The 57,671-nt window shown below is 59.3% G+C and carries 49 protein-coding genes (2 of these 49 cut by a window edge); 21 read left to right on the top strand and 28 right to left on the bottom strand.

Going from position 1 to position 57,671, the window contains the following annotated elements; translation table 11 throughout:
- The 3 genes in view from EPN93_07460 to EPN93_07450 are tightly spaced (at most 37 nt apart) and all read right to left on the bottom strand, a layout consistent with a single transcriptional unit that may run on beyond the window.
- On the bottom strand, positions 1-1,640 hold the 5' portion of the coding sequence (locus tag EPN93_07460; GenBank protein ID TAL36654.1) for a PBP1A family penicillin-binding protein. It extends 649 nt beyond the left edge of the window; the window shows 1,640 of its 2,289 coding nt (coding positions 1-1,640); it begins with the start codon at positions 1,638-1,640; its stop codon lies beyond the left edge, outside the window.
- A gap of 36 nt (positions 1,641-1,676) precedes the next feature.
- Positions 1,677-1,880, bottom strand: a complete 204-nt coding sequence (locus tag EPN93_07455; GenBank protein TAL36653.1) for a hypothetical protein — start codon at positions 1,878-1,880, stop codon at positions 1,677-1,679.
- A 37-nt stretch (positions 1,881-1,917) separates the two neighbouring features.
- Positions 1,918-3,060: a trypsin-like serine protease gene (locus tag EPN93_07450; GenBank protein ID TAL36652.1), complete on the bottom strand. Its 1,143-nt coding sequence runs from the start codon at positions 3,058-3,060 to the stop codon at positions 1,918-1,920.
- 461 nt (positions 3,061-3,521) lie between these two features.
- Between EPN93_07450 and EPN93_07445 the strand changes: the two genes are divergently transcribed.
- On the top strand, positions 3,522-5,045 hold the full coding sequence (locus EPN93_07445; protein ID TAL36651.1) for a hypothetical protein: 1,524 nt from the start codon (positions 3,522-3,524) through the stop codon (positions 5,043-5,045).
- A 163-nt stretch (positions 5,046-5,208) separates the two neighbouring features.
- Here EPN93_07445 and EPN93_07440 read toward each other — a convergent pair whose 3' ends face one another.
- The 5 genes from EPN93_07440 to EPN93_07420 all read right to left on the bottom strand — a co-directional run bounded on the left by EPN93_07440 (position 5,209) and on the right by EPN93_07420 (position 15,500).
- Positions 5,209-7,209 carry a hypothetical protein gene (locus tag EPN93_07440; protein TAL36650.1) on the bottom strand — a complete coding sequence of 667 codons (2,001 nt, stop codon included), beginning with the start codon at positions 7,207-7,209 and terminating at the stop codon, positions 5,209-5,211.
- Between the two features lie 17 nt (positions 7,210-7,226).
- Positions 7,227-8,633, bottom strand: a complete 1,407-nt coding sequence (locus EPN93_07435) for a hypothetical protein (protein TAL36649.1) — start codon at positions 8,631-8,633, stop codon at positions 7,227-7,229.
- A 45-nt stretch (positions 8,634-8,678) separates the two neighbouring features.
- Positions 8,679-13,340 carry a hypothetical protein gene (locus EPN93_07430; GenBank protein ID TAL36648.1) on the bottom strand — a complete coding sequence of 1,554 codons (4,662 nt, stop codon included), beginning with the start codon at positions 13,338-13,340 and terminating at the stop codon, positions 8,679-8,681.
- A gap of 362 nt (positions 13,341-13,702) precedes the next feature.
- A complete protein-coding gene (locus EPN93_07425) occupies positions 13,703-14,746 on the bottom strand; it encodes a hypothetical protein (protein TAL36647.1) in 1,044 nt (347 codons plus the stop codon).
- Positions 14,747-14,753: 7 nt separating this feature from the next.
- Positions 14,754-15,500 (bottom strand): 1-acyl-sn-glycerol-3-phosphate acyltransferase, encoded by a 747-nt coding sequence (locus EPN93_07420; GenBank protein ID TAL36646.1) that lies wholly within the window; start codon positions 15,498-15,500, stop codon positions 14,754-14,756.
- 204 nt (positions 15,501-15,704) lie between these two features.
- Here EPN93_07420 and EPN93_07415 point away from each other — a divergent pair, with 204 nt between their 5' ends.
- Complete coding sequence (locus tag EPN93_07415) at positions 15,705-16,553, top strand: alpha/beta hydrolase (GenBank protein TAL36645.1); 849 nt, start codon at positions 15,705-15,707, stop codon at positions 16,551-16,553.
- A 59-nt stretch (positions 16,554-16,612) separates the two neighbouring features.
- Positions 16,613-17,086 (top strand): acyl-CoA thioesterase, encoded by a 474-nt coding sequence (locus EPN93_07410; protein ID TAL36644.1) that lies wholly within the window; start codon positions 16,613-16,615, stop codon positions 17,084-17,086.
- Between the two features lie 9 nt (positions 17,087-17,095).
- On the opposite strand, the gene EPN93_07405 is transcribed toward EPN93_07410, so the two are convergent.
- The gene (locus tag EPN93_07405) at positions 17,096-17,305 is read right to left on the bottom strand and encodes a hypothetical protein (GenBank protein ID TAL36643.1); all 210 of its coding nucleotides are present in this window, start codon (positions 17,303-17,305) and stop codon (positions 17,096-17,098) included.
- 140 nt (positions 17,306-17,445) lie between these two features.
- On the opposite strand from EPN93_07405, the gene EPN93_07400 reads away from it, so the two are divergent.
- The gene (locus EPN93_07400; protein ID TAL36642.1) at positions 17,446-18,105 is read left to right on the top strand and encodes a hypothetical protein; all 660 of its coding nucleotides are present in this window, start codon (positions 17,446-17,448) and stop codon (positions 18,103-18,105) included.
- Between the two features lie 72 nt (positions 18,106-18,177).
- Positions 18,178-18,582, top strand: coding sequence for a hypothetical protein (locus EPN93_07395; protein TAL36641.1), 405 nt, complete (start codon positions 18,178-18,180; stop codon positions 18,580-18,582).
- A gap of 44 nt (positions 18,583-18,626) precedes the next feature.
- Here EPN93_07395 and EPN93_07390 read toward each other — a convergent pair whose 3' ends face one another.
- On the bottom strand, positions 18,627-19,148 hold the full coding sequence (locus EPN93_07390) for a hypothetical protein (protein TAL36640.1): 522 nt from the start codon (positions 19,146-19,148) through the stop codon (positions 18,627-18,629).
- Between the two features lie 289 nt (positions 19,149-19,437).
- On the opposite strand from EPN93_07390, the gene EPN93_07385 reads away from it, so the two are divergent.
- Genes EPN93_07385 through EPN93_07375 form a run of 3 tightly spaced genes read left to right on the top strand, consistent with a single transcriptional unit; the run spans position 19,438 to position 22,366 of the window.
- Entirely contained in the window at positions 19,438-21,504 is a 2,067-nt protein-coding gene (locus EPN93_07385; GenBank protein TAL36639.1) for a ribonucleoside triphosphate reductase, read from the top strand.
- Positions 21,505-21,522: 18 nt separating this feature from the next.
- On the top strand, positions 21,523-21,693 hold the full coding sequence (locus EPN93_07380; GenBank protein TAL36638.1) for a hypothetical protein: 171 nt from the start codon (positions 21,523-21,525) through the stop codon (positions 21,691-21,693).
- Positions 21,671-22,366 (top strand): anaerobic ribonucleoside-triphosphate reductase activating protein, encoded by a 696-nt coding sequence (locus EPN93_07375; protein ID TAL36637.1) that lies wholly within the window; start codon positions 21,671-21,673, stop codon positions 22,364-22,366. The genes EPN93_07380 and EPN93_07375 overlap by 23 nt, the downstream gene beginning before the upstream one ends.
- A 19-nt stretch (positions 22,367-22,385) precedes the next feature.
- Here the strand turns inward: EPN93_07375 and EPN93_07370 are convergent, their stop codons facing one another.
- Positions 22,386-26,699: an activase gene (locus EPN93_07370; protein TAL36636.1), complete on the bottom strand. Its 4,314-nt coding sequence runs from the start codon at positions 26,697-26,699 to the stop codon at positions 22,386-22,388.
- Between the two features lie 325 nt (positions 26,700-27,024).
- Positions 27,025-27,765 carry a hypothetical protein gene (locus EPN93_07365; protein TAL36635.1) on the bottom strand — a complete coding sequence of 247 codons (741 nt, stop codon included), beginning with the start codon at positions 27,763-27,765 and terminating at the stop codon, positions 27,025-27,027.
- Between the two features lie 209 nt (positions 27,766-27,974).
- On the opposite strand from EPN93_07365, the gene EPN93_07360 reads away from it, so the two are divergent.
- Together EPN93_07360 and EPN93_07355 are read left to right on the top strand one after the other, a co-directional pair.
- Entirely contained in the window at positions 27,975-28,598 is a 624-nt protein-coding gene (locus tag EPN93_07360; protein ID TAL36634.1) for a hypothetical protein, read from the top strand.
- A gap of 4 nt (positions 28,599-28,602) precedes the next feature.
- Entirely contained in the window at positions 28,603-28,791 is a 189-nt protein-coding gene (locus tag EPN93_07355) for a hypothetical protein (GenBank protein TAL36633.1), read from the top strand.
- Between the two features lie 86 nt (positions 28,792-28,877).
- Here EPN93_07355 and EPN93_07350 read toward each other — a convergent pair whose 3' ends face one another.
- Both EPN93_07350 and EPN93_07345 read right to left on the bottom strand, forming a co-directional pair.
- Complete coding sequence (locus EPN93_07350; protein TAL36632.1) at positions 28,878-29,099, bottom strand: type II toxin-antitoxin system HicA family toxin; 222 nt, start codon at positions 29,097-29,099, stop codon at positions 28,878-28,880.
- Positions 29,096-29,302, bottom strand: a complete 207-nt coding sequence (locus EPN93_07345) for a type II toxin-antitoxin system HicB family antitoxin (protein ID TAL36631.1) — start codon at positions 29,300-29,302, stop codon at positions 29,096-29,098. Before EPN93_07345 ends, EPN93_07350 begins: the two co-directional genes overlap by 4 nt.
- 204 nt (positions 29,303-29,506) lie before the next feature.
- Here EPN93_07345 and EPN93_07340 point away from each other — a divergent pair, with 204 nt between their 5' ends.
- Positions 29,507-30,601 (top strand): 6-phosphofructokinase, encoded by a 1,095-nt coding sequence (locus EPN93_07340; protein ID TAL36630.1) that lies wholly within the window; start codon positions 29,507-29,509, stop codon positions 30,599-30,601.
- A 68-nt stretch (positions 30,602-30,669) separates the two neighbouring features.
- Here EPN93_07340 and EPN93_07335 read toward each other — a convergent pair whose 3' ends face one another.
- Genes EPN93_07335 through EPN93_07325 form a run of 3 tightly spaced genes read right to left on the bottom strand, consistent with a single transcriptional unit; the run spans position 30,670 to position 33,735 of the window.
- The gene (locus EPN93_07335; protein ID TAL36629.1) at positions 30,670-31,170 is read right to left on the bottom strand and encodes a hypothetical protein; all 501 of its coding nucleotides are present in this window, start codon (positions 31,168-31,170) and stop codon (positions 30,670-30,672) included.
- Entirely contained in the window at positions 31,167-31,856 is a 690-nt protein-coding gene (gene hypB, locus EPN93_07330) for a hydrogenase accessory protein HypB (protein TAL36628.1), read from the bottom strand. Before hypB ends, EPN93_07335 begins: the two co-directional genes overlap by 4 nt.
- Positions 31,857-31,890: 34 nt before the next feature.
- Positions 31,891-33,735, bottom strand: coding sequence for a hypothetical protein (locus EPN93_07325; protein ID TAL36627.1), 1,845 nt, complete (start codon positions 33,733-33,735; stop codon positions 31,891-31,893).
- 169 nt (positions 33,736-33,904) lie between these two features.
- On the opposite strand from EPN93_07325, the gene EPN93_07320 reads away from it, so the two are divergent.
- The 4 genes from EPN93_07320 (at position 33,905) to EPN93_07305 (ending at position 38,909) form a co-directional block, all read left to right on the top strand.
- Positions 33,905-36,199: a PBP1A family penicillin-binding protein gene (locus EPN93_07320; protein TAL36626.1), complete on the top strand. Its 2,295-nt coding sequence runs from the start codon at positions 33,905-33,907 to the stop codon at positions 36,197-36,199.
- Positions 36,200-36,399: 200 nt separating this feature from the next.
- Positions 36,400-38,010, top strand: coding sequence for a hypothetical protein (locus EPN93_07315; protein ID TAL36625.1), 1,611 nt, complete (start codon positions 36,400-36,402; stop codon positions 38,008-38,010).
- 156 nt (positions 38,011-38,166) lie between these two features.
- The gene (locus EPN93_07310; GenBank protein ID TAL36624.1) at positions 38,167-38,421 is read left to right on the top strand and encodes a hypothetical protein; all 255 of its coding nucleotides are present in this window, start codon (positions 38,167-38,169) and stop codon (positions 38,419-38,421) included.
- A complete protein-coding gene (locus EPN93_07305) occupies positions 38,418-38,909 on the top strand; it encodes a hypothetical protein (GenBank protein TAL36623.1) in 492 nt (163 codons plus the stop codon). The genes EPN93_07310 and EPN93_07305 overlap by 4 nt, the downstream gene beginning before the upstream one ends.
- A gap of 410 nt (positions 38,910-39,319) precedes the next feature.
- On the opposite strand, the gene EPN93_07300 is transcribed toward EPN93_07305, so the two are convergent.
- A complete protein-coding gene (locus EPN93_07300; GenBank protein TAL36622.1) occupies positions 39,320-39,673 on the bottom strand; it encodes a hypothetical protein in 354 nt (117 codons plus the stop codon).
- A 251-nt stretch (positions 39,674-39,924) separates the two neighbouring features.
- Here EPN93_07300 and EPN93_07295 point away from each other — a divergent pair, with 251 nt between their 5' ends.
- Complete coding sequence (locus EPN93_07295) at positions 39,925-40,614, top strand: hypothetical protein (protein TAL36621.1); 690 nt, start codon at positions 39,925-39,927, stop codon at positions 40,612-40,614.
- Between the two features lie 9 nt (positions 40,615-40,623).
- Here the strand turns inward: EPN93_07295 and EPN93_07290 are convergent, their stop codons facing one another.
- From EPN93_07290 to EPN93_07265, 6 genes are all read right to left on the bottom strand, one after another.
- Positions 40,624-40,899 (bottom strand): hypothetical protein, encoded by a 276-nt coding sequence (locus tag EPN93_07290; protein ID TAL36620.1) that lies wholly within the window; start codon positions 40,897-40,899, stop codon positions 40,624-40,626.
- Between the two features lie 256 nt (positions 40,900-41,155).
- Positions 41,156-41,716, bottom strand: coding sequence for an RNA 2',3'-cyclic phosphodiesterase (gene thpR / locus EPN93_07285; GenBank protein ID TAL36619.1), 561 nt, complete (start codon positions 41,714-41,716; stop codon positions 41,156-41,158).
- Positions 41,713-42,009: an Asp-tRNA(Asn)/Glu-tRNA(Gln) amidotransferase subunit GatC gene (gene gatC, locus EPN93_07280; protein TAL36618.1), complete on the bottom strand. Its 297-nt coding sequence runs from the start codon at positions 42,007-42,009 to the stop codon at positions 41,713-41,715. Before gatC ends, thpR begins: the two co-directional genes overlap by 4 nt.
- A complete protein-coding gene (locus EPN93_07275; GenBank protein ID TAL36617.1) occupies positions 42,009-42,743 on the bottom strand; it encodes a hypothetical protein in 735 nt (244 codons plus the stop codon). The genes gatC and EPN93_07275 overlap by 1 nt, the downstream gene beginning before the upstream one ends.
- Complete coding sequence (locus EPN93_07270) at positions 42,733-43,926, bottom strand: rRNA adenine dimethylase (protein TAL36616.1); 1,194 nt, start codon at positions 43,924-43,926, stop codon at positions 42,733-42,735. Before EPN93_07270 ends, EPN93_07275 begins: the two co-directional genes overlap by 11 nt.
- Complete coding sequence (locus tag EPN93_07265; GenBank protein ID TAL36806.1) at positions 43,923-45,665, bottom strand: aldehyde ferredoxin oxidoreductase; 1,743 nt, start codon at positions 45,663-45,665, stop codon at positions 43,923-43,925. The genes EPN93_07270 and EPN93_07265 overlap by 4 nt, the downstream gene beginning before the upstream one ends.
- A 96-nt stretch (positions 45,666-45,761) precedes the next feature.
- Between EPN93_07265 and EPN93_07260 the strand changes: the two genes are divergently transcribed.
- The 3 genes from EPN93_07260 (at position 45,762) to EPN93_07250 (ending at position 50,960) form a co-directional block, all read left to right on the top strand.
- The gene (locus EPN93_07260) at positions 45,762-46,235 is read left to right on the top strand and encodes a hypothetical protein (GenBank protein ID TAL36615.1); all 474 of its coding nucleotides are present in this window, start codon (positions 45,762-45,764) and stop codon (positions 46,233-46,235) included.
- A gap of 97 nt (positions 46,236-46,332) precedes the next feature.
- Positions 46,333-47,418, top strand: a complete 1,086-nt coding sequence (gene carA, locus EPN93_07255) for a carbamoyl-phosphate synthase small subunit (protein TAL36614.1) — start codon at positions 46,333-46,335, stop codon at positions 47,416-47,418.
- A 143-nt stretch (positions 47,419-47,561) separates the two neighbouring features.
- On the top strand, positions 47,562-50,960 hold the full coding sequence (locus tag EPN93_07250) for a TSCPD domain-containing protein (protein ID TAL36805.1): 3,399 nt from the start codon (positions 47,562-47,564) through the stop codon (positions 50,958-50,960).
- Positions 50,961-51,157: 197 nt separating this feature from the next.
- Here EPN93_07250 and ald read toward each other — a convergent pair whose 3' ends face one another.
- The gene (ald, locus tag EPN93_07245) at positions 51,158-52,267 is read right to left on the bottom strand and encodes an alanine dehydrogenase (GenBank protein ID TAL36613.1); all 1,110 of its coding nucleotides are present in this window, start codon (positions 52,265-52,267) and stop codon (positions 51,158-51,160) included.
- A gap of 254 nt (positions 52,268-52,521) precedes the next feature.
- Here ald and EPN93_07240 point away from each other — a divergent pair, with 254 nt between their 5' ends.
- Positions 52,522-53,115 carry a TetR/AcrR family transcriptional regulator gene (locus tag EPN93_07240; GenBank protein ID TAL36612.1) on the top strand — a complete coding sequence of 198 codons (594 nt, stop codon included), beginning with the start codon at positions 52,522-52,524 and terminating at the stop codon, positions 53,113-53,115.
- Positions 53,116-53,153: 38 nt separating this feature from the next.
- Here EPN93_07240 and EPN93_07235 read toward each other — a convergent pair whose 3' ends face one another.
- The 3 genes from EPN93_07235 to EPN93_07225 are packed head-to-tail and all read right to left on the bottom strand — an operon-like array spanning position 53,154 to position 56,691.
- On the bottom strand, positions 53,154-54,845 hold the full coding sequence (locus tag EPN93_07235; protein ID TAL36611.1) for a VWA domain-containing protein: 1,692 nt from the start codon (positions 54,843-54,845) through the stop codon (positions 53,154-53,156).
- Positions 54,842-55,504, bottom strand: coding sequence for a rhomboid family intramembrane serine protease (locus EPN93_07230; protein TAL36610.1), 663 nt, complete (start codon positions 55,502-55,504; stop codon positions 54,842-54,844). The genes EPN93_07235 and EPN93_07230 overlap by 4 nt, the downstream gene beginning before the upstream one ends.
- Entirely contained in the window at positions 55,504-56,691 is a 1,188-nt protein-coding gene (locus EPN93_07225) for a hypothetical protein (protein TAL36609.1), read from the bottom strand. The genes EPN93_07230 and EPN93_07225 overlap by 1 nt, the downstream gene beginning before the upstream one ends.
- A 193-nt stretch (positions 56,692-56,884) precedes the next feature.
- On the opposite strand from EPN93_07225, the gene EPN93_07220 reads away from it, so the two are divergent.
- A protein-coding gene (locus EPN93_07220) for a DUF4445 domain-containing protein (GenBank protein TAL36608.1) crosses the window boundary here: on the top strand, positions 56,885-57,671 show its 5' portion. 752 nt of this gene lie beyond the right edge of the window; the window shows 787 of its 1,539 coding nt (coding positions 1-787); the start codon lies at positions 56,885-56,887; its stop codon lies beyond the right edge, outside the window.

The raw sequence follows: 57,671 nt of genomic DNA, 5'->3' as shown, positions 1-57,671 counted from the left end.
TCGGGGACCTTCATCATCTTGGCCGCGTACTGGATGATGCGGTCCGCGCCCACGAGGTCGTAGATGCGCACCGAGATCACGTTGATGGAAGCGGCGAGGGCCGTCGAAAGGCTCACCATCCCCGAGAAGTTGCCCTCGTAATTCGAGGGCGCCCAGGTCTCCCCGCTCGAATCGATGTCCACTATGGGCGCGTCGGGAAGCGTAGTGCCGGGATGGATGATCTTGCCCTCGATGCCGGAGCCATACACGAAAGGCTTAAACGCGGAGCCCGGCTGGCGGCGCGCCTGGACGGCACGGTTATACTGGTTGTCCACCGAGAAGCCCGATCCCCCGATCATGGAGGTGATGTGCCCCGTCTGCGGCTCGACCGCGATGAAGGCGCCCTCCACCTTGAGTGTCGAGGAGATGCCCGATATTATGGACCGGAATGTTTCTATGGTCTTCTGCGGCGCATCGGCGCCGGTGAGAAGGGCGAGCACGTCGATCGAGTCCAGGAGCTCGTCCACCATGGTCTTCTTGAAGATGGTCTCGGTGTCGTTCTTCACGAGGACGGGGGGCAGGCTGAATACGCTCGACAGCACCCCATATGCGCCGAATAGCCCGCGGTCGACGGCGCCTTCCCCGAACTTGTTCGCCTGCTCGGAAATTTCGTTCTGCCGCTCGACCCCCGACTGGAAATAGCGCTGAGCGATTTCCTGCCTTTTCAAGTTTAGCGTGGTGTAGACCTTGAAGCCCTCGCTGTACACCGCGTCCCTTCCGTAGCGCGCCGTGAGTATCTGCCGCACGTAGTCGGTGAAGTAGGGCGCGAGGTCCTGGTTCCCGGTGTAGGCGGTCTTCGTGGTGTATTCGGTTTTGATCGAGTCGACGTACTTGGGCCAGAATTCGGCATATACCTTTTCCGCCTTTTCCTGGGTCAGGTAGCCCGCGTCCACCATGCGGGACAGGGTGTCCCAGTGCTTTTTGAACGATTCATGCGTGTTGATGAGGGGCGAGTATTTTCCGGGGGCCGAGGGAAGCGCGGCAAGCACCGAGCTTTCCCCCACGGTGAGGTACGCGACGTCCTTATTGAAAAACAGGTGCGCCGCCGCGGAGATTCCGTAGCAGCCCCGTCCCAGGAAAATCTGGTTGAAATACATCTCGAGGATCTCTTCCTTCGAGAACTTCTTTTCTATCTGCAGCGCGAGTATGGCCTCGATCGCCTTGCGCGCGATGGTACGCTTCTGACTGGTGAACAGGCGCTTGGCGAGCTGCTGGGTGATCGTGGAGCCCCCCTGCACGACGCGCCCCGCGAGCAGGTTTTTCCCCATCGCGCGCACGATCGCTGCCGGGTTGATGCCAAAGTGGCGGTAAAAGTCCCTGTCCTCCGCGGCCACGAAGGCGTTGATCAGATTTTTCGGGAGCTTCTCGTAGGGAACCAGGTCGCGCTTTTCGAGGAAGAGCTCGGATATCTGCTCCCCGTTCACGTCGTAGAGCTTCGAGGGAAGGCTCGGCTGAAACTGGCGCAGATTCTTAATCCCGGAAAAATTCTTCACCTGCGCCGTCACGTAACCGAACATGATCCCGCCGATAAGGCATATAGCCGCAAGCGAGATGAGCGCGATTTTCTCGAGCTTCAGGATTTTTGCATTCAGGTCGTCCATGGCGTAACTCGGTCCTTATATGATGAAGAATGCGCGCTATCTGCGCATCGATTTCGAAAGATATCCTATTCCCCATATCACCCCGAACACGATGGCGAGGAATATGACCACGTTGAAGACGATGCCCATGAGCCCGGCGACGATCTTGAATACCAGCGGGATCACGTACCGGACCACTATGTAGAGTGCCGTTATGATGCCGAGAATGTAGAGCGCGTAGCGTATGGTGTCTTCTTTCATGCTGTTCCCCCGGTTCTCGAATGATCGCACGGCGGCCTCACGGGCGCTGCGCCACGGTAACATACAGGTTCATGGCCGCCCCCGCGCGCAGCACGGTAAGCTTGAGCGCGGTTCCCACCGGGGTCTTGCCGACGATATCGATAAGATCGCCGTACCCCTTGACGGGCGTGTCGTTTATCGCGGTGATAATGTCGTTCGCCTGCACGCCGCCCTGCGCGGCAGGCCCTCCCTCCACGAGCGCCCGGACCAGCGCGCCGTCCGTCGTGGCAAGGCCCAACTCCTGCGCGATTTCCCTGGTGATCGGAAGCACCTGCACCCCAATATAACCGCGCACGACCTTCCTGAAGTTCTTAAGTTGTTCGAAGATCGCCTTCGCGGTGTTGATAGGGATCGCGAACCCGATCCCTATCGAGCCGCCGCTGTTCGAATAGATCATCCTGTTGATGCCCACGACCTCGCCGTCGATATTGATGAGCGGTCCGCCCGAGTTCCCGGGATTGATCGTCGCGTCGGTCTGGATGTGGGATTCGGAGCCGCCGGCCATGTCCACGTCCCTGCGGCTCGCGGCGCTGATTACGCCCACGGTGAACGTCTTGTCCAGGCCGAAGGGATTGCCAATCGCGATCGCCCAGTCGCCCACCCGGACCTCGTCGGAATTCCCCAGGTACACGGGCTTGAGCGGCTCTCCCGGGCTTATCTTGAGAAGGGCGATATCGGTGCGCTCGTCGGAGCCTATGATCGCCGCGGGGTAGACCTTCTCGCCCACCTTGACCGTGACCTTGTCCACGGCCGCGATCACGTGGTGATTGGTGCAAATATACCCGTCCTCGGAGAGGATGAAGCCGGATCCCAGGCCGGTGCGTTTCTGGAAGCGCTGCTGCGGTTCGGGCACGCCGAAAAACTCCCTGAACATCGGGTCGCTGAAAAAGGGATGCGTGGGGAGCTTTACCGTCTGCTCGGTTGAAATGAACACCACGCGGTCCTTGTACAGGTCGTATATCTCGCGAAATGCGTTCTGGATGTCCCACGCGCGCGCGTTATCGCTCTTGCCCTTCAGGGGAGAGGGCGATGATTCGCCAAACAGGGTGGAGGCCTTTTTCGCGCACGAAAAAGGATAGAGGAACAGGGACACCACGAAAAGCGCCGCGACGGGAACCATGTAATACCTTTTATTCCTCATTGTGCTTCCCTCTGCATACAAAATGGGCCACGATCATGTGTCATTCCTGATGGATCGAAACGGGGCTCAAGGCCGCTGTGCGATATTGCAGGCACCATACATGCACACGCTCGAAGTTGTCAATTTAATTATACTATACGAAGGCCTCCCGGAACAGCGGAAATCGTCCCCGCCGCCCGCTCCTTGGGCTATCGGACTTACCGGTTCGCTGCCACAGGGCGGGATTGGCGCACCCCGCGGGGAGCCATGTACGTACGACCGGGGGGTCCGATACTTCCGTCCGGCGTCCACGCGGCATTCTTTTCCCGGACCCCCTTGAACGGCATGCCCGGCGCCCCCGGGGGACAGGGCGGTATCGGCGCCCGCGCCCGCCTAAATAGTATTTGACACTTCAGGTTTTTTGCATACGCTGACAAGGCTTGATCTAGCCGATGCACACTACATAAACGAGGTGGACCACAATGCAATTATCCAGACGCATCGTCGGGACTTTTTTCGCCGGGGCGATCGTGTGCGCGATCGCGCTGTTCGCGGGCGACGCCAATTCCCAGGGCCTGCAGGCGGCCGAGGGCCAGTGGACGATTAAGGACGGCGTACAGCGCAAGAAGATCTTCACGATCAAGGAAAACGAGTCGGTCAATTACAGCGAGTACGAGATGTTCCTGGGCGGCGACAAAGAATCGTTCTCTTTCGAAATCACGAAGGCGGATGGAAATTACCTGCTCATTAACGGCGTCGAGTACGGCAAGGAATACACCTACAGCTCACAGCCCACGTTTTCCAAGAACGCGGCCGCGTGGGGATTCACCGCGTCGGGCAACGACCTGACCCACATGATAATCAACGGGAAGAAGATCGGCGCGTATACCTACGCGTACAGCCTCGCCTTCAGCGACGACGGGAGCAAGTGGGGATTCATCGCGCAGGACGGCGAGAAATACTCGATCGTCATGAGCGACGGGAAAAAGCTCGGCCCGTACAAGTCCGCGTATTCCTTCACCCTGACGGCAAGCGGCGCGATCTGGGGATACGTGGCCACCAAGGACAACGACAAGATGTACGCGGTGGTAAACGGCAACGAATTTGGCCCCTACGACAGCGTGGAGAGCCTCATCTTCAGCGACGACGGGGCCCGCTGGTGCTTCATCTATTACAAGAACAACAAGTCCTACCTCTACATGAGCGACACCACGCAGTTCGGTCCGTATGACAGCATCAATTACCCGCAGTTCGCGAAAAACCAACCCTTGTGGGCGACCTCGGTGTCTAAGGACAACAAGAATTACGTGCTCATGAACGGCAAGGAGACCGGCCCCTACGAATACGCGGACGTTCCCTATTTCAGTCCCGCGGGCACGTGGGCCTACAACGCACAGGCAAACGGCGTGTATACCTGCTATTTCAGCGACGGGAGCAAGGTTGGCCCCTTCGATTATATCTACGGTCCCTTCTTCGCCGCGAACGGTTCCTGGTCGCTCCAGGGCTCCAAGGGCGACACCACGACCGTGATCGTCAACGGCGCCAAGCACGGTCCCTTCAACGGCGTCGACGGATTCGTTTTCAGCGAAAGCGGCGCGAAGTGGGGATTCGTCGCGCGCAAGGGCGACAATTCGTATCTCTACATGAGCGACGGCAAGACCTTCGGGCCGTATGGAAGCGTCACTGTCCCCTCGTTCAGCCAGAACGGCGCGGCATGGGGTTTCTGGTCCTCAAAGAACGACAAGTGGACCCTGAACCTCTCCGACGGCAGTACGCAGGGCCCGTTCGACAGCGGCGGCGAGGGACTCGCCTTCACCCCCGACGGCGCGAGCTGGTGGACCTTCCCCGGGTACGAGGGAAACATGCTGCTTAACGTGAACAAGAAGCTCACGAAGGTGGCTAACGCATTCAGGAGCTTCCCCAAGCGTTCGCCGCAAGGGGATTACCTCTACTGGCTCACGCTCGATGGAAAGGACATTGTCCTGAACAGGATGAGCCTGAAATAATAAAAGACGAGGGGGGTCCGATTCGCAATAAGGCCCTCATCGGAATTTCGTGTATGAACAGGCGGGAATATATCCCGCCTGTTTTATTTTTCCGCGGGGACGGGATTGTTCCGTGGGTTCCGTAATTCCGTGGGATTCGTAGAGACGTCCCGGCGGGACGTCTCTACGGATGCACGTTGTTCGCGCCGCACACCAGATCGAGAATTTTCGTGCCGTACCGGGTCGCCGCGAATTCCGATTTTACCTCAGGGTAATCGGCGAGCATGAAGTAGTGTTCGACCGCGCTCCCCGGGACGTCCAGGTCAAGCGCGTACGCGGACGAGATCCCACCAATCTCGTAAAAGCCAATCCAGCAGCGCTCCGGGGGGATGACTGGCACGCGGTAACTGTACTCCACCAGCACGCCGGGTGTTCCCGGGTCCGCCGCGAGCGTGAGGCTGATCGCGCCCGTTATGCAGTTCAGTTTTCCCGTCCCGCTGATTCCCGCGCCGCTGATATTCCGGTACCCGTCGACCGGCGCGGCGGCCGTTCCGGCCGCGAAGAGATAGTCGCAGGTGACCGTGTCCGTCCCGGGATTCGCAGTCAGGGTGAGGTTGATCTCCCTCGTTGAATAATTAACGGTTCCCGTACCGCTTATGCCCGTACCGCTGATGTTTCCCGCGCCGTCATCGGTTCCCACGGTTTGTCCCGCGACCCTGACGACGATGCTTCCCGTCCGGGGCGCGCGGACGAGCGTATCGGACACCGTTTCCGCGGTATTCGCGAGAATCTCGCCGGGCACGCCTGCGTACACGGTCAGGGCGTCATTGTTCGCCATAAGTCCCTCGACATGGAGAAGCGTATCGCTCACCGCGGTGCCGGAGAAGGAGAGAGTCTCACCCGACACGCCGGTCGCATCGCCCCAGGTTCCGCCGGTCCACGCCTTCGCGAAGGGCGCGCGGTAATCGATGATCATTTCTCCCGTTCCGGGATCGTACTCGGCCGTGGTAACGAGCGCGATCGCGCCTGTCCCGTAATCGATGGTTCCGGTGCCCTCGATCCCGGTCCCGCTTATAACGCCCACTGCGTCCGTGCCTCCGATTTTCGCAAGGTAGTCGCACGTGACCGCGCTTCCGTCGAGCGGGTCCTTGACAGTAAACGTGATCGCGCCGGACGCGTAATTGATCGTGTGCGCCTGCGCGGAATCGATGCCGGTTCCGGATATCGAACCGCTCCCGTTGTCGCGGCCGATCTCGGTGCCGTTCACCCGAATGACCAGGCTCCCGCCGCGAATGCCGTTTCCGCGTTTCGCGATGACGACGCCCGTGGTATCGGTGTACCGGTAATCGCAGGTCACGCCGGTCAAAGGGGCCGCCGAAAGCGAAAAGGCAATCGCCCCCGTTTCGTAATCCAGCGTGCCGTTTGACGCGAGACCGGAGCCCGTAATTGTCCCGCCCGCGTCCGTGGCGGCGACCTGGATTCCGTCAACATATACAACGAGCGAGCCTTCTACTATATGAGCGTTCGCGAGCGTGTCGCTCACGTCCGTTCCCGTCACGCTCAGCGATTCGGCCGCCGCGGTTACGGAAAAGCCTGTTCCCTTCACCTGGGCGTACACGCTCGTGCTTCCCGCGACGATCCCCGTGTGAAGGAGCGTATCGGACACTGTGGGGCCGGTATGGGTGAGATCCTCGCCCTGGAAATTTATGAGCGCGGTTTTTTTCGCGAAATCATCGAGCGTGATGCCGCTGTTCGCCGTGTAGTTCATCCCCACCATATTTATCTCGCGGCTCGTGTGGTAGTTGGTCACCCACAGTGAGAAATGGGTATCGGGGAGTGCGAGGTTGTAGACGTCCTCCTCTATCCCGTCCGTGGTGGTCACGGTGAGGGTTTTCGAAACGCCCTCCGAGACCGCCGCCACCGTTTCGCTCTCGTAGGAAACCTCCACGTCGAGCGGGCGGTACTCGTACGCCGCGGTGCACGACTGGTTTGGCGCCATCGCGCCGCAGACGGTCGTATCGATCCGCGCGCTTTTCAGGTAACCCTCGGTCCGGTTGTAGAGCACGAAACGATAGCGCGCGTCCCCCGATTCGTTCAGCTTCACCGCGTCGAAACACGATACGAGCGTCGATGCGCAGGCAATGACGAGCGGCAGGAGCGCCCGGGTTATGGTGTGCCTTTTCATATCGGTCTCCACGTACGTTACAGTTTCAACAGGATTTCGAGGATCACGCTCTGCGCCGAGCCCCCGTACGCGTAGCTCGGGTTCAACGGGTCGGCGGGGTCGTCTTTCGTGACGGTGCGCGGGACGAAGCTCTGGTACTGCCAGCCCAGGGTGATCTCGATGGGCCCCCTGAAACCCGCGAAACGGGGAACCAGGAATTTCGAGCCGAGCGAAAGGATATGCTTATCGTTGTCCAGGAAGTTATACTTTCCGGTCACCGCGCTGTCCGGGACAAAGCTGGGCTGGTAGATATAGCCCGCCATGAGCGAGAGCCACGAGAGAAGATCGTACTTCACGCCCAGCTTGGGACTGATCACGTCCTGAAAGGAGGGGAGGTCGGGATAATTCCGGGTCAGGGTCGAGGAGAACCTGTTCTTTGACCAGAGCTGGTAATCGATATCGAACGAGAGCGTCGTATTCCAGCGGGTGTAGGCGATTCCGAAGGTGTAGATATCGGGCGAGTAATAATCGTAGAGCGCCATGAGAAGCTGCATGCTCATGGTACCCGGAACGATGCCCGCGGCATTGAACGGGTCGATCTGCATGTAATGTTCCTGGCGGTAGGATGCTCCTATCTCCAGCCCATCGAGCGCATCTATGAATTTTCCCGCACTCAGGTACAGCCCCGCAAGAAGCGTGGGCATTGCAGAAAGGTCCATCTTCGCCTGGGAATCAGGCGTTTGTGGATCATCGGACACCTCTATGCCCGCCATGATCACGGAACCCTGTCCCTTGAAGCCGATATTCGTTCCGATTCCTATTCCGAATGCATCGTTGAGGAAGCCGAATCCCATTCCAAGCAGGATCATCGATTTCTGCTCCTCCCGGCCCAGGCGCAGGTAGTCGTGCGTGGCGGGACTCACATCGTTGAGCTTCACGATGGTGCCGTCCCCGTTCGCCCCCAGGCCCAGTCCCAGCCGGGAGGACGAGATGAATTTCGGCATCTCGTAGATGAGGTTCAGGTCGAGCACCACGCCAAGGATGAAATGGCTGGAGGGCTCCACATCGGTTTCCATGAGGGTGTTCGTTCCCTTGTAGTCGATCTCGGTGGCCGGGGCGTTGTACATGTAGGACACGGCGAGCTGGTTCAGATACGCCTTTGGCGGCGCGGCGCTTTCTTCCTTCCCGCCTTCCTCTTTCTTCTTGAGGGAGAGCGTGCTTTCTTCGCGGGCTGTATCGGCCCCCCGAAATTGAACGGTCCTCCCAAGCCCGGCCATGTTGTAATACACGGAAGACCAGTCCGCAACGATGGCCGTCATCGCATTGCCCATCGCGATTCCCGTCGCGCCGAACCCGTAGGTATCGCCGAAATTGCTCGCGTACGCGCCGCCGGGCCGGATCGCGAAGAAGATCATTATTATACCGCACAGAGTCCTTTTTGTCATGCTGACCTCAAACACGTTGATCGTTGCGATGCCGCCGTCCCCGGGCTAGAACCCGTTGAACTGGAAGCCGTACTGCCGGTAGAACTGCTTGTAATACTCGACCTTCTCCGCCGCGCTCATGGACGCCGTTTCCATCGCGAGCAGATCCTCGAACATGTCGCTCAGCTCGAACCACAGGGAGCCGCTGCCCCCCACCGCGTCGTCCGCGAGGAAGATCGAAAGCTCGTTGATGAGCACCTCCCATTTTTCGGGCGTGTCGGGAGCGATCATCTTATCCCCGAGCTTCGCGATGAGTCCGCCGTCCTCGTTCATGGCTTTTAAGAGGACCTTCATGTCATAGTAGTTCTGCCCGGTGTCGTCCTTGACGATTGAGTGCATTTTAGGCAAAAGCTCTTTCAGTAATACAACAAGGTCGTTGAATCCCTCGTCCCCCTGGTAGAGCCATTTATTGTTTCCCCTGTCGTACCAGGCGACGTACTTGCCAAGCGTGTAGAGAAGCCCCGCGAACTCGTCGTCGGTGTAGGTTTTTTCGGCGAACAGTGTATCGATGATTTTGGCGAGGTGGCCGGTAATGTAGTATTTACCGGGATTCCCCGCGGGCTTCGTCTTGTCGAGAAAACTGGAGAGCGTTTCCAAACCATCCTCGAACTCGTCCCAGTCCGGGTCCTGCGTCCACGTGTCCACCTGCGCGAGCCTGTCGTCGACGAGCTTCGTGAGCGCCCAGTCGAGATCGAAATCCTCGGCCCGCATGGAGGGCTTGAACATCCACTGGTAGTTGGTGTAATCGAGGTGTGTGTACTGGTCGTCGCCGTAGACGGGCGTGCTTTCGCCGCTCTCTTCTTTCGTAACCAGTTCGCCCTTCGTTAACTTGATCGAGGTCAGTATCTGCTCCAGGCTGTAGAAAAGATTTTTCCTGATCGCTTTTTCGTCAAGCCGGTACGGGCTTCCCGCGTCGTTATCGCCGATTTTTTGAAGAAGGGCCAGCAGTTTGGAAACGATGCTTGTATTGTCGGCGACGAGGGGAAGGAGGCCGTCGCAGCCGGCCGTCGTGTTGTCGTTCTCGACAAGAAGGCTCACCATGGTGCGCAGATTCGACCTTGGGCGATAATCCACGCTCGCTTCCGCCGAGGGCGTCAGATAGGTAAGCGCGCCTTCCGCGGAGTCGTTGATCCGGGGCGCCCACCTGCCGCCGGAGTCGCTCAATCTTCGAAAGTAGGGTTTTGCAAGCGGCATCACCAGGCCTTCGTATAAGCCCTGAATGGGATTCTTATGAGGGCCGGCAAAGTTGTAATCATGCCCTGCGGCGGGCGTATACAGCGATTTTTCATGCACAGCCCCCACCAGGGCCGCGAATACGGGCAGGAGCCTGCTCCGAATGGCCCACGCATTGTTCCAGGGCGTTCCGGTCGCGTTCGATGCCACCATTGCGTTCTGGAGAAATCCCATGCGCGTGATGGGACCTATATTCCGGCCAACGATGTCCGGCAATACGTACCCGCCTCCCAGTATGTCGTTGAAAATGGTGTCGACGAAAATACCCTGGCCGAGCGCGATTTCATGTTCCCGGCAGAATACAAGGATGCGCGCGTCCCCCGGCTGGCTCGATTCCCGGTAATCCGGCGTCCTTCCCGTGGAAATATCCCCCTCCCCGATACCGGAGCTCCAGCCCCCCTGGGAGGCCGGCAGATTCGACATCCACTGGCCGTTCGCGGGGCCTTTTTTCGCGTTCGTGATGCCGAGCGCGCCGTTGCAGTCCACGAGAATGAACGCGGCCGAGTGTACCTGGCAGGTCAGCACCGTCGCCCATATATGCATGGGGATTATGAATATGAATTTCTTTTCAAGTACCACCCACTGGAAGTTTCTGAACAAAGCCTCTTCCTGCGACGCGCAGGCGCGCATCGCCTCCTCTTCCCGGATTTTCTCGTTGAAGGTAAAATACTCGGAGCGCAGGTAGCTTCCGCTGGAATTCAGCTTGAATTTGTTCTCCCCGGTCGTGCCCTCGACATAGGTCCAACCGCGCTCGTTCATGGGGGGGACGGTGCTCTCGGCGAGGTGGCCGCGGTTGACTATATAATAATCGCTCCTCCACGTTGCCTTGTAGCGGTTCGCGCGCTCGCGTTTGCCGTTATACGCGGTATCCCTGTCCCAGGTACAGAGTACGACCCTGTCTCCCGACCCGGCCGTCACGGTGCACTGAATCGCTCCCGTGCCGTAATTGATGGTGCCGGTGCCGCTCACCGCCGGGCCGGTTATATGTCCGGCCCCGTCGTCGGACGCGGTTGTGGGATCCAAACCGTAGCGATACGAAGTAAGCGTCACATCCCCGATGTCCCATGAAATTCCGGAAATGTAAAAATTCACCGCTCCCGTGTCATAATTGATCGTGGCGGAATATGAGGTGTTTATATTTTCACCTGAAATGGCGCCCTCGGTATCGCACGTGATATAGATATCGGTCTCCTCGGGGAACCACCAGGTATCTTCCTTAAGATGAATTTTCATGAGGCTTCCCGGAATCACCGGAGCGTGGGCGAGCGTATCCGAAACGTGCGTATCGCTGTTGTTCAAATCTTCGCCCGTCACCTCGGTGGTGGTCATGCAGGTCAATTCCACGCTGCCCGGTTTCACCCGGGTGCCCCTGGATTTGTAAAGCGCCTCATCGATGGAGGTTCCGCTCAAATTGAGGAATTGACCCCCGGAGAGCCGTTCCTCAGCGTCGTACGCGTTTGTAGGATAGAGATATACCCACGTTGCAGGATCCGCGGAGGGTTTGTGCACCAGCGCGTACACGTCCCCGTTCAGCTTTTTATAAATGAAAAATTGTTCGCTCGAACCGTTGCCGTCATAGTCGAGATAGACCGATTCCGCCGCCGGATCAGCATAATAATAAGGCCCCTCTCCCTCCCAGCAGGCCCTCGCGATCCAGCCCATGAGCCAGCACGCGGTATTGAGCACCCCCCGTCCCGAAACGACCTGGGGATAATACGTTTTATAGTCCTCGTCATTAGTCGCGTCCTGTATAGTCGCAACGGGTTCCATTATTGGTTTCCCGTCCCCGTCCAGGCCGTGCCTGACATATTCCACGGTTTCGCCGCCGTTGGGAAGGCCCGCATCGCCCGCGCACGTGCCCGGAAGCAGGCCCAAGGTCGGGAAATCATAGCCCATAAAAAACATGTGATTCGTCCTCTGGAAGGACGTAAACGGGTCCGCGCTTCTCCCGATCTGGGGGGCCTGGCTGGATTTTCTCACGTTGAGCGCGAGACCGTAGGAATTCAAGCCGAACGTCTCCCCCGTGCGGAGGCTGTACATGGTATCGTTCACCGAGATAATGCCGTGTGTTGCCTCGCCATGTCCGCGGGAGTAGTTATCATCGACCGGTTCTCCGCTCGTGCTCATCCTGGTTTTATAGCCATACTGATATGAAGCTATAAGCGTAAATATCAGATGCTCCAGGTATGACACCTTGTAGGAGGAAGCGGTTCTTAAATTGCCGTCGGCGCCGTATTGCATCATCCTTTTAAGCGAGGGTTCAATCGCATACGTGTCAAAATCGATACCGGCGTTCCGAAGCTTGTCGAGCGCCCTGGTCAGAAGCTCGACCGGGGATTTCCCGAGCCCATGATCATGGATGATTGAATAATCGGGGATGCCGGCGGGTTCCCCCGTCGCTTTATCCCTGATGAAAAGCTGAATCAGGAAGGGAAGCACCTCGCGCGCCGTGTTTTTTATCTCCGCGTTGACATAAGGGTCGCTGTTTTTATAGTCCGCGTTGAAATTCGCACCACCCTCCGTGAAATATCTTTCCATGTTAACGAGTAAATTTTTATAGACCGGCGCGTGCGCGGGATCGACCAGCCGGGGAAGGTCATGCTTCATGATAGAGTCATCCGACTGGTACAGCATTTCCCGGACGCTTCCATCGCTCACGAGCATATCGTTCAAGGCGCGCAGGAGCGAGTGCGTTCCGCGTACCGCATTGCCAAGATCAAGATTCGTATCGCCGGCGCTTATGTCCCGGGAATTTAAGATCAAATTCCCAGAGTTATCGATGAACATCGGGGTATCATTCTGAATGGTGAGTTTGGCGATTATCCCGGACGCATCCCTGATATCCTGCACATCCATCCCGTCAATTTTATCAATCAGCTTTTGAACCAGGTCCCTGACGCCTTCGGGCTCATCGAGGTCGTATCCATTCTCATCCGCGATATAGTCTATCGATTTTTTCAGGATCTCGATTCCGTCCTCGGTCAGCCCGTCCGTTTTACTCAGGTCATTCAGCAGCTCATAAAAACCTTGGTGATAATTTACCCCCGCCGTTTCATAGAAAGAATCCACTTCGGATTTCGCGTGATGACGCTCGCTATCCTCAAGGATGGACAGGAGGGAGCGCAGGGAGGTCATCAAATCGATCAGGGGACGGTCCTCATGTGTCGCGAGGTCTTTAAGCACTTTGGACATAGTGTTAAATTCGTCGTAGTTCGCACTGATCGCGGCGGGAAGATCATTGGTGATAACATCATTCATGTCCAAATCGCCGAACAGGTCCTTGATGTTGCCATATCCGTCCATGACACTGAAAAGCTGGAAATCTGGGTCGGGCTCGTTTTTCTGGAAGCCGCCCAGCTTCCCCCCATTTGAACATGCGACGAACGCAGTACACAGCGCCAGGGCTCCGATCATCACAATCCTTGTGAACATCATAGCGACCCCCGCATTTTCACATTTAACGCTCACGGTTTTCCAGTGGTCCGCACGCGTGAGGCTGTTCTACCCGGTGTCTATACCGTCTGGACGGTATGCTGTATTATTACAAAAAGTACCCTGTCTATAGCCCATTCGGGCTAATAAATTTCTTTATGCTTCGTTTTCGAGGTTAAAATTCCGCGGGTGAGGAGTCAGCCTGAAATTTTCCTGTCACCCGGCATTCAAATATGAAACAGTTAATATTTTGCTCAATTAAGATTGAATGACAGGCTAGTATAGAGAAAGCATTTTGTCAATTAAAAACGGACGATTCAGTCTGAAAACCTATAAAATATGTACTCAATATTCATATACAGTGTTCAGTTTTCGATATCGCCTTCGAATAATTCATCAAAAAATTTGATCAGATAGCGCGCTTCCCTGATAAATCCTTTCACGGTGATTGTGTTCTCGGTATGCGAGAATAGCTCGGTCCCAAGAAATGCGGTATCCGCGCCCGCCTTTTTTAAATATTCATTCAACCCTTTTCCTTCATAATAAGGAACTATCGTATCGTTCAGGGAGTGCATTATAAAATACCGGCATTTTGGTACCCCGCCGGCGAACATCTTTTCAGCGTTCATTTCTTCGACTTCATTGCTGTTAAAGGTAAGAACCGAGAGATCGTTAAATAGCTTTGTACCGAGAATTTTTCGCATTTCACTGCGGTCGGTCGGACCGGGCTTTGAAAGCTGAATAGCACGTGAAACCAGCTCTTTCTCCTGCGCAGTCAGGTTTTCGCTATTGAGCGAGATCGCGAGCTTCACCAGGATATCCACCTCGGGCGATGCTGAATTGTAGTATTCAATGAGCTTTTTCCCGTCCTGGAAGGGGCCTACGAGAAATATTTTTTCCGGATATATATCCCTGGGTACTCGATTAAGCGCGATGAGAAGCGCGCTCCCCCCCATGCATGCCCCGAACGCACGAAACGAGCCATGCAGGCGCTCATACAGCGCGCTGTATACCCTGGCGGTGAGATCTATCATCTTCGTGTGGTTGGCGGTCTCCCGCGCCCCCCTCCACAAATGGGGCACAACCACGCTCATGCCGGTTGCGTCGGTGAGCGACGCCGCCATCCGGTGAAGTTGGGGATGAGCGTACCCTTCGGGTGTGAAACCATGCTGGAGGTAAAAATATTTCGCGGAACGCGCTCCCGGGCTCGAATATAAGAATACCGGAATGGTTTCCTGACCTATTTCCAGCGAGAATTCCGATTTTTCCCAACTGGTAGGATTCCTGAAACCTGACATCGAAAGCAAATAACGCACGCTCGGCTTTCGAGAATATGCATACGAGAATGCGAGCGAGACGAGTATGAGCGCGCCCAACACAAGCGCGATAAGAACCAGGGATCTTTTCATGCTCTCCTTAGTGGGCCGGCGATTCCCGCAGCGTAGATGAAAACTTGCGCAGGTTCCTCGCGATAGTGCCCCGCACTTTTTTCAGCAGAAGGTCCCGGGCCGAATCTTTCATGCCCTCGGTCTCGATGGGGTCGCCTATTATGACCTTGAGCGTGCCGGGGCTCACCAGGAGTGAGCCCTTGGGAAGAAGCCTGTTGCTGTTCACGATCGTTATCGGTACTATCGGCAGCCGGGAGCGAAGCGCGAACATCACTCCCCCTTTCTTGAACTTCTGCAGGGTGCCGTCGCCGGAGCGGGTCCCCTCGGCGAAAAAATAGACGCTGATCCCTTCCCTGAGCTCCCTCACCACGCGGTTGATCCTCGTCACCGCGGCGGGTCCGTCGGAGCGGTCTATGGGAATCATGCGGGCGAGGCTCACCGCCCAGCCGAAAAATGGAATCTTGAAGAGGGATCTTTTCCCCACGAACCGCAACGTGTTCCTGATCCCCTGCGCCACGGCCAGCGGGTCCAGGTTGCTCGCGTGGTTGGATATGAACACGTAGGAGCGCCAGTTCTTGATCTTTTCGCTCCCTATGACCTGTACCTTGACGCGGTTCGATTTCAGGATGAGCCACACCCACAGCTTCCCGATCGAAAAGGGAAGTCTGCCCGTCCTGCTGAGTATTGCGGTGATTATCGTCGGGAAGGCGAGTACCAGCGTATAGACGGTGGTGGACGCGAGCGTCCAGGCGGGCATAAGTATTCTCTTCAGCATGGCGCACCCCTCCCAATCAAGAATATGAGGCTGCCGGGTCAAGGTCAATTGCGCAAGCCAAATTTTTCTTTGCGCAAACCCGGCTTCCGCACCGGCGTTGCGCCTGCTTGACAAAACCGGCCCGATGCGTCAACGATAGGGATGTCGGGCCGGGGCATATGGGCAGTAGGCCGGTCATTTCCAGGATTCCCGTCGCGAGGAACTATGAAAAATATCGAACCGGCAGTACGCACGCAATCGATCGGGGATACGAGCCTACAGTACCTGGATTACGAAGGCGATGGCGCGCCGATACTGCTGCTCCACGCAACGGGCTTCCTGCCGTGGATGTGGCACCCCATCGCCCGGGAGCTGGCCGGAGACCACCGCGTGATCGCGCCCTATTTCTGCGATCACCGATACGCGGAGCCGGAAGAGGGCGGCCTTGAATGGCTCCTTCTTGCCGAGGACCTGTGCCGCCTTTGCACATCACTGGCAATCGAGGACCCCTTTCTCGTAGGGCATTCGATGGGCGGCACCGTAATAACCCTCGCGAACGCCCTGCATGGCCAGCCCGCGCGCGCCATGGTCCTGATAGAACCCATCTTCCTGCCCGAGGAGCTGTATTCGCTCAAGATGAGCGTGGACCAGCACCCGCTCGCCTCCAAATCCATAAAGCGCAGAAGCACCTGGGAAAACGACGCCCAGGTGCGCGAGTACCTTCGATCGAGAAAACTTTTCAGGAACTGGGACGAGGAGATGCTGGAGCTTTACATCCGCTATGGCATGGTCCCGGGAGAAAATGGCGGGCTCACGCTCGCATGCTCCCCGCGCCACGAGGCGGCCCTTTTCATGGGCAGCGTCCGCTACAACCCATGGCCGCTCCTCGAAAAAATCCAGTGTCCCGTGATGGTTGTCGAGGGGGGTGAAAGTGAGAACAGGCACTTCATCGATCTGGGGAAGGCGTCTGCGCGCTTTCCCCGCGCGGTATACCGCGTGGTGCCGGGCGCGGGACATCTCGTTCCCATGGAAAAGCCGAAAGAAACTATTGCCCTTATAAAGGAAATGCTGTAGCTTAATAGGATCGGTCCCAGGCGCTATAACGGATCGCGAAAGCCCCCGGAGGTGTGGAAATGCACGCTAAGACGGTACAAGACAGCTCCGTGACCATTGTTATGCAGATGACCCACCAGGACGCGAACCTCGCGGGCAACGTCCACGGGGGCGTCATTCTCCGTCATATAGACAACACCGGGGGAATCGTCGCAAGCAGGCATGCGCAAACGAACGTGGTCACCGCCTCCATCGACCGCGTCGATTTTCACAGCCCGGTATTTGTGGGGGACCTGCTGCGGCTCATCGCGAGCATCACCCACGTGGGAAGAACGTCGATCGAGGTGGGGGTACGCGTCGAGGCGGAAAATTTTATCACCGGCGAGATTCGCCACACGGCCTCGGCATACCTGACCTTTGTCGCACTCGATGCGAAAGGAAAGCCCATTGCGGTGCCGGGGCTCACCCTGGAAACGCCCGACGATCAGCGCCGGAACCGCGAGGCCCTGCAGCGCCGTAAGATGCGCCTCAAGCTGAGGGAAACGGAGACATGATACGCATCGTTACTTTTTGAAGGGGTCCTGACGCTTGTGTTCCTTCTTTTCTTCGGCCTTTTCTTTCTCGACCAGGTCGCGGAAGATGTACCGGTAGTTATTCGACCGGTCAGCCTCGAACTGGTCGATATCCACCTTGTTTTTTTCCGCCTTCTGTCCGCACCCGCCTGCCGCCGTTCCAAGCGCACACAGAAGCACTATACATATCAATCGTCGCATTTTCCGACCTTTGAATCAGTCTCCATGACTCATTGAAAAATACAAGAGCAATTTGCCCCCGGCAAGTGATGGAAATCATTTGACATAAGTATTCCGAAATCCCTATACTCGAAATGCAGTTGGGCAGGGAGGGAGTTTCAATGAAAATCACGACCGACTTCTCGCAGGTGGTGCCGGGGAGGGGAAACGCATTCCGCATCTCGCTCCAGGGGAGCGCCGCGCCGGCAAGTCCCGGCCAGCGCAGGGAGGTGTTCCAGGCGGGCGGAACGCGCAGCATGACCGAGGCCCTCTCGATCGCCCAGATGGCCCAGGTCGTGGTCCAGAAGGCGATGGAAATTTCCGCGAGGCTTCGCACCATCGCCATGGACGCGATGACCTCAAACCGCGTGAACGCGGAAGAGCTCAAGACGGTGAACGCGCAGATCCAGTCCGCGCTGGGCGCGTATTCCAACCGGTTCGATACCGCGGTCATTCCGCCCCAGGTGCAGTCGCGTGGGACCGTGGACCTGCGCGAAGAGCTCAATGTGCTTAGCACGCAAGCTATTAATCTTTCGGAAAACCGCGGCGTTGATACCGCGGCCCTGGAACGCGCATCGGATTCGATCGAGCGGAAAGCCGCGGCCCTGGGAGAAATAAACAGGACCCTGGGCGCGCGCACGGGCGCCGCGCAGGTGGACACGGGGACCGTCCGCGGCGAGGTCGTCCGAACCGGGGGGCGCATCGCGCAGGATCATGAAACCGCGCTCCGCGCGCAGGGAAATGTCTCCCGTGAAAAAGCGGCGGTGCTGCTCCGGGATTAAACGATATGCTTTTTCGGCCTGTGAGAATCACATGGCCGGGAGAGAAAAAATTAACAGCATAGAAGGCACGGAATGGAAGTATTCGACGGCTTCATCGCGGCAATCGCGTCCGAGTTCAAGCTCAAGTTCCACAAGGACTCGGAGGGCGCGTACACGACCGAACTGCAGTTCGAAAACAACCGGTCACAGCAGGTGCTCATCACCCTCACCCATGACGAGGTGGGCGACCGGATTATCAATTACTACTCGGTGATAGGAAAGCTCCGGGGGGACTTCTGCGAGCTGTACAAGTTCGCGCTCAAGATTAACTCCACCCTCTATTTCGGCGGGCTGGCGCTCATCGACGATACGCTCATTCTCAGGGACTCCATCCTTTTAAGAGACGGGGATCCCCAGCGCTTCATGAAATCACTCACCTACATCGCCGCGAAGGCGGACGAGCTCGAAGAGGTGCTTCTTAAAGATAACATTAACTGAGTCTATGGTTCGCGGGACCGGTCCCGCGAACCGCGGGGCGTGCCCTACCCCAGTTTCAACTTCTCACGGATTCTCGTCGCGAGGTCGCGGATAAGCGGAAGGTTTTCCGTATCGTCGACCAGCAGGTAGACCGCCATATTGTCGTTCGTGATCACGATGGTGCGGTCCCTGTTTACCTCGGAAAAGCTCGTGAGCTTCTTGACCTCATCCCGGGCCGTCGAGGCGCTGGTGTAGAGTATGATATAGCAGACGATGTCGTCTCCGGTGGGCTGACTGGTTCGCGCGAGTATCGCGACGTACATGTCCGCGATGACACCGGGGTCGCCGCTGGGGTATATCTGCGGCGCGAGTTTCTTGATGGCGCCCTTGTCCATCTTCCAGGGGTTGTCTTTCAGGACGTTCCGCGCGAAGGCGGGAACGGTGCCGAACTGAAAGCCCGAGGGTATATCGGCACCCGTGATCTTTATCGAGTCGATCACCTCGCTCTTGTACTCCGCGCCGGCGAGCGGGAAACCGAATATGCAAATTGCTGCAAACACTATCATGCAGGTTGTAATTTTTTTCATTTTTTTCACCTCCGGTGACCATTTCCGGCGGCCGCACGCGCCGCCCCGGCATTAGTATCGGTAAAAATCACGGGATTTATCACCGGAAAGGAGTGTTCGGGGAAAAATTATAGAGACATAATATTTTTGCTTGACGGCGGCCTTTTTCCGGCGTATCTGTTAGATGGATTTCGTCGCAGATACACATAGTTCTCCTTTCAAAATATAATATGGCGCTCCCAACCAGCGGGTCTCCCGGCGAGCACCGTCATTGTCGCAAGAATTCGATACAACAACCTGGAGCATCCCTATGCGAGAGCACGCATCCCCTCTTAAGCAGATTCGAAAAAGGGATGGAAGGGTGGTTACCTTCGACCCCGAAAAGGTCACCAGCGCCATCTTCAAGGCAGCCAAGGCGGTCGGGGGCAGCAACCGGGAAACCGCCCAGGGCGTAACCGATTCCGTCGTGGGCGTACTCGAGATAATCTACAAGGACGACCGCATTCCCACGGTGGAAAACGTCCAAGACCTCGTGGAAAAAGTGCTCATCGAGCGGGGCCATGCCAGGGTTGCCAAGGCCTACATACTTTACCGCGACCAGCACCGGAAGATACGCGAGGGCAAGGACCTCCTGAACGAGGGCATCCAGCTTGTCGAACAATACCTGGATCGCTCCGACTGGAGGGTTAACGAAAACAGCAACATGAGCTATTCCCTGCAGGGGCTCAACAACCATATAGCGTCCGCGATCACCGCGAAGTACTGGCTGGAGCGCATGTATCCGCCCCAGATCCGCGAGGCGCACGTGAACTGCGATTATCACCTCCACGACCTGGGGCTTCTGTCCGCCTACTGCGTGGGATGGGATTTAAAAGACCTTCTCATCCGCGGTTTCGGGGGAGTTCCCGGCAAGGTGGAAAGCCGGCCGGCGAAGCATTTCCGGAGCGCCCTGGGACAGGTGGTTAATTTTTTCTACACGCTGCAGGGCGAATCGGCGGGCGCGCAGGCTTTCGCCAATTTCGACACCTACCTTGCCCCGTTCATTCGCTATGACAGGCTGTCCTACGACGAGGCCAAGCAGTGCCTCCAGGAGTTCGTGTTCAATATGAACATTCCCACACGCGTGGGATTCCAGACCCCGTTCACGAACGTCACACTCGACCTCAAGGTTCCCTCCACCATCGCCGATGAGTACGTGGTTATCGGTGGCGAAATAAAGGACACGAAGTATGCCGAGTTCCAGGAAGAGATGAACGTCTTCAACCTCGCCTTCGCCGAATGCCTCCATGAAGGGGACGCCCGCAACCGCATCTTTACCTTTCCCATCCCGACCTACAACATCACGAAGGACTTCGACTGGGAGAACCCGTTCCTGGAACGCCTGTGGGAGATCACGGCGAAATACGGCATCCCCTACTTCGCCAATTTCGTGAATTCCGAGATGAAGGCCGAGGACGCGCGCTCCATGTGCTGCCGGCTGCGCCTGGACAACCGGGAGCTCCGCAGTCGTGGGGGCGGGCTTTTCGGCGCGAATCCCCTCACGGGGAGCATAGGCGTAGTCACGATCAACATGCCCCGGCTTGCGCACCTTTCGGAGAACGAGAACGATTTCATCGCGAGGCTGACCGATCTCATGGACCTCGCGCGCGACTCGCTGGAGATCAAGCGCAAGGTTCTGGAAAATTTCACCCAGAACGACCTGTATCCCTATACGAAGCATTACCTGTCCGATATCCGCGAGCGCTCCGGAAAATTCTGGGTGAACCATTTTTCGACGATCGGCATCGTGGGCATGAACGAGGCCTGCCTGAACCTTTTCGGGATTACCATCGCGGAGAAGGAGGGCAAGGCCTTCGCGATGCGCGTCCTCACCTACATGCGCGAGCGCATCCGCGAGTACCAGGAGGAAACGGACAACCTTTACAACCTGGAGGCGACCCCTGCCGAGGGGGTGAGCTACCGGTTCGCGAAACACGACAAAAAAACCCTCCCGGATATCATCACCGCAGGGAAAAACGAGCCGTACTATACCAACTCGGTGCACCTGCCCGTGGGGTACAGCGACGACATCTTCGACGTCATGGAGCACCAGAACGAGCTCCAGGCCGCCTTCACGGGGGGCACCGTGGTGCATTGCTTTATCGGGGAGAAGATCGACGACCCGCGCATCGTGAAGACGCTCGTGAAGCGCATCGCCGAGAATTACCACATACCCTATTTCACCATCACCCCCACCTTCAGTATATGCCCCGTACACGGCTATATCTCAGGCGCGTTCAAATACTGCCCGCACGAGCATTCCCCGGAGGAGCTCGAAAAATATGGTATTGAGATTCCGGCCAAGGATTCCGAATATGATAGCAGGATAGCTATATAAATGTTAAGAGGTGTCTGAATGCAGAATGAAAAAAAGGTCCCGGTCGAGGTTTATTCGAGGGTGGTCGGCTATTTCCGCCCCGTAAACCAGTGGAACAAGGGAAAGAAAGAGGAGTTCAGCGAACGCAAGGAATATTCGCTCCGCGGTTTGCGCGAATCGAACGTGTATGAATATAAGAGGAATTCATAAAACCTCGCTCATAGATTATCCGGGCCGGATAAGCTCGGTGATCTTTACGGGAGGGTGCAACCTGCGCTGCGGGTACTGCCACAATCCCGAGCTCGCCTGCAACAGCTGCGAGCTCGAGCGTTTCTCGAACGAGGAAACGCTCGGTATGCTGGAGAAGCGCCGCGGCCTCATAGACGGCATCACCGTATCCGGCGGCGAACCGACCATTTCAAAAAACATCACCACCTTCATGAGCTCGCTTAAGGGCCTCGACCTCGCGGTCAAGCTCGATACGAACGGCCTCAACCCGTCGGTCGTGAGAAACCTGGCGCGCGACGGCCTCGTGGATTACGTCGCGATCGACATCAAGACCGCGCCCGAAAAATACGAATTCGTCACCGGGACAAAGGTGGATTTCGACAGGATCGTCGAGACGGTGAATGCGGTGCGTGACGCGGGGGTCGAGTACGAGCTTCGCACGACCTGCATACCCAATTACGTGACCCTGGAAGATTTTAAAAGCATCCGCCTGGCCGTGGGCGAGGTGAAGCGATACTACCTCCAGCAATTCGTGAACGAGGTCACCATGGACGCGTCCCTGGGCGGGGTTCGTCCCTACCCCGTGAGCGTGCTTCAGGGCTTCAAGAAGTATGTGGACAGCTTCGCGGAGATCTGCGGGATCAGGGGTATCTGACCCCGCGCCTCCGCCGTTTTCAATCCCTTATAATTTTCCTGCTCATCATCACGCGCTCCTCGTCATGCCGCTGTACGAGCGCGCCCACGTCCGGGCTCTCCCTGAAACGCATTACGTTCAGCATGAATATCTCGAGCTTGCTCACGATGTTGGGCGGCAGCAGGTTCCCGTCAATTTCCACGGAGATGACAGGGTACCTGCGCTCGCGGGCCCACGGTGTGATGAGCCCCTCGATCACCCGTCCGATAAGACAGGCGAAGGGCGAAATGTTCACCACGCCCGAGAAGCCGTCCATCATCGCTGTCGCCGCGACACCGCTCGAGACGCTGATCTCCGAATGGAGCTCGTCGCTCACGAAATACCGCTCCGCGTTCTTCATGATAAGGTCCATGTCGTGGGGCGTTTTGGGGACGAGGCCCGTGGACTTGAGCGCGTACTTCACCCTGTTCTCTACGCGGTGCTTGTACCACGCCTCGACGCTCCAGTTCACGAGCCCCCGGAATTCCGCCGAGAAAAGTTTTTTATACCAGGGGAGCAGCCGGTACTTCTTGGCGAGCTCGAAGCGCCTCGTGTAGTCGCAGTAATAGATCCACTCGGTGATTCCCGACACCTTGCCGATGATCCCGCGCGCGCTGAACAGCTTGATGAGCTCGTCCACCGCGAAGTCGTCGCGGCGGACGTAAATCTCGCCCACCACCAGGATGCGCGGGCACTCCTCCATTTTTCGTTTGAGCGGAATCTTCTTTATTTCGTCCGAAATGCCGCGCAGCGCGGGGAGCACCTTCGTCACGTCCTTTTCGGCGACCGATATGAGCCGGTGCCAGAGGGAGTCGTATTTCTCCATCGCCGCGACAGGGTCCGCCGCGCACGCCCTGAGCGACGTCTCGACGTCCTTCATGTAGTCGCTGATACACAGACCCCACCAGGCGTGCTTCGAGAAATCCGCCCCCATCTCGTTGTAGGAATTGTCGGAATCGAGCGTGACGACGAGCACGTTCTCGAATCGTAAATCCTTGAAGAGGTTCTCGTAGAAGACGAAATACTGCCCCGTGCGGCAGGGACCGGTGGTCGTGGGCACGAAGAGCAGGTAGGTCTCGTCCTTGCGGTATTTCCCCGACGCCAGGTACTTGAGCGCGCCTCCCAGCACCAGGTGCGACGGCAGGCATTCCTTTCCCGACGCATGGTTGCGCGCGAGCTGCAGGGCGCGCACGTCCGGTACGGGCATCGCCTCCGCGTTCACCCCCGCCGAGCGCAGGGACGCCGCCAGGAGCTCGGTGGAGAGGCGTCCCATGTTCGCCAGGAGCATCTTGACCCGCGGGTTGTTTTTGACGGGCATCGTTATGCCGGTCTTTTCGTTGCGGACCACGAGCTCGGTGCCGCCCTGGATCTCGAAACGAAGTCCGTTGTCGTAGCGCTCCTCGTGAATCGCGGTGAACTTCCTCCTGTAGCCGTCGATAATGTCCAGGAAGGCCTCCACGCGCGTGTCTACGCCCGCGTCCGCCGTGTGCGAGTCGAGCTCCAGGATGAGGAAGGGCTTGGTCCCCATGATCCACTTGAGGTAATGGAGCATGAAGGAGTCGGGCGCACATGAGAAATTCGTGATGTAGGTTATGTAGATATTGTCCTCGTTCTTGAGGAGCATGCTCGCCTTCATGTCCTGCTGCCCGTAGTACCAGTACATGTTCGGGAAAATGCCCTCGTCCTCGTAGGGCAGTATGTCGAAGGGTACGATGGAAAACCCGCGCGAGGTGAATTTCTTGGGGATCCCCATGTTCGCGTCGGGCGTGAAGGCGTTATAGGGCCTCCCAAGAAGCGCGATCACCGGGCGGCCGGCCTTCCTGGCGTCTTCGAGCGCGCTGCGCCCGAGCTCCCGCGCCCGCGCGAAGTACTCGTTCTGCTTTCCATGGGCGAAATCGAATGCTTCCGCGACCTCTTTACGCGCAATGCCGAGCTTCGCGCCCATTTCTATAAGAGGCTCCAGGGCCTTTTCCCGGCCATACTTGAAGCTGATGACGGGGGCGAGCATGCGCTCCTCGGGGATCTCGGGGAACGCGTGCTTTATATAGTACGGCAATCCCTGGGTGATGGGGCAGAAGGAGGCGTGCACCTCGTCCTCGTAGCTCTCGAGGTCGCGGAAATGCGGGAGGAAGATGTAATCCGCCTTCATCTCCACGATATCCTGCACCGCGCCGTGCGCGATCTCCGCGGGGAAGCAATAGCCGCTCTCCACGCGCGCCACGCCGTCGGGAAGCACGCGGTTGGAAAGCCTCGCCTCGATCCCGAGCTCGTGGAAAAAATGCGAGTAGAAGGGCCACATGGTGTACACCGAGAAACAGCGCGGTATGCCGATCGTCATAGTGCGCTTTTTCACGAACTCCTCTTCCCGCGCCGCGCACGCGCCGAATAATAAATCGTTGCGCCTCTGTATATAGTCGAAGACCTCATCGTCGTTGAATGTCTTCTTCTTGCGGGTGTTCGCGTACTTGTTGCAGCGCCCGCCGAACATGTACTTGTGTTCGTTCACCCTGAGGACGCGGATGGAACAATAGTTGTCGCATGCGTTGCACTTGAACTCGCGCTCGTACACGATTTCCGTGTTGAGGATTGCATCAAGATCGTACTCGGCTTTATCGAGGAAGCCGTCCTCGAGCTTTTGCCTGGCGAGAATGCCCACGCCGAAGCAGCCCATGAGCTCGGGGTCCGGGGGGACGATAATATTCTTGTTCAGGAGCATGGAGAAGGCGAGCGGGACCGCCTTATTCTTGGCGACGCCGCCCTGGAGCACGATGTTCGAGCCTATGCTGCGGTTTCCCACCACGCGGTTCAGGTAGTTCGATACGATCGAAGTGATGAGTCCGGCCGTGATATCCTCGCGCGAGGCGCCCTGCTGGATCGCCTTCCGGATGTCGGAATTGATGAAGGCCGAGCAGTGCTCCCCGAACTTCAGGGGCTTATCGGCCTGCACGGCGATGTCTCCTATCTCGGAGGCCTCCATGATGTTGAGGTCGCCCTTGCACGACTCCTCGAGGAAAGACCCGGTCCCGGCGGAACAGGCCTCGTTCATGGCATAGTCTATCGGAACCTTATTTTTAAGAAGCACGTACTTCGCGTCCTGCCCACCTATCTCGAAGATGGTGTCGATATCGGGATTATAATAGGTGGTCCCCACGGCGTGCGCGATAATCTCGTTGTAAACCGCGGGCGTCTCGAGGAAGACCCCCAGTATCTCGCGCGAGGAGCCCGTGGTGGAGGCGAGCGTGATCCGGATCTTTCCGTCGCCTATATCCTCCCTGATCTGCTTCTTGATCTCCTCGATGCAGAACTTGAGCGCCTTCACGGGATCGCCGTGGGTGCGCCCGTAGTAGGAGGCGGTGACCTCGTCGGTCTCGATGTCGATGAGGCAGGCCTTTGTGGTGGTGGAGCCCCCGTCCACGCCCAGGATGTACTCGCGGCCGGCGCGGACCTTGCCCTTGTGCGACGGGATGAAGGTCACCATGCCCTCGGCCTCGCGCAGGCTCTTAAAGCGCTCGAACTGGACGCTGTGCGCGCGGGTGAGGCCGTCCACCGGCGGCATGACGCTTCCCGTTCCCTCCGCGAGGATGGCGGCGCCGTAGGCCTCCAGGTACGCCGCTTCCCGGGGGACGACGAACTCGAGATTGGGGAGCTTTTCGCGGATGAAATCCACCAGGTATTGATTGCGCGTAACGCCTCCCGCGAGAAGCACCCTGCCCTTCGCGATGCGCGCGCGTTTCAGGAATTCGACGACCTTGATCGCCATCACGTTCGAGAGCGACAGCACGATGTCTCCCTTCGTGGCCTCGCCCTTGTTGAGCCGGTGCGTGCAGTCGCTCTTCATGAACACCGAGCACCGCGACGAAAGCTTGTGGACCTTGCATCCCTCGGGAAGGGTCTTCACGTCGCCCAGCACCATGTCCATGCGCCCCAGCTGCTGCTTGAAAAACTCGCCCGTCCCCGACGCGCACTTGTTGCCGGAGAAGCTCGTGACGATTTTCATGTCGCTGTTGATGGTGTAGACGACCAGGTCCTCCCCGCCCAGCGAAACGATCGCGTCGACGGGCTCGCCCAGGGCCGCGAGCGCGGCCTCCACGCATAGGGGCTCGATCACGCTCGAGGCGTTCAGGAGATAGCGGCCCTCGGTTCCGGTGGCGAGCACCTTCACGTCCGCGGGCAGGTTTTTCGAGGCAAGCGTCTTTCTCAGGGTGCCCAGGAAGTTGCCCTCGTGGGGGTCCACCTCGCTCCACTCAATTTTTCCGTCCCGCATGAAGACAAGCTTCACGTTGGAAGAGCCTATATTTATTCCAAGGGTATTCATCCTGATTCCTCCGTTTTGGTGAAAGGTGAAAATAGGGATTTTCCCGCAATTGTCCAGAATTTTTTTTAATCCCGGATGAATGACATTCAGTAATAATATTTAAACATAGAATCGGGTTATATATTTGACCAGTCACGAAACTGCCGTCCCGCGCTCCCTTAAGAGCCCTTGCGGGGGGCCTCTTAAGGGGCTTCGCTCCTTAAACCCCGGTAACAACAGGTTTATGACATGTCCATAATCCCCGTGCGATGCCGTCGGCATGATGTGCGTATCGCGTAACCGCATCACCCGTTCACCGATGGATTTACGGTGAACCGGCACCCTGTTAAATTCGGGAGAATGTCAGGAGTTTCTCGACCATGTCCTCGGCCTCGACGATCATCCCCGAGATTCCGAGCAGTTTCAGGGCGATCGCCTTCTGCTCTTCGGGGGGCGGGAGCGGCACGCACAGTTTGAGCAGCAATCCCATGCCCAGCTCGGTGTCGTCGGAGCTCACGCGGAGCTCGTCCATCACGCCCGCGTGGTAAAAATGGTGCAGGACATTGTTCAGGTAAAAAGGATCGGCGCAGCGCATGTCTACGGTGAGCCGCACGCACTCCGGGGCGAGCACGCCGCCGGCGAAGCTCATGGGCATGATCGCGCAGGCGCCGCTGGAGCGTCCCCTGCGCACCATCACGATGTCGAAGGCCGCCGCCTCGCCGGACTGTTCGAATCCCGGCGGAATGCGGCGGCAGCGTTCGGGCCTGAAGCGAAGCGACTCGACGCTCTCGGGCGTGAGGAGCAGCACGCCCTCGCCCTCCTCGATGCTCAGGGCGGCCGTCGCCTTTCCCTCGACCAGTCCGCGGTGGGGCACCAGGAGCTCGCCCAGGGGCGCCGTGGTCCACGCTTCGGGTATCTCGCCGCAGGGCGACGCCTTGAATTCCCCGTGGCCGTCGCCGCGCATGACGAGCTCGGCCATGAGCGCGTGCTTGTAGCCCGTCACAGCCTTGATGAGCTCACCCACGCGCGCGGCTGCCCCCGTCGCGATCGCGGCCGTCTCTTTTTTCTTCTCTTCAAGCGGGTTCATGGTATATGCTTAAGACATGCATCTGCATAACGTCAAGATAATATCAGGGGGGCGTTACTCCAACGAAAAAACGCGCCCCGCTGTATAATTCCCGATTTTCGGGGCTCCCGGGGCGTGATGAGCTAGAATTATCGCACTATTGGCGTTGCCGTTTGACCAGAGGCGCGTTATGAAGTACTATCATCTTGAGCCGCGAACCGGAGGGTTAATTGGAACAATTCAAGAAAGCGCTGCGCCTCGAATATTTCACCGTAGGCTACAACCTGTTGGAGGCCGTCGCGTCGATCGTCGCCGGGGGGCTCGCGAACAGCATTGCGCTGGTGGGCTTCGGCCTGGACAGCATAGTGGAATCGCTCTCGGGGCTTGTCCTGGTGTGGAGGCTCCGGGTGCACGGGCGCTTATCGGCGGACGAGGAGGAGCGAATCGAAGGGCGCGCAACGCGCTTCGTGGGTGCGAGCTTTCTCCTGCTCGCGGCGTACGTGCTGTTCGAATCGGTGCGTAAAATCATCACGGGGGAAATATCGGACCCCTCCCTTCCCGGAATCGTGATCGCCGTGCTCTCCCTTATCGTCATGCCGGTTTTAGGCTATAAAAAATACCGGCTCGGAAAGGAAATGGGCCTGTCTTCACTCGTCGCGGACTCCAAGGAAACCTTCGTGTGCGCGACGCTTTCCGTCGCGCTCCTCGCGGGGCTCACCGCGCGCTATTTCCTGGATTTTCCGCTCGCCGATCCGCTCGTGGGTCTCGTCATCACCGCGTACCTCGTGAAGGAGGGGCTGGAGCTCGTGCGCGGGGAGGAATGCGGGGACGACTGCGCGGGGCACGGAAAATAGCCCCGTGGCGTTTATACGAATTCCCGGGTTCGATGCGCTCGTCTTCGTTCCGGAGGACGATCCGCGCGCGGCGAAAAAGCACCCCTGCGCGGATTGCTACTCATGCAAGTGGTGCGACGAGGAGCGATGTGCGCTGTGTTTTAAAAAGAAGAATGGGGAGTGTGCGGGGAAGGATGGGGGCGGTTGTAAGTGATTTCCAGTGACCTGCTGTTCAAAGTCTTGTTGACCTGGAATGTGCTGATGATTCCGCAATCCGCGATGGAGCGGTGATCCAGACAGCTAAAGCAGAATTAAAAATTCATCAATGGATAAACCCGCCTGCCTTATAATAGAGCGGAGAGTACCACGATCAAGCTCCTTATGATCAGGCACGACGACCTGGGTAAAAGGGTCATTCCTTCTTAGAATTATGTGGCTTCCATGCTGTCTTTTAAAATAAAATCCTGCTTTTTCGAGAGCCTTTACGCAATCCCTGCCGGAAATTCTGGGAAGGCCGCTCATACAACAAGCATCATGGTGTCGAAAGTTTCGGCGGGAACCGGAATATGATCATCCTGAAGGGCTAATATGTATCCTTCTATGGCATCCTTGATATTTTCTATAGCTTCTTCTTTTGTCTTTCCCTGGCTGATGCAACCGGGAAGGCTCGGGCATTCGGCCACATAGTAGCCGTCCTCTCCGGGGAAAATGATTACTTGCCTCATGATTTATCTCCTCGACTATTAATATATCCGGATAGTGATTAAAAAACAACAAACAAAAATTAACGGCGATATCGAAAAGTTTTCCGCACATCATCGAACCCGCCCCCAACAAAATTTTATTGCTCTCCCCCCCGCCCATCGGTTAGACTCTTCCCATCCCGGGTGCGGCCACGCATTTCCGTATCCCGCGAACGGAGGTCGGATATGGCGCTCAATCGTGTCGGCATACTCACCGGCGGCGGCGACTGCTCGGGGCTCAACGCGGTGATACGCGCGGTCACCCGCGCCGCGGCGATCGGCTACGGTGTGAAGGTCACCGGCATACTGGACGGCTTCGAGGGCCTCATCGCGAACCGCTCCGAGGAGCTCACCGTGCGCTCCACCCGCGACATCCTCACGCTGGGCGGCACGGTCCTGGGCACGACCAACAAGGGGAACCCCTTCCAGTACCGCGAGCTTCGTCCCGACGGGACCATTTCCGTAAGCGATATGTCCGATACCGCCGTCAGGAATTTCAATGCCATGGGTCTCGATTGTCTCTTCGTGGTGGGGGGCGAGGGGACCCTTGAAATAGGGTACCGGTTTTTCGAGAAGGGCGTCCCGGTCATAGGCATCCCCAAGACGATCGACAACGATCTCGACAGGACCGATTACACCTTCGGCTACCAGACCGCGATTGAGGTCGCCTGTGACGCGCTCGACCGCCTGCATTCTACGGGACGCAGCCACCAGCGCGTAATGATCCTCGAGGTAATGGGAAGGACCGCCGGCTGGATCTCGCTCGAGGCGGGGATCGCCGGCGGGGCGCACATCATACTCATCCCCGAGATACCCTACAGCATAGACCGCGTGGTCGAGAAAATCGTCGCGCGGGAAAAGGGGGGAAGCCCCTTCACCATCATCATGGTTGCGGAGGGCGCGAAGGAGGAAGGGGGCGAGGTGATCACCCAGGCGTCCGCCTCCACCAGGCTCCAGGGCGTGCCGCAGCTCGGGGGCGTGGGCTTCCACCTGGCGGACCAGATCAAGTCCCGCGTGGACCTGGAGGTGCGCTGCACGGTGCTGGGGCATATCCAGCGCGGGGGCTCTCCCTGCGCGTTCGACCGGGTGCTCGGGACCAGGCTCGGGGCGGAGGCGGTGCGCGCCGCCGCGGAGGGGAAGTTCGGCGTCATGGTGGCACTCGACACGCCCGATATCGTACTGGTTCCGCTCAAGGAACTCGCGGGCAAGGTGCGCTCGGTGCCGGTCGACGCGCAACTCATACGGAGCGCGGAATCGATCGGGATAAGCATGGGAAGGTGAAGGGGGACGTCCGCAGCACGGGTGGATCTGAAGCAGCGCGATCCGACACTATTTACGAGAACTGCCTATTACCACCCGATCTCGCTCCAGAACGGCTGCGCTGCCTCTTTGAGGCCCTTTACATTGAATACCGCGCGCAGATCTTTGGGAGAGCCTGAATACGTCTCCACCTGGAGGGTATCCGACGTGAGCAGTCCTCGAACGATATCCATTTCCTTATTGCTGACATATATGGTAGATGTCTTGTCGTAACCGTCGCCCCACCCCGTTCTCACGGGAGCGTTCTTCCCGAGCTTCGCCATCATGGCGTAATTCCCGCGGGGGATCGCGTCGTGCCAGCGGATATGGATGACTGGTTTTTTCGAGCTTACCTCTATTTCAAGAACCGGCCTGGCACCCGAAGCGGACTGGCCTTCGATTGCCTCGATCGAAAAGGTGTAGGTCTTCACGTTTGCGTAGAGCGGGTTCGTCGCGACCTTAACCTGCCAGTTCGGCGCATCGGCGGCCGATACGGGGATGATCATGACGGCGGTCAATAGCAGCATGGCGATCATTCGGGTGTTGTTCATTTAGGGGGCTCCTGGGCCTTTATCTTCGCGTCGACCTTCTGCATGATATACCCTGCCAGCGCATCGAACCCCTCGCCCGTCTTCGCGCTCACCTTGAACACCTGCATCGCCGGATTCACGCGGCGGATGTTCTCCATGACCTCGTTCATGTCGTAGTCGAGGTAGGGAAGCAGGTCGATCTTGTTCAGCACGCAGGTCCCGGCCGAGCGGAACATGGGCGGGTACTTCGCGGGCTTGTCCTCGCCCTCCGCGACCGAGAGCATCACCAGGCGCTCGTCGTCGCCCAGCTCGAATTCCGCGGGGCATATCAGGTTGCCGATATTCTCGATGATTACGAGGTCGAGCTTGTCCAGGTCGAACTTGTCGAGGCAGCTCTTTATCCACGCGCTCTCGAGGTGGCAGTCGCTGTTGTAGAGGGCCGTCTCGATCTGGATGATGGGGATGTCGTGCTTGGCGAGCTTCTCGGCGTCCTTGGTGGTCTTGATATCGCCCTCGATCACGGCGATGCGGTATTTCCCCTTGAGCATCGAGATGAGCCGGTCGGTGGCCGTGGTCTTCCCGGAGCCCGGCGAGCTCATGATGTCGATCATGTAGATCTTCTTGCGCTTTAAAAGCTCGCGAATCTCCCCCGCCTTCTGGACGCTTGATTCGAATATATCCTTTAATATCTCGATCTGTGTGGCCATGTGCCCTACGCCTCGTCGTTCTTATCGTTTCGTCTCACTTCTTGCCGCGAAGGTATTCGTCAATCTCGTTGTAGTTCTCGTCGCGCGCCAGGTCCCCCGGGGTCTTTCCGTCGTTGTTTTTCATGGTAGGCGACGCGCCCGATTCCACGAGCGCCATGACCGCGTTCAGGTGACCGCCCCACGCGGCGTAATGCAGCGGCACGGAACCGTCGGCGGAGACCGCGTTCGGGTCGGCCTTGGCTTTTACGAGTGTGCGTATGGTATCGGACCTGTTGTCGCGCGCGGCGAAATGGAGCGGCGTCTCCATGTTCTTGTTGCGCGCGTTCACGTCCAGCCCCTTCTTGATGAGAAGCGCCAGCAGCTCCAGGTCACCCGACGAGGACGCCGAATGCAGCAGGGTCTCGTTTTGGGCGTTAAGATTCTTTAAATTTGCCCCCTTCGCGATGAGCTTGTTCGCCGCGAGCACGGAGGAAGACCTGAGCGCTGCCTGCAGCGGCGTGTTCCCGTCGTTGTCCTTCGTGTCAATGGACGCCCCCTTTCCCAGGAGGAAATCGACCATCTCCGCGTGATCGCGGGTAGCGGCCACGTGCAGCGGCGTCGACCGCTCCTCGGTGGAAACGTCGTTCACGTTCGCGCCGCGTTCCAGGAAAAATTTCGCGATGTCGAGCTGCCCGTATTCCGCGGCGATATAGAGCGGCGTTTCGCCGTTCTGGTTCTTCATCGCCAGGTCCTTGAACTTCTGGGAGGCGGTCTTCACCTTCTGAACGTCCCCCATTTCTATGAGCGCGTAGAACTCCTGGACTTCCTTCTCGGCCTGCCTCTTCGCGATCGCCTCCTTTTCCTTCTGGATCGCGTTCTTGATCGCGACGGCGAACTCCTTCGTCTCCTCCTTCGTGGAGGTGAAAGCCAGCTCCACGCCGTCCTTCGAGAGCTTCGTCCTGATCCTGCCGAACGTGGCCTGGATCTTCGCCATCTGGTCTTCGGTGGTCTTGAGCCCCTTCTTGTCGTTCGCGTCGGCGTAGGCGTCCAGGAAGGAGACCGCGAGGCTCGTTCCCACGATGACGAAATGGCTGAACATCATGAGCCGCTCGCCGTCGCCCTGTACCGACGAACGCATGTTTCCGGCGATCTCGATCTCCTGGCCCAGCGAGACGGAACCGGCGACGCTCTCAAGGTTCATGAGCGCGTTAATGAACACGTTGGAGGTGAGCCCCTTGCCGCGCACGGCCCCCATCTTCACCGCCGTCTTGATCTTGGCCTTGATGTAGTTCGACACCTGCACGGTGTAGTGCATGGTGCGCGTCTTCGCGTCGGCCGTGAACACCGGGAAGCCCGCCAGGTTCGTGGGCTTGTTCGCCTTGCGCGAGGCGAGGAAGGTGGTCACGAATCCCTTGAACCCGACGACGAATATGTTGTCGAGCTTGAACACGCACAGGTCCTTGTTCGATTCGCTTTCATACCCCTGCATGCCCTCGATGGTGAGGGGCTTGAGCCCCTTCGCGAGCAGGGTGATATCGGGCACGTTCCCGGTGACGTTAATGAAGGCGAGCACGCCCGACTTTTTCTCGATCTGCTCGATCTGGCTCACGACGAGTATTTCCTGGAGCTGGCTGTTCAGCTTCTTGAATATGTCGAGCTCCTCGGCCGATGACACGCTTTCACCCTGGATTATCGCCACGAGATCGTCGGGATTGATGTCGTTTTTCTTGAAGAAATCGTTCACGCCCGCATAGTTCAGGTAAAAAAAGATGTCGGAGCCCTCGGGTGCGAAGCGCGCCTCGTCGAATACGTTTTTCGCGGCGTCCTTCGCCGCGTAGGCGCCGCCGGAGAGAATAAGTACCAGGGCGAGTATCGCCAACGCCGGTGTGCATCGTTTCATGTGAGCCCTCTTTCGGATGGATTCGTGCGACTCGGTATAAGTAGCGCCCTGACCGGGTTTTGTCAAAGGATATTTTAGCGCGCATACCGCGGGCTTCACGGCGGAGCATGTCTTTTTTGCTTTTCTTTTACTGGGGGCCGATTATCCTCTCCCCCGGTACGGAGCGTCCATGAAAATCGGTGTGCGACAGCTGAGCGCCGCGTTGCTTGCCGCGTTCTTCCTCCTCCCGGCGGCCTATTACATAGTCGTCTACTGGCAGAGCTATGCCTTCATCTCCGCGGACCAGGAGTTCAACCCCGCCCTGTCCACGAAGATATACGACGCGCGCGGCGAGCTCATCGCGGACCTATTCGAGGAAAACCGGAGCTACGTCCCCCTCGCCGATATTCCGGAGCGCGTTCGCCTCGCCTTCCTGGCCGCCGAGGACAGGAATTTCTACACGCATCCCGGCGTGGATTTTTTCGGGATAGTGAGGGCCATGGCGGTCAACCTGGCCACCGGCGAGGTGCGGCAGGGGGGCTCCACGATCACCCAGCAACTCGTGAAACAGCTCTACACAAGGGGCGAGAAGAGCGTCCGTCGCAAGGTGGTCGAGCTCCTCATCGCCCGGGAGTTCGAGCGGCGCTACGGCAAGGATACGATACTGGAGCGCTACCTGAACCAGATTTATTTCGGCCACGGGGTGTACGGCGTGCAGGCGGCGGCGCGGCTGTACTTCGACCGCGACGTGAAGGAGATCAGCACGATCCAGGCGGTAGTCCTCGCCTGCATCCCCTCCTCGCCGGAAACCTATTCGCCCATCAAGAACCCGCGCAACTCCTACGAGAAGAGCCGCCAGGTCCTGCATTCCATGATCGTGGAGGGCTTCATCGAGCGCGACGCGGCCCTCGCGGAGTTCAGCGCCTTCTGGCCGGCGTACGTCGACACCGTGAACACGATGTTTCCCACGATGACGGCCAGGACCGGTGGCGCCGCACACGCGCCGCATTTCACGGAGTACATTCGCCGGCTTATGGTGGAACGCTACGGGGAGGACAGGGTCTACCGCGGCGGGCTCTCCATCTACACGACGCTCGATATCCGCGCCCAGGAGATCGCGGAAAAATCGCTCGAACGGGCCCTGGTCCGCCACAACGAGGTCGCGCGGCCCTACAACGCCTACCGCATGGGCTCGCTCGACGAGATGGTCGCCCGCGCGAACGCGCAAAAGCCGCGCAAGGCCGTGCTCGACGTCCAAGCCGCCGCCGGGCTTCTCGCCGACGCGCGTTCCTCGATAATGGACGAGACCCTCGCGTGCGCGCTCCTGTTCAACGCGGGCGGCGCGGCGGGGTGTCTCGAGAAATACCTGGGCGATTGCGAGGGCCTGGGACAGGCCGCGCGCGTCGAGGGGGCGCTCATCGCGCTCGAACCGTCGACCGGCGCGATCTACGCGATGGTGGGAGGCGCGCATTTCGAGCCGAACAACCAGCTCAATCGCGCCGTCCAGTCCCGCCGCCAGCCGGGATCCTCATTCAAGCCCTTCGTGTACGGCGCCGCGATCGACGCGGGGCTTATTAGTCCCGCGAGCCTTTTTCTGGACGCGCCCATCGTAAACCGCGAGTTGCGCAGGGTATGGTCCCCGGAAAATTACGACGATGTCTACCAGGGCGAGGTGCTCGCGCGCCAGGCGCTCGCGGTTTCGCTCAACATCGTTTCCATTCTTATCTACGAGAAGGTGGGCGGCCCCAAGGTTGTGAAATTCACCTCAAAGCTCACCGGCGTTCCCGCGGAGCGCTTCGACGAGAATCCCACAATGGCGATCGGTTCCGCCGAGCTCACGCCGCTCGAGATGACCCGCGGCATGGCGGTCTACGCGAACAACGGCCGGGAGGTCACCCCCCGTGCGATACGCCGCATCAAGGACAAGGACGGGGCGACGATATTCGAGGAGGACGACTCCCCGGGCAGACAGCTTATCAGCGCCGAAACCGCCTTTCTCATGACGAGCCTCATGCGCGGCGTGGTCGATTACGGAACGGCGAGCGGCGCCGTGCGGGGGGGCGCCGGGTTCGGCCTGGCCGCGGCGGGGAAGACCGGCACCAACTCCGATTTCCGCGACGCATGGTTCACGGGGTTCACGGCGAACCTCGCCGCGACCGTGTGGGTGGGCTGCGATTCCCCGGTCTTCACGCTGGGCCAGGGCCAGACCGGCGCCGCGGTGGCCGCGCCCGTGTGGGGCGAGTTCATGCGCGAGGTCTACCGCTTCCGCGAGGCGGCCGATTTCAGGGAGCCCCCCGCAGACATCCGGACCGCGCTCATCTGCCTGAAAACGGGAAAGCGCCCCGCGAAGGCCTGCCCTACGCGCTACGAATATTTCATGAAGGGTACCGAGCCGCGCGTGACATGCTCCTCCGAGCACAAAGCCATGATGAGCCTGGACCAGCTCATCCGCGCGAAGGAGCTCGAGGCAAAGACACCGCGATAAAAATTGAAAAGCGGTCATGCGCGGGGCGCCGATTCGCGAATTCCCGGTTCCGCACGCGTGAAGACCAGGCGAACCAGCCGGGCTTTTTTCAAGGCGGCGCGTAAACCCCGGGCAGGGCCGGAAGCCGCATCCGGGCTAAATTTTCCCGCCCGAAGGTTCGATAGGTAAACAGGGGCCATTCCCCCCGGAGATACCGATACATGCAGATAAGCTGCTCCCATTGCCAGGCCCGCTACTCCCTGAGCGACGACGAGATCGCGGGGCTCACGAGATCGGTGTTCGTGTGCGCCTCCTGCAAGACCTATATCAAGATCACGCTGTGCCCGCACTGCAACTCCTCATATTCGATAAGCTTCCGGGCATCCAAGGACGAGCGCTACCGCCTGCGCTGCCGGCGCTGCGAAAATTTCTTCATGGTCGATTTTCCCGCGATCCAGGACCCCATGGAGGCAGGCCCGCGGCCGGTCGTCCCCGCGGCTCACGTCCGGACGGCGCCGGCGGTCGCGCCCGCACGTGCCGAATACAGGAATGGCCCACCAGTACTTCCGGACACTATAGAAGCAAGGCCGCGGCAGGCCATCCCCGCAACGGCCGCCGTCCGTGCAGCGGCCCCAGCCGCCCCGGCATTCTCGGAGCGCAGGGCCGCCGAACCGGCGATCCAGGCGCCCCCGGTGATCATGCGCGAGAGGCCCTCTCCCCTGCCGGTACGCGAGGTCCGTCCAAGGGTCGTTACCCCGGAGCCGGGCCTTGCCCAAAACAAGGTCGTCTTCAAGGGGCTCACCTTCCGCGATTTCAGTCTGAAAGAGCTCGCCGCGGTGGCGCTGTCCGCCCTCACGCGTGTCAAGCTGGTGACGGCGGCCTCGGGCATTTTCGTATCGGTCATGCTGCTCCTCGCCGCGAACCGCCTGGGGCTTTCCACCCTCACCGCGGGAAGCTCCGCGCCGGAGATCGTCCGCCTCGCGCTCTATTTCGCGCCGGCCATGCTCCTGTTTCTCATTTATATCTTCACCGCATCGCTCATCGCGCGCGCGACACTGGACCATGTGTTCACGGGGGCGGATGGCGGCGCGCCACGCATGCTGTCCTTCGCCGCGGGCTCCCTTCCCCAGGTATGCGTGAACAGCGCGCTCCTGCTCCTGCTGGGAAACACGGTGATCCTGCTCATAGGCAACATTCCCCTGGTGGGACCAGTCGCGTACTCGCTCCTCTTCATTCCCGCGTACCTGATCTCCATTATGCTCATCATTGTGCTCGTCGTGGGGGCGTGGTTTTACCCGCCCATCATCGCGTACCGCGAGCCGGGGATATTCAAGAACACGCTTCACCTGTACCATTTCATAAGACGGCACAACCTTGGCTTAATCCCCGCCGCGCTCACGCTGTTCACCGTGACGGGATTTCTCTGCGGGATCGCGTATCTTCTTCACTGGGGCGCGTTTTCGCTCACCCTCAAGCTCTCGCGCGTGCTGCTCCCGTCGGACACCGGCAGGATCTTCGCGTCGGTCCCGGGGGCGTTCATGAAGATATCGGATCTCCTCCAGGGAAGTCCCGACCGGGGCGTGTTCGTATCGGTCATCGAGGACCTGCTTTTCTCGCACCACGTGGGCGGGGCGCTCCTGGGGATCGCGCTCGTCGCCATTTCGCTCACGCTCTTCTCGGCCGCGCTCTCGTTCACGGCCACCCTCTCCACGCACGTTTACCTCATGATGGAGCGCGACCTTGACCTGGACGACCGCAAGAAGATCCGGATGCTGCTCGTGATCGTGCTGCTCCTCGCGGGGGCGCTGCTTGTGAAGAAATTGCTGTGGTAAATGCTGTTGTAAGAAATTCTTTGGCTGAAAATATGATAGAAAAATCGATTTACTATCGAATGCAATGACAATGTCAATTCAAGGATTGATTATTATCGAAATATAACCCTGTTATTTGCGCTGATTTCGGAACTATATGTTTGCGGTTTTCCTCTCGTGTTCGACCAAAGCGAATACACCGTCGATATTACTGAATTATATATGAAAAGGAATTTCGGAACAGTACAGGAATGGATGGAAGGAACTTTATCGGGAACTACTATAGATATTTTCCCTAAATTAGCCCGCGACCATAATATCGACGCAACCGTTTCACTATTGATTATATTTGATGTTATATGCAATGCCGTGCTGAAGTTTTTGCGCTGTGATTGGCTGTCCCATTATCAGTATATCATGGAGGCTTTATGAAATCACTTACGGTAATATTTGAAAAATTTGAAGACTATGATTTCAGAGATATTCTTTACGGCTTAGGTGTATACGTGATCTGGGACAGTAAATCAAAGGCCAAACCAACTTATATTGGAGAAGGTGATATTTGGAACCGTTTTACACAACATCGGAATAGATTTGCTGAGCCAATAGATGGATATATTGCCTTGCTTGAAGGAACTACAAATGTCGTAAAAAAGCAGTCTCAAATAATTGAGGCTGCCTTACTCGAAGTTGCCAAGACTATTGATTTATTTCCAAATCATAATAAAAAAAATGGGAACTGGAACCATATTGATAAAGTTTTTGATAAACATGGTGTTTTAAAAATATATTTTGAAGGCATGAATCCATTTAAAAACCCAGCTAGCCATAATACACCAATGAAAAATAGGAAAGAAGTCAGAATAACATATAATAATACAGACAACATACTCGAATATGACCACAATTGGAATTCATAATAACTCAAGCTGGAGTCGCACGCCACAGCATATAACAGCGGCTAAGCACGATGCCTGAGTAGCAGCTTGAACTACGGCACATTTTGGCTCCGCGAGTACGCTGCGCCAAAACATCGCTTAACCGCGGAACGTTAAGGGGAATGTAGAAACCGTTGAGATTAATCATGTATTGCTTAGTAAAAACCTAGATCAGGCAATATAGGAATCGGCCCTGCAGCTCCGCGGCGAGATTTCGAAGAATGAGATTGACCCCGCCGCTTACAATTAATGGCAAGCCCGCGCGGGGAAGGTTACGCTATCCCCCATTAGGTTTAAATTGGAGGATCAGGAGAACTTCCAGAATTACGCGTCGCCTTCAAAGTAACTTGTCCGCCCATGAAAAAACTATTTCAAAGCACACCGAATCGAGTTTAGAGCCCCCCTCTTCCAAACACCGACACCGCCAGCAGCACGAACGCGGTAAGCGCGGCAAGCCCGTGGAGCGTGATCAGCTTGTCCGATATATTCTTCCTCGCATGGTGCAGGTAGAAGTTGGCGAAGCCTCCAAGGGCCGCGGCCAGGAAGAGGGCCAGCGAAACGTTCATGAGGACATTGCCTGTGTTCGCGCGCACATTGAGAATGAGCACGACGAGCCCCGCCGCCGCGATTACGCCGTGCCCTATTGAAAGGAAAAGCGGCATCTCCTTGCCCATATATTTAAGGGTTACCAGGGTCATACCCCCCATCGCCGCAAGTGCGAATAAAATCACCGAAAGATACAGCATGTAATTTCTCCTCTTAAAAAAAATGTCACCGCATAACGCGGTACCCACCCTGATAATAATAAACATCGTGCGCGACCGAATCAATTCCCGGGAATTATACGTACGGGCGATTCCAGGCGGCACCGGGCAGGCGCGCGGTTAAGCGCCGCGCCCGGCCTCGTGCGATCAAGTGTGCGCCACTTTCACGCGAAATGCAATGGAAATATTTTATCCGGAGGATATCTTTATTAACCGGGAAGGGAGTGAGGCGAATGAACCCGCGAACACTGATACTCGGCGCATTGCTGCTTCTCCAGTGCGCACCCCTGGTCCTGCCAGAGCGTGATACCGGGAGCGGCGCGGTGGGCGGAATTAAAGTGACGCTGCGATCGGAGCTCGGGGTTTTCCCGTTCGGGCCCGACATCGTGTATTTCGCGCGCGTGGATGACGGGGACCCCGCTTCGCCCTACGAGCGTATCGTCCCCACCAGGGCGCTCACGGGGTGCGGGCTGGTGATGTTCAACCCGCCGCCCGGCGTCTATGTCGCGGTGGGGGCATGGTACCGGGTGGACGCCCCCATGTTCCTGGGCAATGATTTCGAGGAACAGATGTATCGGACCTACACCGTAACCGTGATCTTTCCCGAAGAGGTAATCCGGAATTCACGCATCGAGATCAAGCCGGGCGGGGTCGCGTTTTGCGGCAGCTATTCGCTCAGGATGAAATGGTCCTGGTATGATATCGAGGCCCACCTGGACGCGACGGAGCAAAAAGCGTACGCATCCATCGGCCACTTCGACGACGATTTTCTCGACGGGGGAAAAAGCGACGCCTACAGCACCGCACGTCTTCTCAAGAGCGCGCGGGGCGCGGAAACCGAGGACGCTTTTTTCCGGTGCATGGGGGACAGCCTCCCCGCGGGATACTGGAGAAGCCTGATACTGGAACGAAATAGGCATTGATTTCACCGGTCAATCCCGGTGAGGTTCGGTGCACCCGCACTCGACGAGCCTTCCCTCACAGCGGGGGCAGGTTTCGTACATACAACCCGGATGGTGAAAGCCGCCGATCCTTACCTTGCAGTCGGGACACGTAAGGCCGTTCAGGATGTTTTCCGGCATGAAGGGAATCGACAGCAGCGACTCGCCGTCCGGGAAATGCACATAACGGTGATTTTCGCAGGTGGTCAACCGACCCCCCAGTACGTCCCCGAGACAATACGCGCATACGAGCAATGGCAGATACATGGTGCATTCACCTCCCTGTGAATTTTACCTCAAATCAAGCAAGGTAATGCCGGGGGCGGGGAAAGGCAACAATGCGGGTAGAAATTTTTTCCGTGCGTACTCATGAGGGGGGACATCCGGAAAGGTTCGTTGCCGTCGTTTCGGCGTTATCGATCATGTGGGAAATCGATGCTTTGCAGGAACAGGAAATCCGCGACCGATTTATGTCCTTGCACGGACCGGCGCGCAAGCTCCGGTCCGTGCAAGGACGCAGGGCCTAGAACTTGATCGACTTCAGTGCGGTATAGATGGGACCGTCCGGGGTGAGCTTCGATGAGTAGAGCGTGAGCCTGTCGAACGCCGACGAGCCGAATTCGGTCGCGCCGTTCTTCTCGACGAACTTGAGCAGCTCGCCGGCGATCTTGCGGCCGCTCTTCATGCGCGCGATGGTGAGATGCGGTATGAATTCGCGCTTTTCTTCCTTGAACCGGAAATTCGCCACATACTTTTCCACATTTTTGAACACCTGCGCGAGCGCGTCGGCGTCCGTTTTGAGACCGGCCCAGATGACGTTGGGCTTCTTCATGTCCGGGAACACGCCTATTCCCGAGATGCTGAAGGGGATCTCTGCCTGGGGCGCGGTGATCTCCAGGAAGGTGCTCTCGATCGCGGTCGCGACGTTGCCCTCGCATTCTCCCAGGAACTTGACGGTGATGTGGAAGTTAGCGGGGGCGACCGGCTTCAGAAAGTTCTCGTACCCGCGCAGGAATTCGTACGAGGGCTGGAGGGCGGCGCGTATCTCGCCGTTCACGGGAAGCGCGATAAATAGCCTGTTCATTCCTGCCCCTCGATGATGATGGGCACCACCACGTGGCCGTCCTGGAATCGCGGCGCCATCTTCTCGAGCTCCGCACGGTCCATCGAGGGAAGGACCGTGTCGGCCCTGAAGACGTTTTTGAGCTCGGCTATGTGATCGGAGGGCGAGATGTCGGCGGTGTCGAGCTCGTTGATCTTCTCGACATAGCTTATTATATCCGACAGCTGCGCGGCGAACTCCTTCTTTTCGTCACCGGTGAGGTCCAGCCGCGCGAGCTCCGCGACCCTGAGTATCTGCTTCTCGTCTATCTTCATCAATACGGCTCCTTGTCCTGCTTCTCGGGCTTCTTGAATCGCTCGCCCTTCGTCCTATATTCGAAGCGGGTGAAATCAAAATCAATACTTTTTTTCGGATCGCCCTCCGGGCGCACGGTGACCCGGAAGCCCCTGTGCGCCACCGGGATCCAGTCGAAGGCGACGATCATGAGCATGCGGTCCCCCGCCGCGAGGTTCCCGTCCTTTATCTCGCCCAGGTCGTCGTCGTAGTCGATATCGGCGATACCGGTCTTCGCGGAGGCGAGACGGCGCGGAATTTCGAACGCCGGAAAGTTTAAAAAGGAAAAAGCCGGGGAGGTGAACCGCGCGGCCAGGTCCTTCCCGGGTATCCGCTTCAGCGTTTCCTTGCCGTAGGAAAGCTCCGTCCCCACCGCCGACACGAGCATCGGCGCCCCGCGGTCGTTCTGAATCACGAGCTGAAAGAACTCCAGGGGCGGTATCCGCAGCGTCGCGGAATGCTCCTTGTTCGTGTAGGGCTTGTAGTCGAGGATGCGCTCGAAATCCGCGGGCGCGACCGGTTCGAGCGACACGGTGAGCCCCAGGGCGCGCGCCACCGCCATGCGTCCCTCGCGGGCCTCGACGTACGCGCTCTCGACCGGCACCGTGGCCCGGTCGATCCCCGGCGATCGGGAGCAGGAGGGCGCGAGGGCACACGCGGCCAGGACGAGCCCCGCGAGATACCGGTGGAATCCGGGATTTTTTTCAGGTTTCATGCGTGTACCCTGTTCGAGTCCTGTACGCATATTCATCCGCGCACATGAGCTCTATGTCAAGCAGTCTGTCGAACGCCTCGTTGAAATCGCGCTCGCCCGTGACGAAGAGGCCGTGCCCGTACACGATGGCCCCGCGCGCGCCGGCGAGCGCGGGGGGCATGGTCGTGCAGATGCCGTAGCGCCCCGTCCCCACCTCGCCCGGCACGACGGGGACGTCGCCTATGACGCGCCCCTCGCCGCAGCGCGTATGGCAGTGCTCCCGGTTTTCGCATGAATCCTTTTTCGCGCACGCCATGGACATGATGACGCTGAATCGCGGGTGGCCGTGCAGGATCGCGCGCGCGCCGGTGCGGCCGTAGACCGCGCGGTGCGCCGGAAACTCGCTGGACGCGGTGAGCCCGGCGCAGGAGGAATTGTCGCGCGGGCACGGATCGATGCAGCCCGGAAGCTCGTCCAGCGAGCTGCCCGTCTGGCTGATATAAATGGTGTCGCCGGAGAGGTACGAGATATTGCCGAAGAACGAGTCCACGAGACGGCACGCCACCGTGAGCTTTCCCGCCTGGTCCATCGCGCGCACGATTTCGCCGGGCGCGCCGAACGGGCCCTCTAAAAGATATCGTTCCCCCGCACGCGCGGTCACGAAATTCCTGTAGTCCTCAAGGGCGCGCCGGACGACGGGCGTCCAGACGGGATCGGCCCCGCCCCTCTCATGCGCGGCGAGGTGGTCCGAGAAAAACTTCACGTACATCGAAAAGCACACCGAGCTGAAATATACGAATGCCTGTTCCGGGCCCACGCTCCCACTGCTGACCACACCCCTGCCCGGGACGATCGCGACCCTGCTCCGCCTGAGCGCCCCGATGAGCGGTCCCGGGGCGAATTCAGGGACGACGGGAAACTCGTGGAGAAAGGTGCGCGTTTCGCTGTCCCCGGGACGGAGCGCCGGTTCGCCCGCGTGCTTTGAGGCCAGGAGGTTCATGATGGTAAAATACGGCTCCGCGGGGCGCGCGTAAAGTATGCAGGCGATATTGAGCCCCTCCACGACCTTCGCGAGCACCCTCTGCGCGGGGTCCTCCCTGTTCCAGGTGAGCCCCGCGTCCAGTCCCGCGAGGAGCGGCGCACCCTCCGCGCACAGTCCCTGGGCGGCGAGCTTCGCAGCGTACCTGTCGAGGAGTGTCTTCACACGATTCCCAGCTCCGCGCATTTTTCGGGGGTGGGAAGCCCCCGCTCGTCCAGCCCGCGCACAAGGTAGTAGTCGGCGCGCGCGCGCAGGAAGGCGGCCCGGTCCAGGGGGAGCACGCGGATCCCGTCGCCCGAGCTTCCCTCCTCCGTGAAGAAGCGATCGGGAAGGTCGTCGTCATGTGCGGTGAAGCCGTTCGCCGCGTTCATGATCCTTTCGGCGTAGTAGAATCGCTCGCCGGCGCGCAGCAGGTCCTGCGCGCTCATGCGCATACCCGTCACCGCCGCGAGGGCGCGGGCGTATTCCTCGAGCGTCGCGGCGAAGAAGAGAAACCTGCACGCGGTCAGGGAATCCACGGCCGCGTTCATGTCCTCGGCGATCTTGACGATACGCGCCTTTCCGGAAAAGGTGAAGCGGTCGGTGGCGACGGGCTTCCTGAGTATCTCATGCGCGATGGGGTAGGCGCGCAGGTGGCATGCGCCCCGCGTGGAGGTCGCGTAGGCGAGCGCCATGCCAAGGGCTCCGCGCGGGTCGTAGGCCGGCATTTCGAGACGCTTCACGCTCATGGAGGCGCCCGGCCTTCCTTTGGATACCGCATAACGGTACGATCCCGCGCCCAGCTCCCTGCCCTCCCCGCGGCTGTACGCGATGTCCCGGAGGAGACCGGTGAGCGCGTGCGGTGTGAGATTTTCCCCCATGATCTCGCGCCGGCAGGCGATCGTGGAGGCCGCGGAGATCGTGTCCATCCCGGTCTCATTGCAGATGCGGTTCGCCTCGACGACCGCGTCCAGGTCGGTGTTCCCCACCAGGGCGCTGAAATGCGACATGGTCTCGAACTCGGGTACCGTCTCGCCGCGCGCGCCCGTCTGCTTGCACAGGATGTGACAGCCCGCGCATCCGGTCCTCCTGGTCGCGTAGCGCGTTTTATACCGGAACGCGTTCATGTCCTCCGCATAGTCGAACCTGGTCGCCCGGAAATTTTCCGTGGGCATCATGCGGCGGCTGTGCATGAGGTCGTAGAGCGCGCCCGTCCCGAACGCGCCTATCCCGAGCTCCCCCTTGAGCGCGGGCGATGCCGACGCGAGCCGGAAAATGTCCTCGCGAGCCCGCGCGAGCTCGTCCGGATCGAATATACCCACGGCGCCCGTTCCGCGCACGGAAACGTATTTCAGGTTTTTCGAGGCCATCACGAGCCCCAGGCCGCCCCGCCCCGCGCAGTAATGGCCGTCCACGATAATGGAGGCGAAGAGCACGCCGTTCTCGGCGGCGGGTCCGATAATTGCCGTGGATGTATCGGCGCCCGCCCCCTCCCCGACGCGCGAAACCTCCGCCCCGCGCAGATTCTCCGCGTCCCGAAACTCCGTGGCGCTGTCGGCGATGACGAGCCCCGTAAGCGCATGCGCGCGCCCGGTGACGACCAGGCCGTCCCAGCCCGCACGCTTCAGCCGGGTGCCCAATCCCCCGCCCACCGAGCTGTCGCCCACGGCGCCGGTGAGCGGGGCGCGCGCCATGACCGTCATGCGTCCCGAGGAGGGGGAAGGCGTGCCCGTGAGAGGCCCGTTGAAAAACAGGAGCGGCATGGCCGGGTCGTCCCAGGAAAGCGTCGCGCGCTCCCCCAGGTAATGCCCCGCCATTCCCTTTCCGCCGATATACCGTTCGTAGAAGGCGCGCGGCGGCTCCTCGACGCGAAACGTTCGCGCCGACAGGTCCGCGTGCAGTATCCTTCCCGTCCAGCCGTTCATGCGTGCGAACATAGGACCGGAGAGGGAAAAGTAAAGTAGAATATGGCGTGTAAAAGTATTGACGGGGAAGGCAAAGATGCGCTTTTTATAGTAACCATGAAGACGCTACGAATGTCTTTCTTCGTCGCCTGCACACTCGGGGCGTGTGTGCTTTACGCGAAGGCGCCCTCGTACGAGGAGTTCACGCCGGGCGCCACGCGGACCCAGGTGCTCGACACGATCAAGCGCAAGTACACGCGCTTCCCCGTGGAGGAGCGCGTGGACCAGCGCTACGGCATCCCGGCGCTCGTGGTGACCATGTTCAGGCAGGACAAGCGCTACGAGGTGGTCCTTGAATTCAATTACCGGGAAATACTCCACCACATCCAGGTGAATATCCACGGCATGAACGGGGACGAGTACGACCGCATGCTTGCGGACTTAAAGGTGAAATACGGGAACCCCGACGACGAGCGCGTCATCGAGAAGCCCGCGCTCACCTGGAATTTCGAGCGGAAAAAGTACACCCTGGAGGTATATTTCTGGGGAGACCACGCGCAGATGGACTACAGCTTCTTCCCCTCGCGCTGAACACGGGAGCCCGGGGAAAGTGTTTGACAAGGCCGGTGGCCTGTCGTACTGGCAGTAGGTCCCAGGCGCGGGGGCTTATCTTATCAAGAGGTTACGTATGGCACGCGATGCCTTTTTAATACTAGAGGACGGCACGGAATTCAAGGGCCGTCTGTTCGGGAGCGACAGGGAGTCCATGGGCGAGGTGGTGTTCAACACCTCCATGAGCGGCTACCAGGAGGTGCTCACCGATCCCAGCTACCACGGCCAGATCGTGGCGATGACCTATCCCATGATCGGCAACTACGGCGTGAACGCCGAGGACGTCGAATCCGCGCGGGTGTACGTCGCCGGTTTCGTGGTCAAGGAATACAGCAAGCGCTACTCCAACTTCCGCGCGACCATGTCGCTCGAGGACTACCTGGTGCGCGAAAACGTCGCCGGGATCGAGGGCGTGGACACGAGGCGGCTCACGCGCCACATCCGCGACAAGGGGGCGCTACGCGGGGGGATATTTTTCCAGGGCGAGGGCGCGGTCGCGCGGCTCAAGGAGTACCCGACCATGGAAGGGCTCGATCTGGCGACCGGCGTCTCCTGCACCAAGGCGTACGGCTTCGGGGAGAACGATCCGGCAAACCCGACTATCGCGGTCTACGATTTCGGTGTAAAGACCAACATCCTCAGGCTTCTCAAGGCGAGCGGGTTCAACATAATGGTATATCCGGCGAACACGCCGCTCGCGGACGTGATCAGGGCGGGCGCAAAGGGCATCTTTCTTTCTAACGGCCCCGGGGACCCGGCCGCGGTTCCCTACGCCAGGGATCTCGTGAAGGATATCGTGCGCGCGAAGCTGCCCTGTTTCGGGATATGCCTGGGACACCAGATCATGGGCCTGGGGCTCGGTGGGCGCACCTACAAGCTCAAGTTCGGGCACCGGGGCGCGAACCAGCCTGTGAAAAACGTGGCCTCGGGACAGGTCGAGATCACCTCGCAGAATCACGGCTTCGCCGTCGATTACGACTCCATGAAGAGCATGCCGGAAATTGAAGTCACGCACATGAACCTGAACGACAACACCGTCGAGGGGTTCCGTCATAAAACGCTGCCGTTTTTCTGCGTGCAGTATCACCCGGAGTCGAGCCCCGGACCGCACGATTCGCGGTACCTCTTCGAGGAGTTCCGCAGGCTCGTCACCGCGGTATAAAGAGCGCGTGCGCGCGCCGCAGGACAACGGCATGACGACGTGCCGTTTTTTCATCTCGAAACGTCCGGAAGAATACCCGCAGGGAACAAGGGAGGGATCACGTGTCCAACGCAAAGGAAAGCACCGCCGGCAGGTGGAACGATATCGTCATCGACTCGAAGGTCCGGCCCGAGCTGTCCGCCAACGCGCTCGTGGTGCTGCGCAAGCGCTACCTCGCGAAGGACGAGCACGGAAAGACCGTCGAGGACCCGCGGGGGATGTTCGAGCGCATCGCGAAGTACATTGCCTCGGCCGATCTTGCATACGGGAAGACCCCGGAGGAAACGAACCGGATCGCGGCCCGGTTTTACGAGATGATGGCGCGGCTCGAGTTCATCCCCAACAGTCCCACGCTCATGAACGCGGGACGGCCGCTCGGTCAGCTCTCCGCCTGCTTCGTCCTCCCGGTGGGGGATTCGATAGACGACATCTTCGATTCGATCAAGAACATGGCACTCATCCACAAGAGCGGCGGGGGAACGGGCTTTTCGTTCTCAAGGCTTCGTCCCAAGAACGACGTGGTGAATTCAACCTCGGGCGTTTCGAGCGGGCCCGTCTCCTTCATGAAGATTTTCAATACCGCGACCGAGACCATCAAGCAGGGCGGGACGCGCCGCGGCGCCAACATGGCCATACTCTCGGTCCATCACCCCGACATCCTGGACTTCATCGCCGCCAAGGAGGACCCCTCGGCCCTCACGAATTTCAACTGCTCCGTCGCGCTCACCGATTCGTTCATGCGCGCCGTGGAGACCGACGGCGAGTTCGATCTCGTCAACCCACGCGGTAACGTCACCGTCCAGCGCCTTAAGGCGCGCGATGTCTTTTCCCTGATCGTGAAAAAAGCATGGCAGAACGGGGAGCCCGGCATCGTCTTCATCGACCGCATCAACGAGTACAACCCGCTCGCGAAGGTGGGGCCCATCGAGAGCACCAATCCCTGCGTGACCAGCGACACCATGGTCTTCACCGCCGAAGGACCCCGCTTCGTACGCGAGCTTGTCGGCCGCCGGTTCGCGGCGATTGTCGACGGCCTTCCCAGCCTGAGTTCCTCCGAGGGATTCTTCAGCACCGGGGTCAAGCCCGTCTTCAGGCTCGTTACCCGGTCCGGGTATGAGGTTCGCCTCACCGCCGACCACCCTGTCCTCGTCGCCGCCTCGGTAACCCGCTCTTCGGTGGAAACGAAATGGGTGAGGGCCGGTGACCTGAAGCCGGGGGACCGCATATGCCTGCATAATCATCGCGCCAATCCCGGGTGGGAAGGACGTTATGGATTTGAAGAAGGCTACCTCACGGGCCTCCTCTACGGCGACGGAACGATAAAAAAGGACAAGGCGATCATTTCCGTCTGGCCCAGGCGTCAGGCGGCGAACGGGGAGACACTACCCGATGCCGTAATGGAGCTCGCGCGGGAGTGCGCGTATACCCTTCCGCACCGCGCCGATTTCCAGGGCTTCAGCGAGGTCCGCGGGCGGGGCGAGTACCGCATGGCGATCGGCGCGCTGAAGGGAATATGCGCCGACCTTGGAATCACCCCGGGAAACAAAACTATCACTCCCAAACTGGAGGCATGCTCCTCAAATTTCAACCGCGGTTTCCTCCGCGGGCTGTTCGATACCGACGGCTCCGTGCAGGGTACGCAGGCGAAGGGAATCAGCGTCCGCCTCGCGCAAAGCGACATGGAGATGCTCAAAGCCGTACAGCGCATTCTTCTCCGGTTCGGAATCGTGTCTTCCATCTATGAGGAAAGAAGACCCGAGGGGACGACCATGCTTCCCGACGGGAAGGGAGGGCAAAAGGAGTACCGAACACGAGCCCAGCATGAACTCGTCATTGCACGCGACAACCTACGGATTTTTAGCGAGACAATCGGCTTCACCGATCAGGATAAAGCGCTCAGGCTCCAGAGCCTTCTCGCGTCATACGGACGCGAAATGAACAGGGAAAGATTCCTAACGGAGGTGCGGGAGCTCATACCCGACGGCACGGAAGAGGTCTACGATGTGCAGGTGCCCGGCATCAACCGTTTCGACGCCGGGGGGATTATGCTTCACAACTGCGGCGAACAGCCGCTGCTTCCCTACGAGTCCTGCAACCTGGGATCGATAAACCTGGTGACCGCGCTCGAGCGCAGGGACGGGAAGGACACACTCGACTACGCGAAGCTCAAGGAGCTCACGCGCGAGGCCGTGCACTTCCTCGACAACGTTATCGACATGAACCAGTACTCGCTGCCCGAGATCAGGGAGCAAACCCTCGCCAGCCGCAAGATAGGCCTGGGGATCATGGGCTTCGCCGATATGCTCATCCGCCTGAATGTTCCCTATGACTCGGACGGGGCCATCCGGCTCGCGGAAGAGGTGATGCACGCGATCCAAGACGAGGCCAGGGCCGCGTCGCGCGCCCTCGCGAAGGAGCGGGGCGCCTTCCCCCTTTTCGACATGTCCGAGTACGCCGCGCGCGGCGAGGAGAAGCTCCGCAACGCCACCACGACCACAATCGCGCCCACCGGCACGATCAGCATCATCGCCAATACCACGAGCGGGATCGAGCCCATATTCGCGCTCGCCTACGTCCGCAACGTCATGGACAACAATTCGCTCGTCGAGGCGAACCCGCTCTTCGAGGCGACCGCGCGCGAACGGAAGATCCTCACCGACGAGCTTATGAAGCAGGTCGCGGAATCCGGATCGGTCGCCCACATCGAGGGCGTCCCCGAGGACGTGCGCCGGGTCTTCGTGACCGCGCACGACATCTCGCCGGAAAGCCACATCCGGATACAGGCGGCCTTCCAGAAATACGTGGACAACGCCGTATCCAAGACCGTGAATTTCCCCAACACCGCGACGGAGCAGGACATCGAAAAGGTGTACCGGCTCGCCTACGCACTCAACTGCAAGGGCGTGACCGTGTACCGCGACGGCTCCCGCGACAACCAGGTGCTCGAGGTCCAGCGCGACAAGAAGGAAGCGGTGCAGGAGGGTACCCCCGGCTCCCACCTGACGCCCAAGTCGCGCGGCGAGGTCACCTTCGGTTCCACGCGCAAGATGACCACGGGCTGCGGCTCGCTCTACGTGACGATCAACGCGGACCAAGACGGGCTCTTCGAGGTCTTCGCGACCATGGGCAAGGGCGGCGGCTGCGCCGCGAGCCAGACCGAGGCGGTGAGCCGCCTCATATCGCTCTCCCTTCGCTGCGGCATAGAGCCCGAGCAGATAATCCGGCAGATCAAGGGCGTGCGCTGCCCCAACCAGGCATGGGAGAAGGGCGGGCGCATCTACTCCTGCGCCGACGCGATCGCGAAGGCGCTCGAGCGTCACCTTGGAATGGATTCCCGGAAGACCGGGAGCGCGACCGACGAGGCGAAAAATTTCGCCGAGACGAACGGCAAGGGCCAGGGCAACGTCACTATAGTGGGCGTATGCCCCGACTGCCACGGCCCGTTGGAGTTCGAATCCGGCTGCTCGGTGTGCAGGCTGTGCGGATTTTCAAAGTGCGGGTAATATCGGTCGCACGGCTTTGACAAAAAGAGGTGACCCCGGGTCACCTCTTTTTGTATGTATGCGAAACACTTCATTGCTTTAATTCCAAGTATTCCCGCAAAGCGAATAGGGAAAAGATTCGTGTTGATTTTTCTGCATCATGTGAACCTTTCGTTGCGCCCCGTGGCCCCAGGCGAGCTTCCGGGCACAGTTAATTTTTATGCGACCCTGTATTCCCTGCACTCCATCTTAAAGGCGCTCGCCACCTGCGCGCAGGTAAGCGTTCCCTTCAGGACGTTGAGTCCCTTCGCGATCGCCTCGTCTTTTTCCGCGGCCTTCTCCCAGCCCATGTCCGCGATCCGTACCGCAAACGGCAGTGTTGCGTTCGTGAGCGCCCACGTCGAGGTACGCGGAACGGCCCCCGGCATGTTCGCTACGCAATAATGCACCACGCCCTTAGCTATATAAATGGGATCGTCGTGGGTGGTGGGCTTGCTCGACTCGGCGCAGCCGCCCTGGTCTATCGCGATGTCCACGAAGGCGGAACCGGGCTTCATGGCCTCGATAAGCTCCCATGTAAGGAGCTTGGGCGCCTTCGCCCCCGGGATGAGCACCGAGCCGATCACGAGGTCCGCCTCCGTTACGCTTTCGCGAATGCTCGCGGGATTCGACGCCAGTGTGACGATCCGCGAATGAAAAATGTCTTCCAGGTAGCGGAGCCGGTTCAGATTCACGTCCAGCACCGTCACGCGGGCGCCCATCCCGACGGCGAGATGCGCGGCGTTTAGTCCCGAAATACCCCCGCCCAGTATGACCACCTTCGCCGGCGCCACTCCCGGTACGCCCGACAGGAGCAGCCCCTTGCCCCCGTTTTTCGACTCAAGGCAGGCGCATCCCATCTGGATCGCGAGCCGCCCCGCGACCTCGCTCATGGGCGCCAGGAGCGGGAGGGAGCCGTCCTTTGCCTGGATGGTCTCGTAGGCGATGCCCACGACCTTCCGTTCAAGTAGCGTTCTGGTCAAGTGCTCGTCGGCGGCAAGGTGCAGATAGGTGAAGAGGACCATGCCCTCGCGCATGTGTGCAAATTCAGGACCAATGGGCTCTTTAACCTTCATGATCATATCGGACCCGCCCCAAACCTCACCCGCGCTTTCCAGAACCTGCGCCCCTGCGAGGGCATATTCCCCGTCGCTGAAACCCGAGCCGGTTCCGGCATCGTGCTCGACGAAGACGGCATGCCCGTGATTCACGAGCATGCCCGCGCCCGCGGGGGTGAGGGCGACCCGCTGCTCCCGTGTTTTAATCTCTTTCGGAATCCCGATTTTCATGGAAAAGATCCTCCCTGGCCATCATATAAAAATAATATAAATTAGTTGAAAGACTAAACTTAACTTCCAAGGGGGTATTCTTGTCAAGGGAAATATTAGTCATAAGACTAATTATATACTAAAATCGCGCCCGCGGCAACGGCACGTACGTACGCCAATCCCCGCGCGTTCATTTTGTTGACAGCTACGGGTGCCGGACGAATACTGTTATCAGGTACTGCAAATTCTAAATACCGCAAAACGCGTGGGAAGATATGGGAAGAAGAGTCGTCCAGGAAGAGCGCCGGCTGCAAATCATAGAGGCATTGTTCAGCTGCCTGATGGAAAAGCCCTTTAAGGAAACAAGCATAAAGGACATCGCGAAGGCCGCGGGCGTCAACCACGGCGTGCTTCATTATTATTTCACCGGGAAGGAGGAGATACTCCTCACGTTCCTGGACCACATGTTACTGAAATACAAGGGCGAGTTCTACGAATACATGAGCGCCCATACCCCCGAGGGCGCCCCCGCGCGGCAGGTCATCTCGGAAATGTTCAGCTTCGTGAACCGGAGGATCACACTCGACAGGAGGCTCTCGCGGATATTCGTGGAGATCTGGGAGATCGGACTTTACGAAAAGAAGGTCCGGGTGAAGCTCAAAGCGGTGTACCGCGAGTGGATCCGGAGTGTGCAGGCCGTGATCGCCGGCGCAGTCAAAGACGAGATCATTGCCCGCAGGATGAGCACCGCGGTGGTGGCCTTCCTGGAAGGCATGTCCATGCTTTCCGTAATACTCGAGCAGAGCAAGGAAGAATCGGCGGCCACCCTCCTCGCCTTCCAGGAAAGGATCATCGAAATGCTCGACTGATATTCGCAGCCTGCGATTACCGGTCGCGGCAGGAAAGCCTAGTCCCTGACATCCTCCGCTTCCTTCACCGGCTCGAGCGCCTCCACCTTCACGCGCACGAACCAGACCGGGGGCTTGAGCAACCCGTTGTTGATGTAGAAGTCCGGCCTCGCGGCCATCTCGTTGATCCCCGCGCGCGCCGCATCCGGAACCTGGTCGTCCCCCAGGCGGGTGATGAAGCGCGCGGGGTGAAAGGTGAAGCCGTACGCCTCGTCGGGCTTGCGCTGCACGGTGACCCCGAGCGTGAAGTAGGCGCGCATCGATTCACGGTTCTTGAAAAAATCCAGGTCCGCCTGCGAGGCGATCCGCACCCATATCGATACCTTCCCATCAGAGAGGAGCGCCTTGGCGAGCGCATGGGGACCGCCCGCCCTGCCCCTGGAAGAAGCGCCCGCCCCCAGCCCCGGGAGCAGAACGTCCGCGTTATTCTCGACGGGATCGGCGTTCACGAGCGCGACGTTCGCGATCTCGGGGTAGAGCTCGCTCATGGCGTAGGGGGAAAGCTCGTATTTCTTCCGGTCCGCCATGATCTCGGCGAGGAACGGCTTGGGCTGCATGAAGGAGGACGCCTTTCCCGAAAAGGAGAAGAGCCCTTCCTTCCACTGGGCGCCGTAGGCCTGCCCCTGGAAGAAGCGCCCGCCCTCCATGAAGAGGTCGATCGATTTTCCGCGCGCATCGTAGACGCGCTGCCGGTAGGCGAACTGCGCGAACCTGCCCTTGCCCATGACGGCGAGCTGGCGAAGCGTTTCGGCATCCTCCCACTGGCACCGTCCGCCCGCGGCGGCGCTCACGACGATTCCCCGCTTCTGCGCCGTCATCCCGGAAAGCTCTACCTGCGAATTTCTTCTCACCGGGGAGTTCGATACCACGAGCATATGCCTCACGCTTCCCCGCTCCCAGGGCACGTTCGTGACCGCGAAGCGCAGGGCCGCCTCGAGCGCATCGGTACTGGGGCCGCCGCGGGGCGGGGTCGCGTCCAGGCCCGCACGCAGCGCCGCAGGCGAGCCCACCGGCTGCGCGTACGAGGGAAGCTTCTGCGCGTCCGAAAACCCGAGCACATATATCCGGATGGGCGCGCTCCAGTTTTCCGAAAGCGCGCCCGCGAAGCCGGTGATCCCGGCCTTCACCGTTTCCCATTCGGCGCTCATGGCGTAGGAGGTATCGGTCACCACGACGAGGTCCACCGTCGCGAGGCCCTGGTCCGCGGCCGGGTCGAGCTTGAGCGGCGCGTCGGGCGCGGTCACGAAAAGCTCCGCCGCGTCCTTCTCAGCGCAGGCCGCGAGGCTCTGACCCTTCACCTGCGTGCGCGCGATGACCTTCCCGCGTCCGGGTGCGTAGAGGGTGCTCTCGGCGACATAGGTTTCGCCCGTCTTCGAAATCTTCCCGAGCACGATGCGGTCCAGGTAGCGCCCGGCGCCCAGGGCCTTGAGGCCCTCCGCGGTGATGGTCCCCTGCGACGATATCCCGAAACTTTTCATGTCGGCGTCAAGGTCACGCGGCGGGTACACCTCCATGCCCTTGCGCACCGCGAGGACCACGCCCAGCAGCTTCGCGTATTCGTCGCCCGATTTTTCGGGGAAATATGTCGAGGGGTTGTCGACGCGGTAGGGTATCACCGCGACCTCCGCGAACGCCGGCGCGCACGCGGCAAGGGTGACCGATACTACGACTGCCGTCACGAATCCTTTCATGGGATACGGTACCGTTTCACGAAGAGTTTGAAAAGGATCACCCCCGCGGCGAAGCCGCCGATATGGCTCACCCACGCGACGTTGCTCCCGCCCGCGGACCCGCCTATGAAGCCGAGTATCTGCATGAGAAACCAGACGGGCAGGTACAGCATCGCGGGCAGGCGCATCGTGAAGAAGAGCATCCACACGTAGACGCGCGCGAAGGGGAACATGAACAGGTACGCCCCCAGTATCGCCGATATCGCCCCCGAGGCCCCCACGAGCGGGACCTTCGACTGCGGCGCCATCCCGGCGAACGCGAGCGCCGCGATCACGCCCGTGAGGAGGTAGAACACAAGGAAGCCCCCGCGCGTCATCCGGTCCTCGACGTTATTGCCGAATATCCACAGGAAGAGCATGTTGAATCCCAGGTGCGGGATGCTCCCGTGGCAGAACATGTAGCTTATAAGCGTGAGGAAGGGGTTCACGAACTGCGACGCGGGAAGGTTTTTTCCGGAGGAGAGCTCCAGCGGCACGAATCCGTACTCGGCGGTAATGCGCGCGAAGCCCGCGGGTCCCAGCACCTGGTAGGCGAACATCGCGACGTTCGCGAGGATGAGCATAAAGGTGACGAGGGCGAATCGTTCGGTCGGGTTCTCGTCGCGGTAGGGGATGAGCATTATTTCACCGAGAGCCCGTCGTAGAGGTAACGGGACTTCAGAAAGTATTCCCTGCCCAGCCCGGGCGCGATATAGCACGCCCCGCCGATACGCGAGGCGTCCGGGATCTCGCAATCCCTGCCGATAAGGGTGATGCTCTTGAAGAGCGACCGGGGGAAGTCGTTGTTCTTGAGGCCCTCCGTCTCGCTGCCCACGTAGCAGTGCGCGCCCACGGTGAAAAAGTCGGGCGGCGTTTTTTTCGTGCCGTCCTGGGCGATCTCCGGGACGGGAAGGGTTTTCTCGTCGATCACCGAGGAGAACACGCGCGCCCCCGCGCCGATGCGGCAGAAGGGAAGCAGTATGGAATCCCTGACGACCGCACGCTCCCCTATCTCCACGCCGGGGAACACGATGGAATTCTGGACGGTACCGTGGACCTGGCAGCCGTCGGAGATGAAGCTGTTGATGATCTTCGCGTGGGGCCCCAGGAACGCGACCTTTTCCGAGCGAAGCTGGCTCTTGAGCGACCGGTCGGAGAACACCGTTTCGAACAGCACCTTGCTCCTCATGATGTCCATGTTGACCTGGTAATACTCGGGAACGTTCTTCACCGGCCAGTAGCGCGCCTCGAGGCTCTCCCGGCGGATGCCCCGGTTGATCATCACGTTGATGATCATCTCGAAGATGTTGGGCGAATGACGCCGCTCCTCCATAGCCCCGTTCACCACCTCGAGCAGCGTCTTCTGGTTGGTGACCAGGATCCCGTGCGCCATCGATTCGCGCTGTGAGAGCTTGAGCGTGAAGAGCGCGGCGCCCGCGCGCTTCTTCCTATAGCGCTCCACCACCGACGAGAAATCGATGATGGAGGGATTGTCGCCGGCGTAGATCACGTAGTAGTCGGTGTTGGCGTCCATAATGAGGTTGTAGCAGAACTGTATGTCCGAGTGGCGCCTCGAGACGACGCGAATGGCGGGGAATTTCTGGTGCTTGAAGGGCCCGTAGTGCTCCACGTAATCGGCGAGGCTGTCCTCCACGCTGCTGTAGATTATCGTGCGCTGGGCGCCCGCCGCCACGGAGTTCCGGATGGTGAAGTCGACCACGCGGTAGCGTCCCCCGAAGGGAAGCATGTAGCGCGACCGCTTTTCGGCGAGCGACAGGAGCGAGGCCTCGTTCGCCCCGGGATATGATATGATCGTAAAGTCTTTCATGGGTGATATCGGCGCCGGGACGGCCGTAAAACGCACGGTCCCTAATGTGTCATAATGCGACTCGTTACCGGCCCACTGTAGCAATCGCAAATCAAAAATCAATTAAAAAAACTCGGGCCCCGTCCCGACCCCGGCCGGAAAAGGGTTTGATTTCGCCGCCTCCCCCGTCGAGGATAGGCGGCATGAGGTGCCCATGAAAAAACCCCTGCTCACGGTTCTTCCCGGCGGTGAATCGCGCGCGTTCGACGAGGGAACGCTTCTTCTCGACGCGTGCGCCGATATGGGCATGGTGCTCAGGACGCCCTGCGGCGGAAAGGGATTCTGCGGGAAGTGCGCGATCGAGGCGCGCGGGGACTTGAGCGAGCCTCTTGAGCTCGAGCCCAGGCTCACCGGCGGCGTCCCCGGAATGCGGCTCGCGTGCCGGGCGCAGATGCGCGGGGACGTGACGGTGAAGCGCGCGCCCGTCTTCGCCGCGGGCCGGGGACGCGTATCGGTCCCCCCGGCGGGACACGGGCTTGGACTGGCCGTCGATATCGGCACCACCTCCATTCAAATATCGCTCGCCGACCTCGCGTCGGGGGAGACCCAGGCGCTCGCATCGTTCATGAATCCCCAGCGACGCTACGGCCATGACGTGGTTTCGCGCATCGCCGCGTCGACGGACCCGGAGGCCGGACGGGCGCTCGTTTCCCTCCTGCGCGGATCCATCTTTTCCGCCGTCGCCGATACGCTCGTGCAGGCCGGCATCCCGCCCGCGCGCATCGAGCACATGGTGTGCGCCGGAAACACGACCATGACCTACTTCTTCGCGGGACTCGACGTGAAGCCCCTGGGCGCCTTTCCCTATACCGCCGCGCACAGGGACTTTGCCGCGATCGAAATCCCGGACGCGCGCGCGTTCGGGGCGGGCGCGCGCATCGAAGCCCTCCCGGTCGCGTCCGCGTACCTGGGCGGCGACCTCGTGGGCGGGCTCGCGCTCC

The organism is Spirochaetota bacterium (assembly GCA_004297825.1).
Lineage (GTDB): Bacteria > Spirochaetota > UBA4802 > UBA4802 > UBA5368 > FW300-bin19.
This window is presented reverse-complemented; position numbering and strand designations above follow the sequence as displayed.

Coding starts and splice junctions, on each gene's coding strand:
- EPN93_07455 (TAL36653.1), bottom strand. CDS start 1,880: ATGAAAGAAGACACCATACGCTACGCGCTCTACATTCTCGGCATCATA.
- EPN93_07450 (TAL36652.1), bottom strand. CDS start 3,060: ATGAGGAATAAAAGGTATTACATGGTTCCCGTCGCGGCGCTTTTCGTG.
- EPN93_07445 (TAL36651.1), top strand. CDS start 3,522: ATGCAATTATCCAGACGCATCGTCGGGACTTTTTTCGCCGGGGCGATC.
- EPN93_07440 (TAL36650.1), bottom strand. CDS start 7,209: ATGAAAAGGCACACCATAACCCGGGCGCTCCTGCCGCTCGTCATTGCC.
- EPN93_07435 (TAL36649.1), bottom strand. CDS start 8,633: ATGACAAAAAGGACTCTGTGCGGTATAATAATGATCTTCTTCGCGATC.
- EPN93_07430 (TAL36648.1), bottom strand. CDS start 13,340: ATGATGTTCACAAGGATTGTGATGATCGGAGCCCTGGCGCTGTGTACT.
- EPN93_07425 (TAL36647.1), bottom strand. CDS start 14,746: ATGAAAAGATCCCTGGTTCTTATCGCGCTTGTGTTGGGCGCGCTCATA.
- EPN93_07420 (TAL36646.1), bottom strand. CDS start 15,500: ATGCTGAAGAGAATACTTATGCCCGCCTGGACGCTCGCGTCCACCACC.
- EPN93_07415 (TAL36645.1), top strand. CDS start 15,705: ATGAAAAATATCGAACCGGCAGTACGCACGCAATCGATCGGGGATACG.
- EPN93_07410 (TAL36644.1), top strand. CDS start 16,613: ATGCACGCTAAGACGGTACAAGACAGCTCCGTGACCATTGTTATGCAG.
- EPN93_07405 (TAL36643.1), bottom strand. CDS start 17,305: ATGCGACGATTGATATGTATAGTGCTTCTGTGTGCGCTTGGAACGGCG.
- EPN93_07400 (TAL36642.1), top strand. CDS start 17,446: ATGAAAATCACGACCGACTTCTCGCAGGTGGTGCCGGGGAGGGGAAAC.
- EPN93_07395 (TAL36641.1), top strand. CDS start 18,178: ATGGAAGTATTCGACGGCTTCATCGCGGCAATCGCGTCCGAGTTCAAG.
- EPN93_07390 (TAL36640.1), bottom strand. CDS start 19,148: ATGAAAAAAATTACAACCTGCATGATAGTGTTTGCAGCAATTTGCATA.
- EPN93_07385 (TAL36639.1), top strand. CDS start 19,438: ATGCGAGAGCACGCATCCCCTCTTAAGCAGATTCGAAAAAGGGATGGA.
- EPN93_07380 (TAL36638.1), top strand. CDS start 21,523: ATGCAGAATGAAAAAAAGGTCCCGGTCGAGGTTTATTCGAGGGTGGTC.
- EPN93_07375 (TAL36637.1), top strand. CDS start 21,671: ATGAATATAAGAGGAATTCATAAAACCTCGCTCATAGATTATCCGGGC.
- EPN93_07370 (TAL36636.1), bottom strand. CDS start 26,699: ATGAATACCCTTGGAATAAATATAGGCTCTTCCAACGTGAAGCTTGTC.
- EPN93_07365 (TAL36635.1), bottom strand. CDS start 27,765: ATGAACCCGCTTGAAGAGAAGAAAAAAGAGACGGCCGCGATCGCGACG.
- EPN93_07350 (TAL36632.1), bottom strand. CDS start 29,099: ATGAGCGGCCTTCCCAGAATTTCCGGCAGGGATTGCGTAAAGGCTCTC.
- EPN93_07345 (TAL36631.1), bottom strand. CDS start 29,302: ATGAGGCAAGTAATCATTTTCCCCGGAGAGGACGGCTACTATGTGGCC.
- EPN93_07340 (TAL36630.1), top strand. CDS start 29,507: ATGGCGCTCAATCGTGTCGGCATACTCACCGGCGGCGGCGACTGCTCG.
- EPN93_07335 (TAL36629.1), bottom strand. CDS start 31,170: ATGAACAACACCCGAATGATCGCCATGCTGCTATTGACCGCCGTCATG.
- hypB (TAL36628.1), bottom strand. CDS start 31,856: ATGGCCACACAGATCGAGATATTAAAGGATATATTCGAATCAAGCGTC.
- EPN93_07325 (TAL36627.1), bottom strand. CDS start 33,735: ATGAAACGATGCACACCGGCGTTGGCGATACTCGCCCTGGTACTTATT.
- EPN93_07320 (TAL36626.1), top strand. CDS start 33,905: ATGAAAATCGGTGTGCGACAGCTGAGCGCCGCGTTGCTTGCCGCGTTC.
- EPN93_07315 (TAL36625.1), top strand. CDS start 36,400: ATGCAGATAAGCTGCTCCCATTGCCAGGCCCGCTACTCCCTGAGCGAC.
- EPN93_07305 (TAL36623.1), top strand. CDS start 38,418: ATGAAATCACTTACGGTAATATTTGAAAAATTTGAAGACTATGATTTC.
- EPN93_07300 (TAL36622.1), bottom strand. CDS start 39,673: ATGCTGTATCTTTCGGTGATTTTATTCGCACTTGCGGCGATGGGGGGT.
- EPN93_07295 (TAL36621.1), top strand. CDS start 39,925: ATGAACCCGCGAACACTGATACTCGGCGCATTGCTGCTTCTCCAGTGC.
- EPN93_07290 (TAL36620.1), bottom strand. CDS start 40,899: ATGTATCTGCCATTGCTCGTATGCGCGTATTGTCTCGGGGACGTACTG.
- thpR (TAL36619.1), bottom strand. CDS start 41,716: ATGAACAGGCTATTTATCGCGCTTCCCGTGAACGGCGAGATACGCGCC.
- gatC (TAL36618.1), bottom strand. CDS start 42,009: ATGAAGATAGACGAGAAGCAGATACTCAGGGTCGCGGAGCTCGCGCGG.
- EPN93_07275 (TAL36617.1), bottom strand. CDS start 42,743: ATGAAACCTGAAAAAAATCCCGGATTCCACCGGTATCTCGCGGGGCTC.
- EPN93_07265 (TAL36806.1), bottom strand. CDS start 45,665: ATGAACGGCTGGACGGGAAGGATACTGCACGCGGACCTGTCGGCGCGA.
- EPN93_07260 (TAL36615.1), top strand. CDS start 45,762: ATGAAGACGCTACGAATGTCTTTCTTCGTCGCCTGCACACTCGGGGCG.
- carA (TAL36614.1), top strand. CDS start 46,333: ATGGCACGCGATGCCTTTTTAATACTAGAGGACGGCACGGAATTCAAG.
- ald (TAL36613.1), bottom strand. CDS start 52,267: ATGAAAATCGGGATTCCGAAAGAGATTAAAACACGGGAGCAGCGGGTC.
- EPN93_07240 (TAL36612.1), top strand. CDS start 52,522: ATGGGAAGAAGAGTCGTCCAGGAAGAGCGCCGGCTGCAAATCATAGAG.
- EPN93_07235 (TAL36611.1), bottom strand. CDS start 54,845: ATGAAAGGATTCGTGACGGCAGTCGTAGTATCGGTCACCCTTGCCGCG.
- EPN93_07230 (TAL36610.1), bottom strand. CDS start 55,504: ATGCTCATCCCCTACCGCGACGAGAACCCGACCGAACGATTCGCCCTC.
- EPN93_07225 (TAL36609.1), bottom strand. CDS start 56,691: ATGAAAGACTTTACGATCATATCATATCCCGGGGCGAACGAGGCCTCG.